Genomic DNA, 57671 nt, shown 5'->3' with positions numbered 1-57671 from the left:
TTCATTTCTTCCAAACCAGGAATGCCTTCCAGCACTCTCTCTATTGGTACAACAAGTTCAGACTCAATTTCTTTTGGTGACGCTGTTCGCCAACCGGTATGTATCGATAATTGTGGACGTTCAATATCTGGAAACAATTGAATCGGCAACTTCATCACCGAAAAAATCCCCATTAAAGATACAATCGCGATCAAAACCGCTGTTACAGCTGGGTTTTTCATCGTTATTGTTGTTAAATTCATCTTTGCTAGTCCCTTTAAACATTATTCGGGTTCAAGCCTTTTCTAGCCTTGCAACCGGAAAAGACAAAACAATTGATGAGAATTAAAAGGAAGAAAAACGAATGAGCTTAGTCGTTGGACTCATTAAGTCATTCACTCCTTGAAATCTAATCAATAAATTTGGCCAACAGCGATTATCGAACGCTATGCCTTTAGTTCACTCCTTGCCATCGTTGATTTACCGTAAATCACAGATGGATAAAAATAGTGTAAAACACCATTTTTTTTGCAAAGTAAAAATACCTTGCCAATTTCACTGCAAACCATCAGCAATGGTCTATGCAGTCTCTGACAGAAACTAAGCAATGACTTTTCATCCTCGCCCACCCCTTCTGTTAGAACACTTAAACTAGGGGTTATGATGTTGCTTTGCAACGTGTTTTACGTTTTTGATCGCCCCCAACCTACATGGTAATGTTTCACCCTTCACTTTACCGATTCGTATGCATAAACAGCAGCGGTATCAAAGATGCCCATAATGATGAAAGGTACATGCATGTAATACCGCAAAAGAACTTAATCTCGACTAACCAACTTAGGAGGCGTAACCGCTTGGGTATCCGTCAAGGCCTTTAAAAACGCGACAAGCGCCGCTTCTTCTTTTTCAGTAAGGCCGAGGTTCCCCATTAGTTTCAGTTCATCATTACTCGCTTGGTTAGGGCTGTTAATTTCAGGCTCTGGCCAGCAATTTCTTTCTCGAGCCTGTTTAGCAGTTGTTCCGGCAGGACATTTTATAGGATCGATTTTAGTCAACGAAGTGTTGTAGTAATGCACAATATCTTCTAAGTTTTTAAAATATCCATTGTGCATATATGCCTTTACAAAGCCCTCGCTTGTTCTTTTATCAACATTACGCACTGTTGGGGTGCGAAAATGGCCAGCATGACCACTGGTAAGAGGCGTTGCGCTCGTGTGTTCGGCAAGCCCAGTATCAGGCCTATTGAGATTAAAGTTTGATGCCTCATAGTTTGGTGGTAAGCCGATATGATTAAACGCATTGTCTGTAAACTGTTGATGTAGCTCGTTTCCGACAGAATCTCGTGCTTCACTGTTGTGACAATCAATACACATAGCACTCTTACCCTGAGGGTTGAGCTTTGTTTTTAAGCCAAAAAATAAATCATTACCTAGGTTTTCCTGATCGGTAAGATACTTAAATGGAGAATGCCCAGGCGTATCATCATCATCGTTCATCACCGCAAAATCTCGCTTTGAACTGTAGGAGTTAACTTCATCAGATTGTTGCCATGCAGAGAGCGCAACACCAATGCGCTTGAAGCTAATATCTACCCCTGTTGTTTCACAATCGATCTGTTCTTTCCATGCTTGCTCATAAAGCTTCGCATATTCTGAATTGGCGACATGGCGACAGACAAATTCTGCTCCTGGCATGCCATTATCTTCACCATCAGGTACATTTTGCTCTACATCGTTTGCAAATGGTCCCAAAGCTTGGTCTGCTAGTGGTCCAAGGAAGCGCTCATAGGTATTTTTCAGCTCATCCGAAGTGCCTTGAAATACCTCTTTGCCTACATTCTCACCCGTTGCACGGCCATCCCAAAATAGGCCGCCCGCACACAAAAATCCATAGTGCTCTTCTTCACATCCAGTTGGGTTGCGCGCGAACTGTGACACACCAAAGTTCTTTGCACTACTGGTGTATGCGACCGTGGGTGGCTTGCGGTTACCTGACCTATGTGACTTTGCACCTGGTACAACAACTGCAAGCTCATTAATCTGCGAATCAGGTGATGTCCAACCTGCTTCAGGCGCGTGGCAAGATGCACAAGATTGTCCATCTGGAACCGAGATCTTGTCGAAAAAAACGTGTTTACCCAAGCTTTCTAATGCTTGAACATCAGGCTCAGCAGATACTGATGGCTCTTCCCAAAAAACTGATACACACGATACACATAGTGTCGCTATTGATACACATAGTGTCGTTCGTAAAAAAAGATGTTTCTTGGTTATACTCATAATCAACTCCTTAATTAGCACCTTTCAGCACTTACAAACGCAATCCTTCATTTATCAGTAACACAACGACATCCATTAACAACTCAGCGCTACCGTCACAAAACTTAACAACCAGGCGAGAATATTAAATATTTATTGACTGACTGTTAAGCAAACACGGATAGTACCGTTTTGTAAAAATTTTTCAACCCCCTTTGTTTCAAACATTAGGCCAAAGGATATCCATTCTTCTTCATGCAACGGTGGAACTTACTTATTGATCAGCATATGGCATTTGTACGGCTTATCTTTACACGCAGCAGCTATTCTGAGTCATCATTTCGTACGTTAAATCCTTAGTACAACTTACCATTCAGTGCTGAGTGTTCTATTAGTTAGATAGGAGAAGCTTGAACAATTGAAAGGTGCTTTTTACTTCGCTAACGACGAGGTTCAAGGTCGAAATGAAGCACCTAAAAAACATAACAAGTAATCATATACCTCTATCAATTAGATGGCTTTTATCGTGCACTCGCATCATCTTTTTATAGATGCTCTCCAAGAAAAAAGAGAAATTTGCCACTTCATAAAATCATTTTCTATCAGAAAAAATAGACCCCAAAAAAGATACAACATCCCCTAATGAGCAATGGTTATTAACGCAGTTTAGACGTTCGAAATAAGAAAAAGATCAAAATCTGGTTATTATCACAACACAAAAAATTTCTTGAAAAGCAACAATGCATTCCCTAGTATTAGGCTCTAATCGCTCTGGATCCAAGATGGACAGAGTGGGTACCAGTATAAATTCAATCAAGATGCGACTGTTTAAGTATATGAATTAATTAATATTTGAGTGCCAAAGGAAAGGATTTAATAGCAACAAATCAGTAAGGAAAGTGGTAGGTAATCATTATGGATTTAACAGGAAAAAAATTATTAATTACTGGGGGTAGCTCTGGAATTGGCTTGGAATTTACTCGGCGACTTGCTAAGAGATCGAGTAAAATAGTCATTTGCGGCCGCGATCTAGATAAACTAAAAAACGTACAAAAAGACATCCCTTCAATTGATTACTTTCAATGCGATATTGCTGATGATGAGCAACAACAAAAACTTGTTGAATTTATTCAAACTCACCACTCAGACCTAAACGTACTTATCAATAATGCAGGCATCCAAAAAAATTACAGTTTTACTCAACTAGATAGTCACATTGATTTAATCGATGAAGAAATGAACATCAATGCGACATCACAAATGAAACTGATTGATCGACTCCTACCTTTACTTTTGCAACAACATGAAGCTGCAATTGTGAATGTAACTTCACTATTAGCTGCTGTCCCGAAACAATCCGCCCCCGTATATTGTGCCTCAAAAGCCGCATTTAGAATGTTTACTCAAGCGCTTCGCTATCAGCTAGAGAGCACATCAGTCAAAGTTTTTGAAGTTGTACCGCCCTTGGTTGACACAGAAATGACCAAAGGACGAGGAAAGAACAAAATGAGTGCAAGTGAACTGGTCAATGAGGCACTACAAGGTATAGAAACGGATCATTCTGATATTTTGGCTGGAAAAAGTAAGAATATATTCTTTTTAAAACGACTATTTCCAAAGAGGATATACGCAATGATCAGAAATGGTTAAAAGCCATTTTCGACACACCATACGCCAGTAACCAATTGTTAAATAAAAACATTTAAAACGCACACTCAATGGCGCTGACTTACTGACGCCTGAGAAAAAAACAAAAATTAACCAATGCAACCAATGCAACCAATAGATACATTATTTCAATGAACTTTACATTGCAAAACTTTAAATAAACCAATGTCTTTTCTGGTTATAAATTTGTAAATAAGATTGAAATCAAGCATATGTTTAGACTGGAACACTAAAATGAACAATAAAAAACTGTCCTATTATGATGATTTTATTGAAAAAAATAGCCCTACAGAAAATTTGCCAAAGTTAATTAACTTGGATAAATTTGCTCTATCAGAGCGCATCAACTGTACCACTGACATCTTAGACAACGCGATTACTGAAGGTTTTGGTGATAAAACCGCCGTGATCACGGCCAATCGCAGCTATACCTACCAAGAGTTGCTCGACAAATCTAATCAAATAGCCAACTACTTAGTGCATGATTTAGGTGTATTGTCAGGAAACCGCGTGCTACTTTGCTCTCCCAACAATTTCATGATGGCTGCCAGCTGGCTTGGTATTGTTAAAGCTGGTGCCGTAGCAGTCGCCGTTCTACCTACACTAGAACCGCAAGGAATTGTCAAAGTGGTTCAAAAAGCACAAATTAAGTTCGCTTTGTGTGATGACAGATTTGAAGAGCGTTTTGCTAGCGTAAAACAAACAACCAGTATACTTACGCACGTAGTAGCTTTCGATGCCAACTTAGCAACTCATGCAAGGTTAAGTAACCAATCTACTAAATTTAATAATGTTGATACCGCTGCCAATGACTGCTGTTTAATTGGATTCACCTCGGGCACGACCACAGGCAACCCCAAAGCCGTTATCCATTTACATCGCGATATGTTGATTGCCTGCCAAGCGGCAGGACAACGCACTTTCAAGATTACGGAAAAAGATACACTGATAGGCAGCCCTTCTATGGCATTTGGTTTTGGCTTAGGTTCGCTTTTGCTATCTGCCCTTTATTGTCGAGCCACTACAGTATTATTAGAAAGCCCAACTCCTAATGAATTATTACAAAACATTGACCGTTGCCAGCCTACAGTTCTATTCACTTCGCCAAATGCCTATAAAGCCATGGCTGATGATTGTGACAACTACGATATTTCCAACTTAAGGCTTTGTGTTTCAGGCGGTGAGCATATTATGCCCTCGATTTGGCAGGCTTGGAAAGATAAAACCAATATTTCCATTTATGAAGGCATTGGTTGCACCGAAATGCTGTTCTTATTCCTGGGCCCAGATATTGATGATATTCAATCAGGTCGTATCGGCAAACCAATATTTGGTTATGAAGCTAAAGTTGTTGACTCTCAAGGCAATAACCTCCCAGCAAACACAATCGGACGACTGGCAGTACGCGGCCCGTTAGGGTGTCACTATCTATCCGGTGAACAACAAAAAAAATATGTGATCAATGGATGGAATATTACCGATGACTGCGTACTCATGGATGACAATGGTCACTTTTGGTGTCATGGGAGGGCTGAAAATGAATTTCACTCAGACTCTGGTCGCCTTAACCTATTAGAAGTGGAGTATACGCTTTCTAACCACAAAGCAGTTGCGGAGTGTGCTGTGGTGAAATCAAAGCAAACACCTACGATTCAAGCATACGCAATTTTGAAAAAAAATGTCTCTACAGATAAGGCTGAGCTAAAAGCGCATATAAAAATGACCATGGGAGATAAATATTGCCCAGATTCAATCCTATTTGTTGATGTATTCCCACGAACAGCGTCAGGGAAAATACAGCGCCATAAATTACAAGACTAAACTAGAGGTATAGGGATCATGCTTAACGAATTAAAAGATTTGAATTTAAATCAGCCTGATAAAAAAGTCTTAGATCAGAACGATATGAGCCTTTTTCAAAAAGTTCTGTTTACAACCGATGGTACCGTAACACGCCTGCTTGAACTGTACACTGGCGAAAAAATAAAGGTTAATAAACTGGATCAGGGTATCTCCACAGGTATATCTTCACAAGTCCTTGGCTGTACTGAAGATGACCCACTGTTAAGAAGAACAATTTTACTCAGTGGCGCAGAGAAACACTATATCTATGCTGATTCAGTTTTTATCTTCGAAAAATTGTCGACAAATATTCAATATAGCCTTTTGCAATCCGACACGCCGATTGGCTTATTGTGGGAGAAAGAGAAAACCGAAATATACCGAAAGATCATTGATTATAAATCAGAAATTTGCAAAGAATCCTCCCCCCATTTCGGTTTAAAGCCAAACACACCTATGCTATCAAGAACATACCTTGTAATTAATAACGGCGCACCTTTTGGGGTTATTAACGAAAAATTTCCCATGTCATATTTTAAGGATAAATCATGAAACAAAAACAACAAGAGCAACTCATTGAGACATGTGGAATTCCTCTGTGGAGATCTGTAATTGACTTCATTACACCTTTATCCAACCGAACTCTGTTTGCCACACTAACAGCTGAGGATTCGTTAGATTTGATAACCGGTGCCAATTTAATAGATAAAACACAACATTTTGGTAGCGCATTGAGCACCTCGTTTGCATCACAGCAAAAGGTCATTGTGCTTTTTCCACAAGGTTTTGACTATATCTACAGCCTTTTGGCATGTTGGTATGCAAACCTCATTGTTATTCCGGTCCCCTTAAGTGACTTAACGCAAAAAGACACATTATTTGAAACCTTAGAACGAATAATAGCCGACTCACAAGCAAGTTGTATTCTGACGAATACTGAAACATCTCAGTTGATTAAAGATTCAAGCAGCCTAGCAAATAGCCATGTACTAGACATCAATCAGCTTTGTCATAGCGAGCTAAAAACTAAACGTGAACAGACCAAACAACCCGATGAGTTGGCCATTTTGCTCTACAGTTCAGGGTCTACTTCGCAACCAAAAGGAATAAAAATTTCCTACCAAAGCTTAGTCTCTCAAATGAATAGTGGTGCTGAACAATGGGGGATCACAAGTGACAGCCGCATTGTTTCATGGATGCCCCATTTTCATAACTTTGGCTTACACTTTAATATTTTAGCACCACTTTCAAAAGGCGCTTTGAGCGTCATATTCGATGCCAAACATTTCTTACAGCAACCAAACTTTTGGTTTGATCATATTTTACAGCATGAAGCCACTCATACTGCAGCCCCAAATTTTGCGCTAGATTTTTGTGTCAACAAAGTGGACATTAGCTCGTTTCAATCGTCAAACCAAACACCCTTAGCATCCATAAAAGCCATAATTTGTGGGGGTGAGCCGGTTAATCAAGACAGTTACATTAATTTTAATGAGCGATTCAAATGTCTTGGGCTCAATGCGCAAGCCATCACTTGCCACTATGGCCTCTCCGAAGTAGGAGCGGTTACCACCGCTTGCACTAACAGCGAAGAGCAATTTATAGAATTAGATGCACCAAGCTTGGAACAAAACAAAGTAAAATTGGCGAAACAAACCAGTCAAGCCAAAACGGTGGCAAGCAGCGGTAAGATAACAGCTGACACATCAGTTGTCATTGTCGAACAGGGCACCCTAACCCCATGTGACGAAGGCACTATAGGTGAAATTTTAATCCACTCACCGTCAATCGCTTCAGGTTATATGAACAGATCAGAAGAATCAGCCTCAACCTTCCGTGCAAAAATAAATAATGAAAATAAAAACTACCTCAGAACTGGTGATTTAGGCTTTGTTGACAATGAGTGCCTTTACGTAGTTGGTCGAGAAAAAGATCTCATCATTATAAATGGTAAAAACCATCACCCCATTGATATTGAATCTTCTATCAAGCGTCACGTCGAATACCTCACTTTGACTGTGCTGGTATTTTCTCAGGAAATCGAAAATGAAGAAAAAATCATTATCATACAAGAGGTCAATAATGAATTAAGTCAAAATGACTATCAATCTATTATTACCGATATAAGACATGCTGTCGCTCAAAGCCACAGTATAAGAGCACATGAAATTCGCTTAGTTCCAAAAAATGCAATTCCAAGAACAGGAAGTGGTAAGGTCAAAAAGCAAGCATGCCGTAAATTACACAATACTGACTCGCTGCCAACACTTTATTGCGATGTTGCACATCAAGGGAAGGTTCAAAATTCATTGCCCACCGCAGTCAATGATAGCCTTGCATCTATTGTAGATACTTTGAAAAACAAGGTGTTTGCACCGGAGCTAAATTTAACTCCTCATGATTTAGTGAATATTGATGATTTCAGCGCCATCATGTTGGATTCAATTCAATACGTGATCATTTCTAAAAAAATTGAAGAAGTCTTTGAATTTGCATTCGCCCCAGTAATGCTGTTTAAGTACCCAAGCTTTAACAAGCTTGCTAGCTACTTAAACGAAGAGCTTGTATCACTTGGCAGACCAACTGATGTACAAAGTGATACCAATTCACCACTACAAGAGCAGGTGGCTCATCATAGTGACAACGAACTAGACGATGACTCGATAGCGATCATTGGCATGAGTGGCCACTTTCCAGGAGGTGCAACAGATTTAGATATCTTCTGGGAGAACTTAATCAACCAGACCAACTGTATTACAGAAGTACCGTCAGATAGACAAGCATTCTCACGGGAGAAAAATGCTCAGCAAAGCTCTTCAAACACCTTTCCAAATTGGGGTGGTTTTTTACAGGATATTGATACCTTCGATGCTGAGTTTTTTGGTATTTCTCCTTTAGAAGCCAACAGTATGGATCCGCAACAACGTAAAGTAATGGAAATGACTTGGAGTGTCTTTGAAAACGCTGGACATAACCCTAAGAAATTAACCGACCAAAACGTTGGGATGTTCATCGGTGCCCATAATAATGACTACTTAGAACTTACTTTAACACAACCAGAATTGTGCGAAAAATATGGCGCATATTTAGACTCTGGAGTGCACATGAGTATGATAGCGAATCGAGCTTCTAGGTGGTTTGATTTTAATGGTCCAAGCGAAGTTATCAATACCGCCTGTTCAAGTTCGTTAGTTGCCGTTCATCATGCCGTAGAAGCGATAAAAAAAGGCGATTGTACAGTTGCTGTAGCCGGTGGCATTAATCTTATTTTAACTCCTCGCATCTATAAAGCAGCACATAGTGCAGGCATGTTGTCGGCTGACGGCTCATGTAAAACCTTTGATGAACAAGCGAATGGATTTGTACGTGCAGAAGGGTATGGCGCTGTTTTACTTAAACCTTATCGGCAAGCAAAGAAAGACAATGATTCAATTTATGGTGTAATTAAATCTGCAGCTATCAACCATGATGGTAAATCAAATTCGTTGCGAGCGCCAAACCTTGATAGTCAGACTAAGTTGATACAATCAGCTTACCAAAATGCAAATATAGCCCCGGAGTCAGTAAGCTATATAGAAGCCCATGGCACAGGCACTCCTTTAGGCGACCCCATAGAAATTGAGGCGCTCAAAGAAGCATTTACTACCATGTCAGAAACTTTACCACATCAATATTGTGGTCTGGGCACCGCAAAAACCAATATTGGTCATTGTGAATCTGCCGCAGGTATAGCTGGATTGATTAAAGTATTATTGTCAATGAAACACCAGACACTACCCAGTATGCTGCATTTTAATCAGCCCAATCCGGCTATATCTTTACATAATAGTCCATTTTATGTTGTTGATAAAAACCAGCCGTGGCAACGCTTAACAGACCCTAACGGCAAGTCGATACCATTACGAGCAGGTGTTAGTTCATTCGGGTTTGGTGGTGTAAATGCCCATGTGATCATTGAAGAACCAAACGAAGAGGATCGCAACCAGGAAAAACAAAATACCGAGGCTGACTCGACAAATGCGACTACGCAATTAGTTTTGCTTTCGGCGAAAACCTCTGAGCAGCTACAAACTGTTGCCAGCAGATTGCACCACCAGCTGATAAAGCTCAGCCCAAATGGTTCCTCATGTAACCAACAAACACTGATAAATATTGCCTATACCTTGCAAGTTGGTCGCCATGACATGCAAGAACGCTTGGCGATGATTGTTCATACACCCAAAGAGTTGATGGATATGCTACAGCAATTCTTGGCCGGTACGCCTAGTAAGCATAATTGTTACCGAGGTACGGTAGATAAAGAGCTTGAACTACTCAACTGGGATTCAGATGAAGGCCTTGAAACCGCGCTTAATCACTGGTCCGAAGCAAAAGAACTACATAAAGTCGCAAGCTTTTGGGTGCGAGGTGTAACACCCTCTTCATGGCAATCACTACATAAAAACACCCGCCCTAAACGCATTAATTTACCGTCATATCCATTTGCTCAAACCAGCTATTGGCTACCGATTCTAGAACCACTTGATACTGTATCACCTGATACTATGGCTAATACCTCTAAGTGTACTGTACCTTCAGATGAGGCTCTGTGCTCAACAACCAACGATGCTGGTATTACCTCTAGTATAATGAAAGCAGTCTCTGAAAATACAGAGTTACCGTTAAAGCGCATCGATAAGTCAGCCAAGCTAACCGAACTTGGCATTGATTCTATTCTTCGCTTAAAGCTGGCTAATCAAGTTATCAAGATGTACCCAGACTATTCTCTTGACTTAAGTGCGTTATTGAAACTACAAAATGTCAATGAAATGGTGCGCTTTATTGCTGAGCAAACAGGCCAGAGCTGCGCAAATGAAAATGATGAGAGCAAGCAAATTGATATGTCACCATCTGACACAAGTGATTCTTGTGCAACCGAGCTCAGCCTTAAAATTAAAGAAGTTTTCTGCGAGCATACAGGCCACTCCATTGAGACGCTGAACCCCTCTACTGCTTTGGAGGAATTAGGCGTAGACTCAATTACTCGACTTAAAGCCACCAATGACATTTTAAAAGCCTTTTCTGATCTTTCTTTAGAGCCAAGTCAGGTACTCGCAATGCAGACTATTGACGACATAACCGCGTTATTACACAAAGAAATAGCACCTGTAAGTTTGCAAAATACTCAAGCAGTAGCAACCCCATCTGATTTGGACGAAGAAACGAGCTGCGCTTTGCAAAAAATAACTCGTAACCTCAAAGAGCAAGACTGTAACATTATAATCAAAAATGTGAGGCCATGTGGCAGCAGTCCAGATGCCTTACAAGCAGAGGTAGTCGTTTGCGAGGAACACGCATTTTTTAATGACCACCCCTTAGACCATATAACGGGTGTGCAATTAATTGAGTCAATGATGCAATTAATCAAAGTCTCGCAGCTGCACAACTCCAATACGTCGAGTTTCTATACTTCGGCCTTAAGTATTCATTTTGATGCTTTTTGTGAAAGTGATAGCGCAGAATTATTCTGCGCCGAGGCCAGTAATGATACACAAACTCACTCTAAATCCTTCACTGCGCAAGTCAAACAGCATGAAAAAAGCATTTGCCAGGCCAGTGTAACCATTCAAAATGTGTCACCATCAACAAGCGCACCACAGCTTCATTCAAAATTGCCTGAAGATGTCAGCCTTTGTATTCACAATATGGTGAACAAACACAAAATCGATAATGTATTTATCAGTATGCCTACGTCAGCTTGGGATCAACCCGGTGTATGGTTTTCACCGAACCATTCAAACACCATATTTACCGATAATACAGCAGGCTTAATTGATGTGACTCATTTAATAGAAGGGTGTAGGCAGCATGAACGGTCAATGACCAAACGCTTATTGGCCGAAAACAACGCTGAACAGAGTGACCAAATACCAACAGATAATCCAAGCAAAGGCGTCGGGATACTTAAATCGCTTGAAATTCGTTTATTACGAGCGTTAGAGCGACATGAATCCGTTTTTATCACCAATGGTGATATGAACGTACTGGATGTTGGCGGCAACCGCGTTATTAATTGGCAAAGTGACTTGATAGTTAATGGCGAGTTAGTCGGGCTCTACAAAATGGAAGCACTCATACTTAGCTCTGACGTATACAGCACTTGGAGAACTGTAAAAAACGATAAAGTAACAAGTTAGTTACCAAGACTATCAGCCTATCACTGTTGAATTCGAAGAGTAGTCAACAGTGATACGGGCTCTTAAATTAGCGTCTGTTAGTACTAATTAGTGCTAACAGGTAAGTGATGTCAATCATGCCTTATAGAGCTTTTTCGAGTCAGGTATGTAATAAATCGCCCAGAAAAAGCAAACTAGGGTGATGGCTGGAGTATCGTTTTGCTAAATCGAATAAAAACAATTATATGCTTGGCGCTTCCCATTATAGCAGGACTTATTTCTCAAAATATCATGGTGGTGATAGATATGGCCATGGTAGGAACTTTGGGAACAGACGCCTTAGCCGCTGTAGGTATTGCGTCACAGATCAATTTTATGTCTTTTGCGTTGTTGATTGGACTTGCCAGCGGTGTACTCGCCATTTCGGCCCGAATGAAAGGAAAAGGTAATGACAGCGAAACAGCCATACCGCTCAATGGTGCACTGCTCATTAGCTGTGTTATCGGGATCCCATTGTCAGCCTTACTCTATTATACGGCGCCACTTTTTTTTCCTGCACTGCATAGCGATCCCAATGTGATAGCGCTAGGAAATGACTATTTGCAAGTACGTGCATTAGCCATTTCGGCGGTTGCAATGACGTTATCATTTAGGGGCTACTGGAGCGGTATTAAACGCCCTAAACTGTTTATGAACACATTATTATTAATGCTAATTTGTAATGTTGTGCTCAACTATTTATTAATTTTTGGCAACTTCGGCTTTCCAAAAATGGGGGTGACTGGCGCTGGGGTTGCGACTTCGCTATCGCTATTTATTGGTACGGTGTATTGTTTCTATTTAGGCTTTAAGTATTCAGCTACGTCAGGCTTTTTACAACAACTACCAAGCACAGAGCAACTTCGTGCACTCATTAATATTTCATTACCGCAAGGCGCGCAGCAACTTTTTCGCGCAACAGGGTTAACAGTTATGTTTATCATTATTGGTTCGATTGGCACTGATGAATTGGCGGTGGCAAATGTTTTAGTCAATATCACTCTTGTTATGATTATACCCTGCATTGGCTTTGGTTTAGCTGCGGCTTCTCTCGTTGGCCAAGCTCTGGGAGAAAGCGCGCCTGATCAGGCAAAACGCTGGGGATGGGACACCTCATTAATAGGCTTCTTGTTTATGTGCTCTATCAGCTTGCCAATAGTGTTATTTCCTGAGTTGATATTATCAATCTTTGTACACGAGCAAACTTTAATTGATATGGCTAAACTGCCTTTGCAATTAATATCACTCTTGTTGGCCTTTGATGCCGTTGGCGTTATTTTACTCAACTCACTATTGGGTGCAGGCGCTAGCAAACAAGTTTTAAAAATCTCTTTTAGTATTCAGTGGTTGGTGTTCTTACCAGCAGCTTGGATCGTCAGTCATTATCTTGGTATGGGTTTGCTAGCCATATGGAGCTTGAATATTGCCTATCGCGCAATTCAAGCGGGTATTTTTGTCAAAATATGGCACCAAGGGCGATGGAGTACAATTGAAGTGTAGTCTCACAAACTGTTCATCACCTTTTAAGCTGTGCGACAGAATATGTTAGATAAACGGTTCTGCCAAAGCTGATTCATCTGCCTTGAGTGTAATCACACTCCAGAGGAAACAGCGCTTATTCAGCAAGTAATAATCCGTAAAGAGCGCATGTTTATTTGGGTCTTAGATCTTTTATAATCTGCGCATCAACCCAGAATATATCCGATTGACGCTGACCACTGTCATCTTTACGCAATACCATTCTATTGAAAAAAGTATTGTCCATCCGGTGTGAAAGATGGCCCCTTCTTCAGCGTCAGTATTAACCACCTCCCCTAAGTTGATTGTCTCGTCCCAACGAGCATCAGTCTAACGGAAACTAATATAAAGATCGGCTTCACCATATCCGCTTTCTCGGATGCCATCCCACATAATGTAACTCTCATCAGGTGCGATAAACGGGTGAGCATTCCACATCCCAGTATTGATTGTTTTTGGCAGCGGTTTGGGGTCTTCACGCTTGCCCTCTAGTAAACGCGAGTAACGAAGAATACCATACCCTCCTTTGTGTCTCGCATTCTCACCAAGTACTAGAGTACCCTTGGCTGAAGATTGAGGGCCCATATTGATTTATTCGCCCTACATATATGCAAATATTCTGGCGGAGAACCTCGCATACCTCTCGCCCTGTTAAGCAAACAAGTGGCATACAATTTATCTGAACATTTACTTATTGATTTTGTTACGGAAGATTTAAGTTCACCTTTCGAACCGTATTTTAGAAAAATTACGGCGTCGGAACTCTTTTTACATCTTCAAGAGTGGGCTATTAGACACCCAAAAACAGCAAGAAATGCAACCAGTCCCTACTTTGAAAACTGGGGTAATCTAGCACTGGATTTACCAATGAAGGCTGCACTAGCCGTTCGAAAATAAGAGGGTATATAAAACTAGAAAGCCGATTACTTCTTAATCGGCTTTCTCTCAGTGCAGTATGAAACTTTATTACTTAGGATGATACTTTAATACTTGGGATGAAGCTTTATTACTAAGTCACACAAATGTGGGAATGTAATAAAGTATCATACTGAAATTCGCTGTTGGCCTTATTCTACCACTGTGAAAATTATCTCATGAAAAATAAAGTATCATACTGAAATTTAGAAAGCTTCAGAACAGAGCCCACCTTGAGTAATAAAGTATCATACTATGCACATTTAAACTCAACTCATAACATTAAAAATGTTGTCAGATATGAGTCCTAATCCAATAATTTTTCTATTTAGATAAATTCAATATATCTTTTGTAATCTTGGGCGGTTACTTTGGTAATTGAAAATGATTTAGCAGTGTGTTCATCGATATTTATTAAAACATCACAAAACATTGCAAATAAACCGGCTATATTGGCGCAATCTTCTACCGCATCATTGGTTAAGTGATTATATGAGCCATGAGCTCCAACATTAGAATCTTTAACAGATTTTAAAATGGAATTTGCTCTCAACAATTGCTTTAAAGTTGATATATCCAGTCCTGAATCCATGTGAATGAGCTTTGTAAGCTCTTCATTTTTCTTAATTAATATAACAACTTGTAATACTTGAAAGAGAAGTTGTCCATTGTAGTGCTCTTTTACTTCTTTACTCAATAGACTTAAATCACTTTTGGTACTCAACCAATATTTTCTTTTGTTGAAAAGTTTATTTTTAGCGACTTCAAAAACGGTTCTAATTGAGCATGCTATAACAGGAAAGTAAATTTTTTTTCCTCGACCATGGCCCCATGCGGCTTCAATTGAAGACATAAGCTTAGAAATAACGCTAGTTTGAATTTTATAGCCCGTGACCGACTCTATAGTGAATAATGCTCCCTCACTTTTTGTAACTAAAGGAGCCTTTGCTTTTTCAAACTTTAGTAAAACATGCTTTACAACTAACCCTGTCTTAAGATCATTATAGCTGTACTCTACATTCAGTTGGCGAGGAGTTTTGATTGATTCGATTATTTTAATGTCTCTCGCCTCGCCATCAACAGTTACTTCTATTCTGTCTTTGTCTATTTCTTTTCCTGAGCTATCAATGGCTTTGTATATATACTCGTTGAGTAATATAGGATCTGAAGGAACATAAAAAGTAGTGCGAGCTTTGCCATTCATGTGGATTGAAGCAGGTAGGACTATTTCTTTGCTAGATTTTTCTTCAGGTTTCGCTTTTCCGGTAGGGGGTTGCTTTTTTGATGCCTTAAGTTTAACTCTTAAGCTTGAACCCGCACTCTGAATTCTTTCATTAAGATAGTTTAAATCTTTTGTTAATTGCTTAGTGACTGAGTTTTCTACAAAGTTAGTTCTATCTGAATTGAAGTCAATATATTTAGATTTCGATGAGATTGATACTAAACCAATCATTTGTGGCATTATCTCTGAATTACGTTTGTACCTGAAGCTTTGAGGATCGAATAAAGAGTCATTATTAAATAAATTCCTATTTACATATATTAATGGCATTAAAGATTCATTTTTTCCTTCTTCTCCACTAACGCTTTTATGGAGTCCTGAAATTTTCTTGACGTTAGGTCCAAAGAAAGCGATTAATTCAATTGTAATGTGATAATCTGGGCTTAGTCCGACCTTATCAGCTGAAGTAACTTCGATTAATTCACCTTTATGAAAAAACTCAATATTCTTTTGTTTTGGATTGTATTTGATGAAAAATAGTTGTTTTTCTGTTTGTTCAAGACTGAAATCGATGAGCTTATTTGTGGTAAACTCCATCTCTTGATCTATTTTCAATCTAACATTGAAAGAAGGATCATTCATTGCCCCAACAAGCTTTAGTACTACCCGTGAATCTTGTAAATCAATAAGAAGTTCATCAATGATCTCTTTTGTGGATTTAATAGTAATTGTTGTGCCATTACCATTACCTTGAAACTCCTCTAGACCTATATTTATATCCGCCAAATTCTCTTCAGATATGAGCTTAGTCTTATTGAGGTGAAATTTACTTGTTACTCCATTTTTTGTTGTTGTCCATGTTATGTCTTCTCCAAATTTTAGTGCAGCAAGAAAACCTAAACCTTTTGAGCCTTGAGTTATTCTTTCAATACCATCTTGTATTACTAATTCTCCATATTGCTTTGAGCTATTTGCTATATGGAATAAAGAGTCAATTTCTTGTTTTCCCATACCATTACCTTTATCAGCTACTGCAATAGTCCTCTCTTCTGAGTTGATTTCAATATATATGTCTGCTGAGAACGCATCGTACGCATTTTTGATGAGTTCGTTTAAAGCAAACAGGTTAGATGGGATTTTTTGTGATAACTCCGTCAATAAGGAACCATCGAACTTGAATCTCACATTTTTAGGTGTATTGTTGTTACTTCCATGAACATCAGGCATACTAAACTCTAGATTCTAATAACAGGTAACTGCTTAGAATTTAACATTTATTTAAATACTTTGTAAGTGACTTTAGTGCATTTAAATTAACTAGAAGCAATCTCCCGAAAAATTCCCCTTCAAAAGTATAACTTTCTCGTAATTTAAACGTTTAATGCAAAAATATTGAAAGGTATTGTGCTGGACAGTTCATTATCTATAACTTTTCCACCAAATTTCAAACCTACAGGATTCACCACGAACTCCTTTTTATTAATTATTAAGCTAGCTATAAATGAATTTATAGCTACTTTGATCAGGAAAAATCCATTTCAAATGCAGTCCTAGCTTTATAATTAACAAAGTAGCTAGACATTAATTCTTCTATAAATGGGGTTCGTAATTGTTTAACTCTTTCACCACTCATTGAAATAGTTTTATCTGTTACCGTTACAGGGAATTTATCATCATCAAACATAGTAAATACGCTATATTTAACTGGCAATTTTGCTTTTAATTCCTCACCGTTAGCTACGCATTCCTTAAATGCAGAAAAGCGCTTTAGCCAACCAGGAAGAAATAACAACTCATTATCATCTTGACCTACAGTAAAGCTCAACTCTCCTTTAGTATTAAAAACAGCAAGATCCAGGAGATAGGAATTAACACTAATAGCTCCACTAAAATCAAACCTATAGTATTCTTTCTTCGCTGAATCAGATGCCTTCTGCATCAAATAATACTTATCCAAGTTTTGATCATCTCTAAATTCAGCCGGGCTTCGTTTTTTCACTACAAAAGGAATTAATAGTACTTCTTTAGCATTTCTATCCCCTGTGCTACCACGAACATTTAAATCACAAAGCTGGTCAATCAATATATATTGTTGTTTTAAATCTTCACCATACTTAAAACTAAAAACATCTCCGCATGATAGTGGGCTATGTATGATATTTATTGAATAATCAAACATTTCATTTTGTCTTAACGAAATAAAATGGGGGGAGGTCATCATTGATTTTTTGATATACGCGTCTTCGTGCTTATTCGCAATTGCTCCTTGCACTGAACGAAAACTTTTTAATTTATCAATTAAACTAGGGTTATCTGTTAGGTTTTTATGCATTACTTCTTTTTGCTTGATAGAAAAAAGCCGGTGTAATAAATCAAATTCTGATAAACCTTCTCCTAAAGATTTACTAAAAATTGCGGTATCTACTTCGTAGATAGAATTTTGACTAAGTATATCTTTTAACGTATCCAATGAAGTCGATATTGTAGTTTTAACAGTATCGACCATTTCACTACTCAGCTTTCTTAAGAAAATTCTTTTTAAGAATTCAGCAGATTTAAAGTCCAGTGACACTTTCCCGTCACCTTCATCAAGAATATTCTTAGATAAAACCGAGAAATGGTGATGATCTGTATTTGGGGCTAATTTGTCTATAATACTCTTTCTAGCAGCTTCTTCTTCAACACCAAAATTTGTTTCACTGGTAAAGAGAACAAAATAACAGTCTTCAGTTTTAAGATTCATCAATTCACAAATAATACTTTCACCATGATCAGCGGGAAGACCTTCTTTTTCAAAATTTAAATCAATGAGAAAAAGTTTGGTGCCTGCAGTCTTAATAATACTGTCTTTACTTTCTAGCCACTTAGAATGAGACAAATGTTGCATTGATTGAGATGCTTCATTAAGCAAAGTTATGAGATCATCGAATTGTTTATGGGATAAATCAGGTACCCCTTTATTCAATTGGCTATAAAAGGCTGAAATAGAAACATCATCAGTCGGAATGTTTTCTTTAATAATTTCAAAAGGTAATTCCCAATCTATTCCGTCAAAAATAGGTAAAGAAGCAATCTCTTCAGTATTCTCATTTTCATGTAATACAGATATTTCAAGTAAGTATTCGTCTTCGAGTTTATTTGAGCCCTCTGCAAACCTATCATCTACCCAGATAACTTCATTTAGTCCTATAGCATCAAACACTCTCTGTTTAAAATCAGTTTGTAAATCCATTATACAATCGCCTCAATCAGGTCTATTTCAAATTTAAATTTTCTATCATGTATATTCCTTTCCGGAAGAAGAGAAATAGAACAGTTTTTTTCATTTAGAAGTGTTTTAGTTATATATAAACCTAGACCTTGGCCAAACTCTTTATCAGATGCAAACATATCAAATAATACATCTTCTAGCGGAGGTCTAATTCCCTTCGCATTATCCCAAATAGTTATCTTATTTCTTTCAATATCAATAGTTAGTAAACATTTATGTTCAGGGTTATGGACCTGATATATAGATAACCAATGTTCAGAGTTCCTAACTATGTTATCAATAACTTGAAATAGCTTGCCTCGATTGAATAGTATGACCTTAGAATCACATTTGTCGCTAACCTTTATTAATATCGATTTTCTTTCGAAATAACTAGTACGTAAATTCACATAATCTTCGATAAAATCAGAAATATTAATTTTTTCGATAACCTCTCGCTGTGCTTTAACTAAGGGACTTAGCGATGATATCGATTTGGAAAGCGTTTGAGAGTCACCTCTAATACCATTCAATTCTTTTGTTAATGTACTATCTTTTATACCTAATTCACTAATTCTCTTTTTAGCGGAGTCTAGATGAAAACGAATATTTCTTGTTTGATCGTTGGCTTCATGAGCAAGGGTTTGAGCAGATAGACCTATCGCAACGTGATCATAAAAGTTTTTTATTTGATTCTCATAGCTTTTGATTTCATCCAACACTTTTTTAGTTGCATGAACATGTGACGCAAGTTCATCATTAAAATTTTTATAATCAGCTAGATTAGAGTTTGTCTCCTCTTCTAAAGAGTTAAGCATTTCTTTAATAGACAACAACTCTTTTTCTAATACAGGATCTTTATACATATCCTGCTGGTTCTTTGTTATAGAATCATCAATTAGTTTTTTATTGTTAAGAAATGTAGTTTTTATCTTGTCAACTTGCTTTGTCACTTTAGGTTGTAATGTAACGCTTTTTTTAACCAGATTATCAAGTTCAACTGTAGCCAATCGTGCAGAGTAGCCCTTAGGCTTACCTGCATCTTTGAGTATTTTATCATCAAGATAATCAAGAGATCTTCGTCTAGAAGTATTCAAAAACTTATTAATAGTACTTAATGCGTATTGGCAAACAGCGTAAAAGCTACGATATTCAATATTATCGACGAAGCTCTCTCGATCTGATTTTTCTATGAGAGCTTTATTTTTATTAGACGACAAATTTATGTAGCCAGTAACATTGCTAGGCCTTAATGAATAAGCACCTGCACCTGAAGTCATCTCATTTGAGAGGCCAAGCCAATCTCTATTATTAGAACCAATACGAAACCCATCCCTATAAGGTGAAATATCACCAGCTATGGTTTTAATTGATTCTTTAATTTTTGTGAAGCTTAAATCTTCAATATCCAATGCTTCTTTACTTAACAAAAAGTTATATATTCTACTTTTGAAATCACCAGGATGCTTAAACTGACTGAGCTGTAAGTCAATATCTTCTAATTGAATAACGTGCTCAAATTTAAGAAAATACTTCCCTCCTAGCAACTCCATCTTAAAATCATTTAATGTTGCCTGTTCTTTAAGGTATTGAAAAAATTGCACACCACAATCTGAGTTTATATATTCTTGAAATACTACTTTTCGGTTGTTTGTATTTGGCTTAAAAGGTAGTAGTTCTATCTTTCCACTCACAGAAATAGAATCACCTTCCAACGTAAAATCAAAAATGCTAGAAGCTTGTTCCAGTAAGTTTTCAGAAAATGCTTCTAATTCAAGAGATACACCGTTGTGAACATAAAAAGTTTTGAATTTACTGATTTGCCCGTGAGGTGAAACCATTGAGGCTATTTGGGTCGGAAATTCAACACTTCCAGCTCCTTCCCAAAATGCTAAATTTTTAATACCAACAGCCTCTATAACTGTACCTGTATTTTTTTTAGCCGGAACGGTTTTTTCTGAAACATGTACAGAATCCAAAGTTTTACCGTGAATGAAATCATCCCAAGAAAATGAAACACATATTCCGTCACTTTCAGGCTTTGATTGAGTAGATATCCTACAAATTGTACCTAGCTGCATAGATCCAAGCCTACCGAGACCTTTATCACCAGTTAAAGCTCGTGCAAATTTTTTCGTAACCGTATTATTTTTTTTAGCTTCTTTTTTTTCAGAATAACTAACCGTTAACCAAGATTTATTTATACGATCTCTATCCATACCATGCCCATCGTCTCGGATAGATATCTTACCTTTGTATGTAATAGGTGTTTTTACTTCTTTCCCATTAATAACTTCAATATGATCAATTACTTCAATATGATTAGTATCAACTTCTATATAACAAAAACTTGCATCCGCATCATGTGAGTTTTTAATTAACTCCAAAAGCGCTATTTCTGGTCCACTTATAAGTTCAGCACCAAGCTGTTGTATGACATGAGCATCAATCTTTAATTTTAACTTGTCCTTGTCCATCTTATCTCCGCATTATTAGGACTGATTCTTTGCCCATAGTTGATGCAATTTGATTCCTTGAAGCCATGCGTTTACTGGGTATCGTCCTTTCAATTTCATAAACGTAAGTGCAACCCCTTGATTCCAAAAGTTCGCGCATAATTTTATCCAAAGGGACTTCAATATCAGAGATTCTACGATTTCCCAAAGTCCAAATCATATAGGCATTTTCCCTTAATTCATCTATTGCATTTTTCAACGATAAATCCAGGTCATAAACAAAACTAATTAATTTTTTAATGTTATCTGGGTTAACTCTTAATATTTTTTCAATGCATATTTCCAGCGAAGGTGAGCGATTAGTTAATTTTAAGCGTTTATCTTCTGACTCTTTTAATGAGCCACCAAGACTAGAACTGTCAATTGCATTTTGATAGCTCAGTATTGATGGATCTATTTTTTCATTGATATCAGCTAAGTCTATCCATTGAAGAGGAAGATATGAAAACTGACCATATGTTACAGTCGTAGAATTATCTCCGTATGGCGGAGAGCTAATCAGTAAATCAAACTTTTGTTTGGATTTTTTACGTAATTTAGAATCTACATTTTTAATCGTTATTTTGCTAATACTTTTTGAGCGTTTCAAATACCCATTTTTAGTAAGCATTTCTTTTTGTTCTTTAATATTTTCAAAACTTTTCAATAAGTTCTTTTTAAAAATATCTTTTGCAGAACCAATTTTTTCAATTTGTTCTTCAGATTTTATATGAAGTTTATATGTTGAACTTCTAGAGTTACATGTAGATCTAACGGTATTGCTTAATGCTAACCAAAATATTTTACGTGCCCACTTTGATGGCTCTGCTTTAATTGCTAAATAAATAGCACTTAACTCTAATTGGATTTCTTTTAAGAACCATTTATCAATACCTTTAAAGCTTACAGCTACCTCATTGCTATTACTTAATTCAATAGCGCTGAGTAAATCACCTATTTTATCGTTAAGCTTTTTAACATACAGAGGGCCACTTTTGACTTCGCAAGCGAGTATGGCTAATGGATTTATATCGTGCCCCACAAAATCAAGCCCTCGCACCATAGACTCTCCCATTGTGGTTCCAGAACCCACAAAGGGATCAAATACAGTGGTTATTTTAGGGTCAACACTTTGAATTGCATCAATTAATTCTCCCTGCATTTCGGGAACCATCATAGCAGGATATTGAATTAACCCATGGCAGTGGTTTCTTTTAGAACGTCCTTTAAAAGACCAATAAGAAGCATCCTGCAAAGAATAAGCTGCTATGTTTTGAATCAATGTATTATCTACATTTAAATCTTCTCTTTGAATGATAGCTTGATTCATAGTTAACTCATTAATTTTATTAGATCAATTTATATTTCAATAATATCAGTTTGGGATAAAACTATCCAGGATTGATTACAATTATCCATAACATAGTTTATTCATTGTTTCTTTACTTCTCGAAGCCCAATTTTCAAGTTGTTCAACTTCAAAAATTCCTTTTTCATAAGATTTTGGACGTTTAATATTTTTATGAAAGTGTTACCACTAATTTTTGATAAAATCGTTTACCCCAGTTATTAATATCTTCTTGCGTTAAGCTTCCATTCTTATCTGACGGTTGATGAGAGATTCCGAAGTGATTACTCTTTCCAACAAAATTATCAAAATACTTTTTAGGCCATGAAATAGAACCTCTAAGCAACTGCTTTTCAACATTCTCTATGAAATCATCAAGATTTTCTATCGCAGAGACTTGAACAGCTTTTGTAGACAGAGGTTTATTTGTATCTGATGTATCAACCTCTAACAGATAGTATGCAAAATTATCAATTTCAATATAAGACACTGACAAGCACCTAGGGTTGCCATCTGTCGCCAGAATATGCTTTTTACAACGAGCAATTCTGGGTAATTTTCGTAATGGATAAACAACCAATTTGCATTTCTGCTTATCTCTAAGCAGCTCTAGCATTTTAAAGTAGCTATCAAACTTATTTAAATACAAATGACTATCGTCAGTCTGGTCATCTATATTATCCCAATCTGCATTAGGTAACTCACCCGTCGTAGTCGCTTCATCGGTACTAACATCTTTAGAAGCCGCTTCAGGTGCATCATCATCTTGTTGACCATTTCTACTAATACGATTTTTTTGAGTTACTTTTATCGTTTCAACCGCCTTATCAAATGACATGGCAATGCTAGGGGGCTTTATTATTACGACCTTGTTATCAGCACTAGCACTCGCTTCATCATCAATATTATGCTCAAGTGGCCGCTCTGTTCCTGCAGCATAGCCACCATTGCCTTTACCACTAACATCTTTAGTAAAATTAGGATGTGAGAATAGTACTTTATCTGGCAAGTCTATTGGTATGTCAGCAAGTCCCTCTATTTCATGCACAAACATTGAGTTTAAATCAGGATCAAACCATCCTTTAACTGAAAAACGTGTGTTTTCCAAAGATGGTGGATCGAACTTGAAATCCCATACTCTGTATTTACCAAGCTCCTTGCCTTCCAAAAGTTGATAACGACCAATACTTTCATACGAACGACGCACGTTATCATTTATCAATATCCAACTAAGTAACCTCCTACAGCTTGGTTCATTATAATAGTCAACTTTATAAGTACAGTTAGGCATTACATCAACTGTTGCTATGCCTATGTCCTTATTTACTATCACATCGAATTCAGCTTGTAACACATCTGGTGTCATAGCCGTTCGAGATAAGTAGCCATCATGTAAAAATAATGCTCTAGCTAATTCAAATTGAGGTAAGTAAACAGTTGTACCATCACCTATTTGAAAAACAAAACAATACTGCTCACCGTCAGCTTTACGATGATGTTTAATAACTTGGCAATCTTTTACCTTAGCAACCTGCCAGCCATGAGTATCTTCAATAGTAAAAGATTTATGGTAGCCTTTTTTGCTGACTTCAGTTTTTGAATTTAAAACCCGTTGACGCACAATAATGGGAGATTGAGATAAAGTAAGATACGAACGCTCACTTTTTACAGGAGAAGTGGATAAATTGATACGCCAGAGAGAACCATCAGTTCTCCGAAACAAAGAGCCTATACCATTGATGACTGAATCATCACTAAATCCATCTATTCTAAACTTATCCATTAAATCCCTATAATCCTAAGTAGAAAAGTATCAGCAAGGGGAGTTAATCTTTGATCACTCAACCCTGACATCCTTAATATTTGCCATCGCCGTAATGTATTATTCGATAGGATTTGTGCAATAACAGCGCATGTTATTCTTCTTATTTGATATTCAGCTATATTTTCACAAAACCTCAAAAAAAACAATTTACAAAGTAGTAAGTCATTTAAATGTTTACCAACCGTTGATCCACAATAAAGTTTTGATAAATACCAGTTCATTGAATGCCGAGGATCATCTAACTGAAGTTCGGTATCATTTTTAATTCTGCATAATAGTTTTACTAAATGTCGATCACGCTTGTGCCAATCAATACGCTGATTTTTAGTAATATTAGGTACTTTATATTGATTGTTAACTTGTAGTAACCAATTTCTATCATGCCGGTAAAGCCAAGCATATACATAGCCAAATTTATGCTTACGAGCATAATTAACACCATTTTTAACCACCGAGGCTAACCATAAATCCCGATATTTCGCTTTGTCTTTTTCTGTTGCATCAAGCAATGGCGTTAATGATGCTTTATTTTCTTTTGGTTGCAAAAATACCTGTTTAAAAATATCAGCAACCTGCCAACCACTTCCTAATATGCTATGCCAGACGACTAGGTGCTCTAAGTAACTGAATGCTTTTCTGTGTTTACGAAAAATAGTTTTAAGCCAACATATTTCAGTGTCTTCAGGGTATAAATCATACTTTCGAAGCCATTTGCTTCCAAAGGACGAAATTATTTTTTCCTTTAACCTGCTGTAATCAATATGTTTGCCACGATTTAACTCATGTTCAAACAATAAAGCTCTATAAAAATAGCTCCATTGCTCAAGGGTCGGAGAATGAAAAGGTTTAAGCTGCAATAACTCATCTAAACTCTGAGTTATTAACTCAGATTGAATGCTGCTTGGTTGCTGTTTCGCATCCGTTTGGCAAGAGTGGTGAGTTGCAGGAGTATATTCATGTTTATGAGCGGGATGCCTGAGTATATTGGAATCAATCAACGCCCCATGCAACAAACAACTATCTGCACCTGAAACCTGCCAATTGCGTGACCAATAATACTCGCCAAACGCATTTTGTTGTTCTATAAGACAAGCAGGGCAATATCTTAACCATCTAGGTTGTTTAATTCGAGAAGCAGCAACTCCCAGGGCTAAATGTGTACTTCCTTTTGCTTGTTTCAGCATGAAATTAATACATTTTTTCCTGCGCTTTTCGTCAACAAACGGGGCATACAAAGGAAAAAGGGTATGTGAATAAATCAATTCAACCGGAGACGTGGCTTCTCTCTGAGGATACAAACTAGAGACTTTGTTAACATGACTAGGCAAATCAACAGTAGCAACGATTTTCCTATCATTATAAACATCATCCAGTAGCTCTTTAGGGGAAACGATCCCTTGGTGAACCCCATACCTTGCGATAACACTGTAAAGCAGTTCATCGCGATAAGGTAAAGGGAAGTTGAACATATTATCCGACTTGCTTTATCCAACTAGGTAAATCAAACAATTCATCACCGTAGTTTAAGGTTTTATATAGCTCTCCTTTTTTAGCCTGAGAGAATTTAAAACGCATGTCATCTGTGTCCAAGGTATGCCAGTTCTTTTGTTGGATCTTCTTCGGTTTTCTACTAGCTATAGACTTATCTGGTTTTTCATACCAATCCAATACAATAGGCATAAGCTCTCGTACTGTTAATTTCGGGTAATCCTTGAAAGCCTGTTCAATGAGTGGTGGTAATATTTTAGAGTCACAGTCCATTGCCAATAATAAATTATAAAGCCGCATTGCTTGTCCATTATTCTGAAATGGTTGTTCTTTATCTTGCTCAGCTTTTAACTCATCTATTTTCTGTCGTAAATCTAATACCTTTTTATCAATATCAATTAGCTGTAAATCTGAATATTTAGCAATTAATTCAACATCACCTGAACGTAATGCTGCAAGCATAGGGTGTACAGGCTTAAGTTCGCCGTGATAAACCTGCTTCAATAAATTAACCGTTAAACGCTCAACACCTGTAGCTATTGCTCTAAGCTGAGCTAATACGAATAACTTAACAACAATATCAAGTACCCCTTGCGATAAGTCATACCAACATTCTCTAATTTCATCTGTTAATACTTCTTCTCGCTTTAATAACCACTGATATCGCCACAATTTATCACTGAACGCTATCCATTCTGTTTTACGTAATTCTCCAGTTTTACGATCTTTACTCGGTTTTTCAGCTCTCATTGGTTGCCAAAATAATGAACCAAATCCCGCACTTCTTCGTCCTGATTGTAATTCCAGTTCAAAAATAGGTCTAGCTTTGGGTGTACCTACCATAACGACAGGTACGCCAATTACATTGACCAAAGCGACAAAAAATTCCAACATTTTTTCCTTACCACCAGAACGTCTTTGGCTAAGGCGCTGAATTTCATCAATGACTAATATACCAATTGCCTTTTGAGTGGCAGCTTGACTCATTAATGCTAGCAATACTTCCGTGCTATGGCGTTTTTTAGCATATTTATCTTCATAGTTTGTATGAAGTACCTGATCTAGTTCACGAAAAAAATTTAAGCATAAGCTTTTTAAAGAGCCATCATGAGGGCATTCAATTTTTAGATAAGACAACTGAATATAATTATGTCGTTCATGATATATAACTTGAGGGTAAGTCGCTAAAATTCGATTAATGGTTGTGCTTTTTCCACTACCGGAACAACCTATTAAAGATAAGCTCTTGGCTGTTGAATTGGTTTGAGCAAAACGAAAACTATCTAACTCACCAGACATAATTCGCTCATATCCATTTTGCATATGAGTATTAAGTGAACCGTCTGCTAAGTTACGCCCTACGTAACCTCCACGGATCATAATAGAGATTTTTTCTTCTAGCTGAAGGTGGTTAGCTATTGGTTGAAAAAAATCATCGAGAAGCGCCGAAACTTCATGCGCTCGTTCCCGGGCATTACTAAACACATCTTGCGGATTATATTTAACTTTTCCTGTAAGCCTTTTTTTGATTTGCTGTACTGACATAATGGGCGTTAATGCTTCAATAAACGGATTCCCACGATATCGTTCAATACCAGGATCTTTATATATAGCGGATACAAAATTACTCGGTAATGTCATTACTAGTCATCCTCACTGAATAATTCATCAATATGATCAGGGTAGCTATAATCTTCTTCAACATGTTCATTCAAATGAATTACATCCGCTTTTTTATCCTTGGTGCCAATATCGGGTCTATAAGCATTTTCTTGTCGCTCTAAAGCTTTAATTTTACGCTTATTATCATTTATCGAAGAAATTCTTTCAGCATTTGATAAATGGCTTGTATCTGAAGCTTTCTTAACAGCCTGTTTTATTTTAATTGCTACGAACTCTTCATGGTCTCGCTTCTTCTGCTCTGCTAGCAGCTTACTTTTAGCCATTGTTTGTTTTTGCGTTTCTTGAACCAGCCATACGTCCCAAAAAGATGCCCCTTCAAACTCTCGGGAACGAGGGGTTAGTTTACAGATCCAGTATTTAGTAGAGTTTTTCTCAGGGAAAATATAAATGTGATCAGCCGAGGCTGGATCATATGCTGCATTTAACTTTTCGGGTCTTCGTGCTTCAGAAGAGCGATGTAACCAACCTTGTTGAACTATTTCAACAGAAGTGTAATACACGCCGTAAATACAAATACCTAAATCTGAAAGCGTAGCTTTAATACGGGGTAATAAAGAAACTCTCAATGCATCATATGATGCAGTTCTTAACCTACCTGTTCTATGCTGTAGTCCCCATTGCCACAGTTCCTTTGGCACTAATGGCAGATCGCTTGGCATATCAACATCCCGATCATACTTTTCAAGAACAGCAAACTGGTTATGATATAAAATTGATGAAAGGATAATTTCTTTAAACTCACGAATAGTTAACTTCGCATCCAATCGATAATCTTTATCGCCACGCTTTTTAATTTTGGTACCTGTTACAACACCAGGAGCAAACGGAGTGAAATCGGCTTGCAAAGTTTTAAAACTTCGCTCAACAATACCTTTTGCATCACCTCGATAAGGAGGTGTATTTTCAATGCGTATAGAAAAATTACTTTCTAAACTTTCTATTTGATAACCTAGTATTTCACCTCTATCTGCTAAAATAGCATCAGGTAATCCAACAGCCGGCCAATCTTCACTTGTTATTTCAAAGCCATATTCTCGACAAAATTTAACTTTATCTGTCATAGCCATAGCTAATGATTGTATTGCAGCAATATATGAAGCATTTTCAAAACCGACATAAAAACCAGCAACCATCCTGCTAAAAACATCTTTAACCATATAAATTACTGGTCTACCAACAATATTAGCCCTATCGCTATCTGACACTAAATAAATATCAGCAATCGTAGCGTCAATTTCATATCGAGAACCCGGTCCAAGTACTTGGGTATTAGCGGTGCTATTTAATGGTTTCACATCTTTATTGTATTCAATTCGAGATACCCGCTTTTGTAGTTTCTCTACTTGTTGGTATTCCCTTTTATAAAAATGCATCATTTGCCAATTAGTTGGGATTTCTTCTTCTGGTGTGTTGGGAAAGTGGTTTTCATACAAAGATTTAAACCGTCGGTGCGCATAAGGAAATGAATAGCCTTTATCAGTTAATAAATACTTATCAATTGCAATTCTAAATAGCCTTTCAATAAATGAGTCAATTATTGCACCTTTACCTGGCATATATGTTCTTGGACGACCAAGTTTTTTATTAGTAGCTGTACGCTTTTTCCCTTTTGCTCCTGAGTTCTTATAATCTGGAAGTAGGGCATTTTTAGTTTGTCCTCGTTGCCAATAACGACGAGCTAAACGATAAAGCGTTTGTTTAGTTGAACCTTGATTCTCAATAACTTGATTGATAATTGAAGAACGTGATTTAGCAAGGTAAAACTCCGGTGATTTAACCAAAGGCTTTATCAATTGATAATTATTATCTCGCTTTGTTTTTGCTGTTGTATCTTCTTCTGGTGTTTGAAAAGCTAACTCTGCATGTGGATCTTCTATTCTTGTTAATACTTCTTCATCAATAGCAATTTCTAGTTCCTTTTTGCTCACCAACTGAGGAAATGCTGATGTGTCATCTAATGCTATCCAAATAATGTGATCGGGCATCTGCATCAAAACTCGAAAAGGCGCTTCGTTGTACTTAACAACCTCATTGATTTGAAACACAATAAGCCTCCTGCAACAGTTTGGCTGTTCCTGTTTTTAATTGCTTCGCCTTTAATTTTGGCGCTAGAACAAAAATATCAAAGGTAAAACAACGTTTGGCCAATAAATGCCTAACTTCTGCTAGCGACTCTCCAACTTGAAGTTCGTACGCAATATCTAAGTTTTTGCAGATGTCGATGATATTTTTATTAGGGTTTTGAGAAAAGTGATAATCATAGTAATCAATACGCTGAATTAAGACTTCTATATCTATCTCATCGCGCTGAGCTGGATAAAGCCATTTTATATTTTTGATAACCGTTTGAGGAATATCTTGTTCCGTGATCAAGTACCAAGGAACTTCTTTTAACTTCCAGTACCGCCTTTCTAACTCAAGCTTTTCAGTAGTTCTAGAATCATCTAAAGCTTCAGCATATTTAGCCTGAAGAACAAATTTAGGTTGTTGTTTGTCCTGGGAGTTAACAAGAAAATCAGATGACATATATTGTTTCACGCCAGACTGACTAGGATGCACAATACCTGCTTCTTTAGCAATTTGAGAGGTGGTTGCTATTTCTAATGGGAATTGTTCACGAATTTGAATGACATCATGGTGCCATTCAAGCAATAAAAATACGGCTAGCTCAAGATCTGAAAGTAGGTGATGGGTACGTTGTGATTTATGACCAAAAACACGATGAACTCGACCATCAGAAGGTAAATCCCTAACAGTGATCCAAGGTTTATATTCTGAGTTTTGACCAGAACCTCGACCTTCTTTAATCCATTTACTATTTTTAGCGTCCGAGTTTCCTAGTTTTCTCGATGCCATAAAAAAACCGCCTTGTTTATGCTCATAAATCAAGCATAGTTTAGACGGTTTTAGTATGCAACTTTATTACTCAGTATGATACTTTAATACTTAGTATGATACTTTATTACTCTCCCACAACAAAAGGCGCTTTCGCGCCTTTTCTTATTCTACCGTTACGCTCTTTGCGAGGTTTCTGGGTTGGTCTACGTCGGTGCCTTTAATCACCGCTACGTAGTACGATAAAAGCTGTAGAGGGATTGTATATACAACTGGCGCGAGGATGTCATCTACGTGGTTTACGTTGATAACACGCATTGTCTCGTCAGAGGCAAAGTGCGAGTCTTTGTCAGCGAATACGTAGATTATGCCGCCGCGTGCGCGTACTTCTTCAACGTTTGACTTTAGCTTTTCAAGTAACTCATTGTTAGGCGCAACGACAATAATTGGCATATCAGCGTCAATCAAGGCAAGTGGCCCGTGCTTTAGCTCGCCTGCAGCGTAGGCTTCGGCGTGAATGTATGAAATTTCTTTGAGTTTAAGCGCACCTTCCATTGCGATTGGGTATTGTGAACCACGGCCTAAAAACAATGAATGATGCTTGTCGGCAAATTCTTCGGCTAAGTCTTCAATACCACCAGCCAGCGTGAGTGCTTCTTCTAGCTTGTTTGGTAAAGTTTTAATTGCGTTTACAATATTGCTTTGATCTAGGCCTTTTTCTTGCGCAATTGATGCCGTTAGCATCAATAGGCCAACAAGTTGCGTGGTAAACGCTTTGGTCGATGCCACGCCAATTTCAGCACCGGCTTTGGTCATAAAGGCCAAGTCTGATTCACGAACGAGTGATGAACCCGGTACGTTACAAATGGTCATTGATGCCATGTAACCTTGCTCTTTAGCTAAACGCAATGCCGCGAGTGTATCGGCGGTTTCACCAGATTGAGAAATGGTCACTAATAAGCTGTTTTCATGTACAAATGATTGACGGTAACGGAACTCAGAAGCAATCTCTACATTACAACTTACGCCTGCAAACTGCTCTATCCAATAACGTGCCACCATGCCTGAGTGGTAAGAGGTACCACAGGCTATGATCTGTACGTGTTTTACGTCTTTAAAAATTTGTTGTGCACTGTCGCCAAACGCATCGACTGTTACACGGTCATTTTCAAGTCGCCCTTCTAAGGTATTACGAACCGCAAGTGGCTGCTCGTAAATTTCTTTTAGCATGTAATGGCGGTATTCACCTTTGCCAGAGTTATCTTGCGTGATATTTGACTCTATTACTTCGCGCTCAACTTGTTGGCCATTACTATCATAAATCTCAACGCTATCTGCTGTAATACGTGCTACATCGCCTTCTTCTAAAAATATAAAGCTGCGTGTAACGGGTAGTAATGCAAGTTGATCAGAGGCAATAAAGTTTTCACCTAAACCAAGGCCAATCACCAAAGGGCTACCTGAACGCGCTACGATCATTTCTTGATCGTTCGCTTTGTCAAACACCACGGTGCCATAAGCGCCTTCTAACTGCTTAACTGCGGCTTTAACTGCTTCTAACAGGCTATTATGTTGCAGGCGAAGTTGATGAATTAGGTGCACCATTACTTCAGTATCGGTGTCTGATAAAAACTCGTAGCCATCGCCTTTTAATGCATCACGCAATGGCGCGTGGTTTTCAATAATACCGTTGTGCACCAAGGCAATTTCGCTATTTGATACATGTGGGTGCGCATTCGCTTCTGTCACGCCACCATGGGTTGCCCAACGCGTGTGAGCAATGCCCGTTGTGCCCTTTACCGCGGCTTGCTCAAGTGCTTTTTCAAGGTTAACCACTTTACCAACTGCTTTAACGGTATTAAGTGAGCCTGATAAACTCAACGCAACGCCCGCTGAGTCATAACCACGATATTCAAGACGTTTTAAGCCTTCAATTAAAATTTTATTTACTGGACGCTCTGCAACGGCCCCTACAATACCACACATAAATCTCTCCATTTTGCACGTGAAGTGTGTTGTCATAATGATGTTTACTACACAAAGTGTTGTCGTCATTGTGCAGCGTAAAATTTATTTAAACGGTTGCACGAACTACTGTTACACCGCTTTTTTCAATGCTTTGGCATAATTCCAATGCTAAATTATCGTCAGTGATCAAGGTTGTCACTTGCGCCCAAGGTAGTTCTAAGTTGGGAATCTTTCGGCCTATTTTTTCTGACTCAACCATTACAATAACCTCTCTAGCTGACTCTGCCATGACTTGGCTTAACCCCACTAACTCATTAAAAGTGGTAGTACCACGCGCAACATCAATGCCATCAGCACCAATAAATAGCTGATCAAAGTCGTAAGAGCGTAATACTTTTTCAGCAACTTGCCCTTGAAATGACTCTGAATGTGGATCCCAAGTACCTCCGGTCATCAAAAGTGTTGGTTCATTTTCTAATGATAACAGTCGATTAGCTATATTTATGGCATTGGTCATTACAACCAACCCTTGCTTATTAACAAGCTCAGGGATCATTGCGGCGGTGGTTCGGCCACTATCAATAATAATGCGATTATGATCGTTAATGAGGTTAGCTGCGGCTTTAGCAATTGCCATTTTGCGAAGTGAATCGCGCTTATCGTTGCTTTTTGCAACGATCTCTTGTGGCAGTGCCATGGCTCCGCCGTAGCGACGAAGTAACAGTCCGCTTTTTTCAAGCGCAGTTAAATCTTTGCGAATCGTCACTTCTGAAGTTTCAAACTCAGCGGCTAACGCCTCAACACTCACTTCACCTTGGTCGTTTACTTTGCTCAATATTGTATGTCGGCGCTGCTGGGTGTTTCGTTTTGTCATATTCAGATAAGTTTCGATTCGTAATTTACGCGTAGTGTAAACGAAACTTATAAGTTTTGACAATGTCTATTTTAATTTTACTTTGCTCTGTAAAAATATAAAAACTCAAACTCTGTCAGCTTAAGTTCAGTTTTAAAAATTTACACTTAAACCTTATTTAGGGACAATGACTGTTATTCAAATAAAAAGCGCAACTAAAAAGGATAAAATTTATGCGTAATCACAAGTATCTATTACTTGCTTTATTAGCTTCTCTCACTAGCGCCTGTGGCGGGTCTGACTCAAAACCAGTCAAGGTAGTTAAGACTACTAAACAAGAAGCACCGATAATTAAGCCTACACCAACTCCTGCCCCAACGCCTGTTCTAGAGGCTATAGCCTGGGCAACAGGTAAATCCGCTATTGGTCAAACAATCATATTAGATGGGATCAACAGTCAAACTTATGATGGCGTAACCGCACAATGGCAATGGCTGCAAAAACCAGATAATAGTCAGGCAATAATCTATAATGCAAACACATTAAGAGCCCAATTTATAGTTGATCAAGCTGGTGATTATCATGCTCAACTTACACTAACAGACAGCGATGGAAAGTCTTCGGCTGCCAAAGTAGAAGTAGCTATTGCTGCACCAAGTACAAACCAATTTCCACTAGCAAGTTTTAACTTAGCTCATAACAGTATTTTGATAAATAAAGAGCTAGAGCTTGATGGTAGCGCCAGCAAAGACCCCGACGGTGATAAGCTAACCTACTTATGGAAAATTAGCGATGCACCGAAAAATGCTGAATTTACACTCCAAAACTCAACTCAGGTACGATCTACCTTCGCGGCCCAAACTGCTGGGAAATATACGATTTCTCTTACTGTCAATGATAACAAAAGTCACCATACATTAAGCAGAAATTTACAGGTTGTTGATAGTAACCACACCCCCACTATATTGCGTATTGAACAAAGTGAGAGCGAAGTTTACCCTAACGAGACGGTTTACTTTACAACCTATGCAGAGGATTTAGACAGTGACCCCATCTCATATAAATGGCGCGTTGTAAGTCGTCCACAAAATAGTACTGCCATACTTCAAAATGCGCTAACTAAACAAGCTTATATGGTCTTTGATGAGGTTGGTGAATATCTATTAGAAGTGGTTGTTTCGGATGGACTGTCGTACAGTGATACTAAACGTGCCCATGTCAAAGTAATTACTCGCCCACCAACACCCAATACTAACAAACCGCCATTTTTTCTATCTACAATAAGAGTTAGTGAGAACCCCACTCCTAACAGCCCGATCACTCTAACGGCCAATGCCACTGACCCCAATGAAGACCCAATAACCTACCGTTGGGTAATGCACCAAAAAGCAACGGGATCAAACTATTCGTTTTCAAGTACCACCGATGCAGAGGTAGAATTGACTGTCGACATGACTGGCTGGTACTTAGTTCAGGTATATGCCAATGATGGCCAAGCAGAGTCAATGCCTATGGCAACTGTTGTTAGAGTTAAATAATAGTGAGGCAGGGAAGTCCCTGCCTATCACTTCATGTCACGACTAGGTAAGTTTCAAATCGTAATTTAAATAAATTTTAAGCTAAACCTGTTAGGGCGTGTTGGCAGCGACTATTAAAGTTTTAAGTCAATTTTTCAAAAAAAAGCAGGCGAGGAGCCTGCTAAAAAACATTAGAGTTGTCTAATGGAGAATGGTTAAACTGGTTTTGGTGGTCCCTGTTACTGGGGAGCCTACCATTTCATCGTAAGCGGTTTGCATTTCAAAAGTGGCTGATTCAACGCCTAAGCTAGCAAGCATCACTTCTGCTTCTCTCAAAGAATTAAAGGTCATGGTCTGGCCAAGCTCATCACTTAATAAATGATAGTTACCATTTGGGTCAATACCACCAGCTAAATAATGATTTGCATCGGCGTAACTTAAAATAATAGCATCGAGTAGGTGCTGATTTAATTGGCTCTTCAGTTCATTTGCACGCATTTTATGTTACCTAATTTTTATTGGTTACTTTTTAAACGACCTTGCCAACTGTTTAGATCACACACTTATCAAAATTTTTATTATTCATCACAATAAAATGTCATGATTGTGTCATACCTACTAATTACGCTTGTACAGCTACATGCATGTCTACATTAATAAATAAGCGACAGGGAGTAACATCACCCAAGTCACAAGTTAGTTGGAAGGTATATCATGAGAAGAATAGTTGTAACTGGCATTGGTGCTATTTCGCCTATCGGCGATACAGCGCAAAGCAGCTTTGAAAACTTACTACAGGGTCGACACGGAATACGCCCGATTGAGCACTTCAATCCAACCGAGTTTGCTTGCAAAACTCTTTTTGCCTCGCAAGTGAGCGAAAACTTAAATCCCGCAGCCCTTGCACCATTTAAAGATATGGACGATAGCACCCGCACCAAGCTCCTAAAAAAATTAGACCGACATCAACTCTTTGCCATGATTGCCGCCGCAGAAGCCATAATTGAAGCGGGCCTTAATACCATAACCAACGAGCAAATTCTTCACCGCATTGGTGTAAACATAGCCACAGGTGTAGGCGGACTCAATAGCCTAGAACTCTGTGCAGGCAAAGCTGCTAATGGCAAAAAGCAGTCTCCATTTGGTAATCTAATGTTTTTGCCAAACCTTGCCGCTGGGTATGTAGCCAGCCATTGGAACTTTGGTGGTCCTAATAACTCACACTCTACCGCCTGTGCCGCCAGTGCTCATTCAATTATTGATGCGTGTAACGCCATAAAAAGTGGCGAGGCGGAGATCATTGTAGCCGGTGGCGCTGAAGCCTCTGTCACCCCAGTTGGTATTGCTACTTTTAACGCACAAAATGCCTTATCAACGAGAAATAACGAGCCATGTGCGGCATCACGCCCGTTTACTCATGATAGAGACGGCTTTGTTATGGGCGAAGGTGCAGCTTGCTTAGTGCTTGAAGATTATGACCATGCCATTACACGTGGTGCCAAGGTTTATTGTGAAATTGTTGGTTTTGGTCGCACCAGTGACGGTTACACTGGGCAAGCTTTAAGCGCCCCTCACCCACAAGGCTTAGGCGCGCAACGAGCAATGCAAACAGCCCTTAATATGGCCGATATTAACACTACTGAGGTAGATTACATCAATGCTCATAGTACCAGTACAGCCGCTGATAGTATTGAAGTACTGGCGATTAAAAATACTTTTGCCGAGCACGCCAAACATATTTCAGTATCTGGCACTAAGTCACAAACCGGTCATTTGCTGGGGGCTGCTGCCGCAATTGAAGCGGTATTTACGGTATTGGCTTTAAAAAGCCACACCTTGCCTTACACGCTAAACCTCACGCCAGACAATGCTGACCCTGCTTGCCAAGGTGTAGACTTAATTATGCAAAAACCAATGCAAAAGCCTGTTCGGTATGCGTTGTCTAACTCGTTTGGTTTTGGTGGTACAAACGCTTCGTTAGCTTTTAAGGGGTTTTAAGCCCTTGTACTAAATCAATCATGGCTTGCAAACAATTTTGCCTGTATTTGCCTTGCATCTGGTCAACTGCGCTTTAAAATACCCTTATTTGAAACTCAGTTGCTCTTATGTATGGGTTTAATGCTCAAATACAAAAGCCTAAACAACGCTTAAAATATCAGTGCTTGTTAAGTACTATCATATGGACGGTCATAATCTTAGTGCTATCATGCATCAGCTGGGTACACGACCTCATTGTTGCTGAACATGACAAGATAGATGATCCTATATGGTGGTCATTACAAGAGTGGTGTTTATGGTACCTACTTACCCCTATTACCTTCGCTTTACTTGATAAGCTTCAACAATTAAATTTAGTTAATAGAAAAGGTTATTTTATAACCTTGTTACCTATGTATTGTACAGCTATGGTATATCAGGCTATTTTTGATGTATTTGTATATCAAGATCCCATACTAGGCACCTTGGTATATTTTGCGCCTTCACATCTACTCATTCTTTATATCAGTACCCTACTATGGCATAAGCTTTGGAAAACCCCAGAAAAAGTAAGTAATCACCCCGCTATGCTATTGGTTGACCAAGGTAAACATAAAACATTACTGCCAATACACGATATTGTTAGCCTTAGTGCCGCTAGCAATTATGTAGAAATACATTCGCCTTCAAATACTTATATAAAACGTGCCACCCTCAAAGATTTAATGCAAAAGTTACCATCTAACTTGTATATACAATGCCATCGCTCTCATATTATAAACCTCAGTTGCATTAAACATATTGAGCGTAAACCATCTGGTAGTGGGCTAATTCATTTAAATAATGGTCATGTGGTGCCGTTAAGTAAGCGCTATTACTCAGATGTAAGATCTTTATGTGCAGGCTAAGTAAAACACTCGGTATGCAATACCCGATGCGCAGCATCCAGTATGCGATACCCGATGCGCAGCATCCAGTATGCGATACCCGATGCGCGGCATCCGGTTCATTCATCCCAGAATGCTTCCAAACAGCCCTAATGTATTGTTTTATATAATTTGATATTTTTAAATAGCGAATAACATCCCATGAAGTAAAAGAATACATAATGTTATTAAATCATCTTACTTTTTTTGGCTTATGCCTATTTTTGTCCTGCTCAACTGTGGTGCTTGCCAATGAGCAAACACATATCAAGCAAGGGCAGCGTTATCAATCTAGCCACTTCAATCAATTTAACGCACAGCATGCTTTAGACATGGTTACCCTAACCCCAGGGTTTGTGTTGATAGAAGGCAGCACAGAGCGAGGGCTTGCGAATAGTTCTGGCAATGTACTAATCAATGGGGTGCCTGCACAAAGTAAAACAGAGTCGCTGACTGACTTACTTGAAAAGCTCAGTGCTGAGCAAGTCGAATTTATCGATGTATATACATCCAACCACCCATTCTCAAGTGTGTCTCAACATACTCAAGCAATTAATATTACAACCAAAAAAAACCAAACTACCGTTGATATACAAAGCAATTTAGCCCTAAGAGACAAACAAAGATCTCAAGCAGAGTTGCAAACACAGCTGCGCACACCATGGCTTGGCTGGCAACATCAATTGAGCACTAAGGTACAAAACAGCCGTTACAGGTCACATTACTTGGCAAATGAATTTGATCAACAAACCGCTTTAATCGAGCAACAAACAGAAGGTTTTATTGAACAGCTGCGTCAATTCCAAGTTGATACCCAATCGAGCACCCAAACTCAGCACGGTAACTTACAACTATCGAGCAAATTGCTATCTGAACGCTGGCAAACTGACTTTGAGCATGCCCACTTTGAGCCCAATAACCCAGTTGCGTTTAAACAACTAACCACCACTGAATGGATGAACTTCGACGAATATCAGCTTGGTTTTAATTGGCAAACAACACTAAATAACGCGTTTACTATCCAATGGTTAGGCTTGAGCAGCGATAATAAGCAAGTGACTCATATTCGAGAGTCCAATGCCACACAAGCACCATTTACACAAAGCAAAACACGCAAAGAACACGCTACACAGTTGTCTATACAAGCAAACACTTGGCCACTTGAGCCACAGTTTGGTATAGAGTTTAGCTATAATCAACAACGCTCAAAGACCGAGCTTGATGCTATGCACATTCACAATCGAGTAAGCGAAACACGCTATCAACCTTTTAGTGCTATCCACTGGCAGGTTAGTTCTGATTGGCAACTTTATGCCAAACTTAATATCGAGTTTTCACAACTAACAACAGGTCAGCAAGCTCAAAACCCGCTCAAAACTCACCATATAAAACCATTAGTGCGGCTAAGTTATAGCGCCAATAATTGGGACTTAACGGGGCAATTTAAGCAACATGTAGAGCAGTTAGATTTTGATTTATTTGTTGTGAATCAAGATATTAGTTTTGGTCGCACACAACTTGGCAATAATAGCCTAAAGCCCAGTCGCTATAGCGAGCTATCGGTACAAGTTAACTACACACCCAATGAGTACCTAACGCTAAACAATACCCTGTTTAGCCAATGGCAAAGAGATATTCACGAATCAATGTTACTTGGCAACAATGAAGAAGGGGTAGCCAATGCAGGAAGCGCACGACTGTATGGCATCGACTCGGTCATCGATATTAATACTGATGTTATTCTTACAAACAGTACCCTAACGCTTGATTATCAATACCGCCATGCTCGATATAACGACCCGCTCAGTGGCCAACGAGCTATCAATGACTTAACGCCTCATACATTAAATGTTGAATTTAGACATAATTTCAACACACTGTCGTGGGGCTTGGAGTATACGGCCAAGCAACACCTTACTGAGTATTTTGTTTCTGAAACGGTAGTAGAGCGCGATGCTCCAAACACTTCGTTATTCTTAGAAATACCACTACTTAACAAACTCACACTGCGTGTTGAAGCTAACACCGTAGAAAAATATCAATATCGGCAGCAGTTCTATCAAGCTAAACGCGGGGGAGCACAAGCAGGCTATCAAATTACTCATGAAACCGTTGACCCAGAGCTGCGTTTAACACTGCGAAGCCAGTTTTAAGCACTTGAATGTTACACATCAGATTTTAGCAAAAGGTGCTTGTGTTAAAGTTTGGTTCGCTTAACCTTTATAGTTTTATAAGAGTTTTGGGTTCTAACATGCTTTGTCACTCATATTGCAGCTGCTTTTAAACAAAAATAACTCGTTTAAGCAAGTTCACCTACCCAAAGCAAAGATTATCTGTCAATTCATTGCTGATTAATATCCTCACTCTAAAGTAATGGCACTTATACAAACCGATAACCTTAAGTTACAATCGGAACAAACAACAATAATATTGGCTCACTATGCATTTTTTTCGTACACCGTGTTTATTTTTTTTATTATTTTTAGGTGGCTGCGCTACAACGTCTGATCACCCACCACAGCCACCACTTTCAGCTCCATCCGAACCGACAGTGAGCCAACTCCCTCAGCACAAGGCAAGCCAAAGCAAGCCTTCTCCAAGTGAAGTTACACTGTTAAAACCCCACCAACATAATGATGTTTGGCAACGCATTCGCAGCCAACTCGCATTTGAGCCAACACAGCATAAAAAAGTGCAAGCGCGCGTTGATTGGTATATGTCACATCCAAACTACATGGATGTGATCAGTGACCGTGCCGCGCCATTTTTGCATTATGTGGTAGAGCAAGTAGAACGTCGTGGCCTGCCAATTGAACTGGCACTGATGCCTTTAATTGAAAGTGATTTTGACACCTCTGCATATTCTCATAAGCACGCCTCTGGGCTTTGGCAACTCACACCACTGATTGCCAAACACTATGGCGTTAAAATTAGCCCTTGGTACGATGGTCGACAAGACATTGTTGACGCCACCAATGCCGCTTTAGACTTTTTAAGCTATCTGCATCAACGCTTTGATGGTAATTGGTATCATGCCATCGCCGCTTATAACACCGGTGAAGGGCGTGTTGCTCAGGCCATTAAAAAGAATAAACGACGTGGTAAATCCAGCGACTTTTTTGCGCTGTCCTTGCCGAAACAAACTCGTCACTATGTACCTAAACTACTCGCTGCTGCACAACTACTGCGCGAGCAAAAAATGAAGTTTCCAATCATTGCCAATCGTAAAGCAATCTCTGTGTTAACGCTCAAACAAGGGGTTATTCTCAACACAGATAAACAGTGGCAAAAAATTCAAACACTCAATCCGGGCTATACGCGCTTTCCGGCACTGTTAGATGGCCCTAAGCATATTGTTCTACCCGTTGAACAGGTCAAACAATGGCAAGGTTATTTGGCAAAACTACCCGCAATGCCCAGCTCTCAGTGGCAACAATACACTATCAATCGTGGTGATAGTTTAAGTGTTATTGCCGCACGACACGCCCTAAGTGTTGCACAACTTAAAACCTTCAACCAGTTGAAAAGCAACAATATAAGAGCAGGAGATACGCTATTACTACCAATTTTAGCAGTTCAGCAACTAGATTATACTGTGCGCGCAGGGGATAGCTTATGGCGAATTGCTAACCATTTTAATGTTTCCATTAGCGATATTAAAAAGTGGAATGCGCTGTCAAAGGACATGTTACGTATCGGCGATAAGCTTACACTGTTTTTATCCAACAGCTAACGGGCTTGATATAACGATGCTGAGTAAAAGGTAGTACTCAGCATACCCAAATATTATTGAAATTTAACAGCTTTATTTGAGCGTACGTAACGGCGTATTTCAGCCTCGCTCCAAGTACCACGCTTTAGGTACTGCGTTGCAACTTCCATCACGCCATCTACAAAACGACTGGTTGACTTTACTTTGGTAATACCATCTTTATTGCCGGTAACATCTTCATAGGCAACAAAGCTCCCATCCTCATTTACCAGCATACTGCCTTGGGTATAAAACCCAGCAGTAGTAAAATAATAAAACACTACTTGTTGCTTTGTTTTATCCCAGAATATGAGTGATTCGCCTCCATATATGCCTTCATTAATAGAATGCATAGTACGCACGGCGGTGCCGTTAAGTGCACGCTCCCAATGACTTACATCCTGCATTGCAGGTTGTCCTTCTGTGACTTGGAAATCTGCCTGCCATGTGCCAAGAAAAGGCGTAAAAACGTTAAGTTCATCTACGAGTGATTGTGTCGCACTGGCTCTCAAGCTCAGCATTAAAAAAACAATTGCCGCCAAAACCTTAAACTGTTTCATATTACCCTCTCAGTGGTAAATCTTGATCTTATAAAAACTCAGCTTAGCCTATAAAAATAAGTCGCACTTAACATCTCAATAAATATACCCTAAGTAAGCAAACGCTCAACATGACAGTTCGAGTATTGCTTATTGTTTTTTATGTGTAGAAAAATACTTTCGACGTAATAAATCGTGGATCACCAACTCTTGCTCACGACCATATGCTTTAAACATACGGTTGTTATGCATGTGTAACAATGAGCTTAGTAGTGAGTCTTTACTACAGTTTAAAGCCTCGTTAGTAATAAGATCATTTAACTGTTCGATCACTGGTTGAGCCTGATATTGCCAGTGCATAAGCAAATCAAACAACGCATGTTGTAGTTCATCTGCGGCTTGCAACGGCTGCTGATTAAAATGTGCAAAGTCCTTATCAAGGTCTTGTTGATACTCTCTAAAGCGATTACCCAGTTGCTTTCTAAGTGCACTGCTATCGTTAAACTCACGTCCAAAGCCATCCCTGAGTCTGCTGATAAGCGCTAACTTCTCGTCATCATCGTAGTTGAATAAGCTCAGCAATCTATCAGTGTGCATTAAGGCAACACGCCATCTCACTTGCTCACCGTGTTCCTCAATCAATTCACAGGTTTTAGCTATGAGTGAACTATCAAACATAAATAATGACTCAACTAATGCCATTGACTCTGGCCCACCGTAGCGCTCTACCTCTCGCTCATAGGTCATGAGTTCAACTTTATGTAGCTCACCACTTTCTACCATTGGGTCAAGAAGCTGATTTAATACCGGTAAAAGCTGACCACATAACACCTGGGGTTCGCCAAAAAAGCGCAGCCTTAAATGCCAATCAGGATCGCCATAGCGAATAAAAAACCATTTATCATACAACTGGCTGTGTTGTGCGATGAAGGGCTCTAATTGCTCGCTTAACAACTGTTCTAGCAAAGAGTTACCTGAGTAAATTTTTAAGCTCAACCATTGTGAGCCAGCACTAAAACGGCGCTTAATAGGCGTAGCAGTAATATTTGCAATGGGATTATCAGCAAAATGGTGGTGCACTTGGGCATGGCCATTAAAAAACGGTACTATTAGCTCATTACTATAATGATGACCGTGCGAGTCGACCACTTTTGAATAGTAGTGATTACTGAGCACCTCTTTAAGTTCTACACGACTTAACCCTTTGGTTTCTGAAAGCAAAATTGCAAACATATCAGGGTTGGTTAAATCGAGCTGCAAAATGTTATCTGACATTGCATAACTTACCTGCGAGTCAAGTTGATACTTGTCCATTAAGGTTGTGAGCTTTGCTACGTCAAGCTGCCCTTTCGTGTATACCGCTTCAAGCTGTTCACGGCCAATGCGCCATGTTTTTTCACTCAGTATCAGGTTGTCCAACATAATACGTGGCACAAACGCACTTTGGCTAGTACTCATCGGCATATTGAAACTTGGTGCTCGACCCGATTGATGCTGTAACATACATAAGAATTTATACGCACTTAAGCTACGCGCAGAGTAGTTATGCGCACTAGATAAACGTGGCACTATTTGCTTATTAAGCCGCTTACTCCAAAGTTTTACATGCTTGCCCTCTACCCACACGTACAAATCACTCAATGGAATTTGATACTCATCAGCTAGGCTGCTATCAGCCATAAACACGATTTCATATTCACGTAAATGAGGCCGCGCAATCACATTGCCCGGTCGACCTTCTGGCATATGCACCACTTCAGCAAAAATAACCTCTGGCGAGTGCCGCTGCTCTTTTTCAAGTTCAGTAACAACCTGCTCTTTCAAAGCCTCGTCAAGGTGGCAAAAACGCCCTAACAAGCTTGCTGACGATGGTCCGTAGCAACCATTAAATTTTAGGATTGGGTTGTGCTTATCGTCTTCATAAACACTCAACATTGCTGCAAATGAACTTGGGAATTTTTTCACTGCGTCTTTGTTGGTCACTTTCCCTTTTAGCTCTTTACCTTTTAATACAATACAGTCTTTAGCACGGTTTTCAGGCAGACTAATAGCGTCGTCAATAATGGCCTCCAAAACACTGACTTGTGGAGGGGTTGCTCCACCTTGAGATTGCCTATTACCTAGTGGCAAACCCGCTATAAGGGGGGCATCGTAGCCTGTTTCATCCGAAATACCAATGCCCGACTCATCATCTAAAATCACATCAAGTGGTACGAACTGCCCTTCAAACCGTGCATTAAATTGTGTGGTAAAATTACTCATTGCTGTAGCGTCAGAATCAATACTCAAACCCGCAATCAGCTCTAACTGCTTTTTAAAGCGGCTGATCTCCATTTCACTGAGCTGGCATTGTTCAAAATGACGATAAACATCGGACTGAAATAGTTTGTTTTCTTGCACATTAACGGGCAGTCGTTCTAAATGTTCAAACACCTGTTTGTAGGGGGTGATCTCACCACTTTTTTGTTGATCTAAACGCTCAACTTGAGCCAATGCTGTTGCTAAATGGTCCGCAGTCTCGTGCTCTTCAATGGCCTGCAATGACTTCAACAAAGCCAAGTCTGGCGAGTCACCGGTTAACGGCAAGGGAATATCAGCTTGAATAACCCCTTCATTTATTAAGTCCTGAATATACGCTTCTACTTCTTCTTGATCAGCTTCTGAGTACTTATCACAAAATACTTTAACAAGCGCATTAAAACTCAATCCCGTTTTTGCACTCTCTAGTGCAAATTGAAAATACTCATCACTTTCTACCGCACTTAAACGATATTGCATACTATCATCAGACAAATAAGCTTCAATGTACCGACACTGCTCGGCCACAAAATAATGTGAAGAATTAGGCTTATATTTCAAAGTATCAGAACGAGCAGCATGTTTCACAAAGTGCTCTTTTAATGCCGATAAGTAAAACATATCTAAGCGAGTATTGCGCTTATCTTGAGTATGACAGCCACCGACTAACGTAGTTTCATTGCCAACTTGCCCAGTATGAATACCAGAAAAAAAACCAAACGGCGTTGGTCTTGAGCACATTCGTACCATATATTTGATCAGCGCATGAGCCACCTTCTTACCCTGTTTAGAGTCTGGCTTAGAGCGCCATTGATCAATTCGCTCAAGCAACGAAGGGCTTGCCAAGTAAAGTGCTTCAAGTATACCTGGCAGTGCCAACCAGTGATTAATAATTGCATTGTTATCTGCACCCGGCACCGAAAAAGCCTGTAAATATTCAATTGACAAACGAGGGGTTCTAACAACAAAAAACGCTCCATTCTCAAAGTTTTTTGTCGTCGAATTTGGTTGTTTTATATTCGTCATTCTGCATTTCCCCTTATGCCATAAACAAGCAATCTGCCCAACTAGTGTCATCATTTAAAGTTGCCAGCAGTGCTAAGCCTACACCTGAGAAGCCCATCAAAAAGCCAAGGTCTTCGTTATAACGTTTATCTCGTCCATTAAAGCTATACATTGCTTCAATACCCTGTTCATCATATTGGGCTAACGTATAATCGAGCCAATTTTTAGCAGCCGCGGCAAGCTCTGGGTGAGGCATTATTTTATTTAATAATTGATATATAGTAACCAACCCTGCAAAGCCATGGCATAACCCAGCATCCTTTATGTGGCCAGATTCTGCATCTCTTTTGGTGCTATGAAGCGCTATCTCTAATGCTCTTTCGACGTAGCTAGGTCTATCTAAGGCATGGCCTATGCGAGCTAGGGTCAATGCAATGGTTAAATCTCCATAACACCAACCTAACCGTGAGTTATGTTGGCTGCTTGGCATGCACGTGCCAAAACACGAAAATGCGTCATCATTGGTATTTTGATGGGCTAACAACCAATCAGACCCGCCTCGCAGTAACTCGCTAACCTGAGGCCTTAACTGCTCAATATTTAATGCAGGTAGCAATGCGGCGAGAATACCGGGAACACCATGCGCCAAACCAATGTTATACTCCGGCTCATCAAGCGCCTCTTTATCTAGTCTATAAACTGAGTTACTCGGTTGAGACCAAGTAATATGGCCGTTGTCTAATCGCGTTGCGGTGCTTGCTAGGCCGTTAACAATCACAGTCCATAATTGCGTTTGATCACTAAAACGTGCTCGTCTCGCTGCGTAAGGGCTATAACCAGATAAACCCAATACCGTCTCAATTTCACCCGGCCATGGTTCATGTGATAACGCATCAACAAAAAGCGCATCAACATCTTCTAAAAGATCAGCATCATAATCGCCTTTTTCTGCTTGATTTAGATACTCTAATAGCCAAGCTTGACCAGCTAGGCCATTACTCAATTCAAATGATTGCTCAGCGAGCCCATCCTGTAACTGCTCTAATTTTTGAGAAAAAAGAGTTTCATCAACCCATTGTGGGTTCCATTGATGGGCGTTATAAAGAAACAACAAATGCCCAGCCACACCACTTAACAAACCATGATGAAATTGCGTGGTATCAGCATCAATGACTGACTTAACTAACTGATGAATAATGTGTTCTATTTTTCTTTTTGTTCTTTTTTTTCAGGGAGTAAGTTGTAATTATCAATCATGCTTTTCCTTAAGGTATCTTTTATTATCTTAAGCCATGGACACGAATCCCTATGACTTATTTGACTGCCTTTACTAAGCCTCTGTCGGGCTTTGTTCTTTATATTTAGTTAACTTTATTTCACGGTCTGCGGAAGCTATGGTTTCTTTACGGTGTGCAATGATCACCCGAGTAATTTTCAAACGTGATACAGCATCATTAATATCTGACTCTAAGCGGGTGTCTAAGTGACTTGTTGCCTCATCCATAAATAAAATTTTAGGATCTTTATACAATGCTCTTGCCAAAATAATACGTTGCTTTTGCCCCCCTGAGAGACTTGAACCCATATCACCAATTAAGCTGTCGTACCCCATTGGCATCGCACTAATATCATCATGAATCGCGGCAAGGTCAGCGCAGTACACTACCTTTTCCATATCTATAGGTGTATCAAAAAAAAGCAATGTTATCTGCTACTGACCCTGATAGCAGTTCGTCATCTTGCATCACGGCGGCTATTTGTTGGCGGTATTGACGTGCGCCTAATTGCTCCAGTGGAATACCATCGATGAGTATTTCTCCATTTTTCACAGGAATAAGCCCCAGCATGATTTTCAACAACGTAGACTTACCACATCCTGAGGGCCCTGTAATGGCTACCGACTCTCCTGCACTGACTTTCAAACTCAAGTTATTCAGTACATTGGCAGAGGCATCAGAGTAAGCAAAACTCACATTGTTGATTTCAATATTACCTTCAATATGATGGCGTTTGATTTTATCTGGCTGTAACTGCTCTTTGTCAGTAAGCGCAATGTCAGCAATACGGTCAAAGTGCAAGCCTAACATTTTAAACTCGATAAACTTCTCAATTAGATTTGCCGTTTTATCCATAAACTGGCGCTTATACGACATGAACGCAAAGAGCATTCCGGTACTAAAACCACCTTGAATAACCAAGTGTGCAGCCAAATACACCACCACTATGTTTTCTATGCCAAACAAAGCTCTGTTAATGGCATCGTAGCCTATTTGAAAGTTCCCCAAACGAATATTTTGGTTGATTGCATTGGCATAGCGGTTTTGCCATTGACCTTCGCGCTTAACTTCAGAACCAAACAGTTTTATGGTTTGAATACCGCGTACGGTCTCCATAAAGTTTGAGTTTTCTTCTGCTCGCGCCATGATCTCTTGCTCACTAATTGCACGAAATGGCTTATACATGGCAACTCGAACTAGCGCATATAACACCACTGCAATTAAAACCACCAACGATAATGTCGGTGAGTAAAAAAATATCATCGCCAAGGTGATCATGGCCATTAACCCATCGATAATGGCTTCAATTACGCCTGTGGTGAGCAACTGCTTTACCTGTTGTAAAGAGCCAAATCGAGAAACCACATCTCCCATATGCCGTGTTTCAAAGTAGCTCAGAGGTAAACGCACTAAATGGTGAAATAGATTCGCGCCCAGTTGAATATTCATTTGGTTACCAAAATGCAGTAACGTAAAGCCTCGCAAGGCATTCGTTGCCACTTCAAAGACCAACACCAAAAAAAAGCCAACCGCAAGCACCGTTAATAATGACGTATCCCCACTGAGTACCACATCATCAATCACTAATTGAATATAATAGGGAGCAGCCAACGTAAAGACTTGCAGTAATATCGATAACGAAAAAATCAGTATTAATGAACGTTTTAAGCCAGTGATCCGACTCCAAAAATCAGAGAACTTTAAAGAAGGTTGCGCTTGTCGTTTTTCAAAATTCTTGGTTGGGGTCAGTTCAAGTGCAATTCCGGTAAAGTGTTTTGATGCTTCTTCAAGCGTAAACGTTTTTTCACCCGCCGCAGGGTCATGGATCACAATGCGTTTTTCATTGGCCTTTTTAAGCACTACAAAGTGGTTCATATCCCAATGTAAAATACAGGGTGTTTGTAATGCGTCTAAGTCTTCTAATTCAATTCGTAATGGCCGAGATGTCAGTTCGAGCTTTTCAGCAAAGTGCATAATATCTAAAAGCGTTGCACCTTCTAATGAAATGCTAAACTTTTGTCTTAATGAAATGAGATCGCTGTGATAGCCATGATATGCAGCTACCATAGCTAAACTTGCTAAGCCACATTCTGCCGCTTCAGATTGTAAAATAATCGGCAGAGATTTCCTTGACCAAAACTGTAGCTTAGCTACTGGAGATTCGTCTTCAACTTGCATAATAAGCCGCCTTTGTTCCTATAATTTACAGCTTACAGCTGACCTTTAATGCTAAATACAGGGTCGAAAAGCCATCGTAATAGTGATCGCTCTTCTAAAATAACGTCTGCGTCCAACGTCATGCCAGGGCGTAATGCCGACTCTTTTCCATATGCCTTCACATGCTGTTTTTCTATATCGACAACCACACGATATGCCGGTGCAGAGATAATACCTGGGGTATTAGTTTCATCTGGGAAAATAACACTTTGACTAACTTCAATAACATGTCCGTCATACACACCAAACTTTTCATAAGGAAAAGCATGATAACGCAGGCGAGTTAACAGCCCTTCTTTAACAAACCCAAAAGCGCTCGTTGGGACAAAAATAATGGCCTGCATTTGGCTGTTTTCTGGTAATACAGACAACAAGTTTTGACCATTGACCACGTTTTTGCCTACTTTGGCCATCAAACCACTGACAATACCCGACTTAGGCGCTCTGAGCTCACCTAAGCGTTGCTGTTCAACGGAGGACAGTTGAATTTGCAACTCTGCTTTTTGCGATTGCAGCTGCGATAAATGATCACTTTGCTCTAAAGGCAACTGCTCTAGCTGGTTAACTAATTGTTCAATTTGGCTTTGCAGCGACAAGCGCTCCGATTGAATACTTGATGCTTGCTGTCTTAATGATAGCAACGTGTCTTTTTGCCTTTGCAGCTCTAACTCTGAAATATATCCAGTACCTTTGAGCGTACTTATTTGCGACACCATTTGTGCATTTAATGATAAGCGTTCTGAAAAAGTTTGCGATTGCGCTTCCAGCTCAAGTAAACGAGCCTGTGCCGATGATTTTTGCTGGTTAAGTTTGCTTAATGCGAGCTTGTTTTGCCTTTGTTGTTGTTCAATACGCTGCTCTAACGACTGCAATTGAAAAGTGTATTGATTTAACAACGCTTGGTTAAGCTCAACCGCGTGTGTACTATGCTTGGCAGAGGCAATACGTAACAAAGGCGCACCTTGCTCTACGTACTGTCCTTCACTAACAAGCACCTGTGAAAGTACACCGGTTTGCGGGGCTTTGAGCCGTAAGATCCCAGTATTGGGTTCAATGACGCCACTCACTCGCTCTTTTCGGGTGTATTTACCCACTGATAAAAATATCAAGCTAATGATAACAATGACCACGATTATCACTGCTAACGTGCGAAACAAGGGGGGCTGCACCAAAGAGACAGCACCTTCTAGCCGATGCCGCTTGTTTTCCATTACTTCTTTGCGGAATAAGTTTTCCATAGCTCTACTTCGGGTAACATTATTGTTAAATTTTGTTCATTGAAATGACAATGTACCATGACAGCTAACAAAAGGGAACGCAGTCAATATCTACCGCGTACCTTTTTATTAACCACTTAAAGTACTCATTTTTAGCTTTTTGAAACACCCACTGAAAAGTTAATATTGAAATTTATGGTAGCGTGTAAAAAATAGTGTTTAACGGTTTAGGCTAAAACGTACCAATAGGCAATTCCCATTGCCTATTGCGATGATTAAACTAAGATTTTTTAGTTGGTCTCTGCCATCCAGATACATTACACTGCTTAGCACGTGCTACAGCGAGTTGTTTATTTTCAACCGTATTCGTGATCACGGAACCCGCACCAACAGTTGCAGTTTTGCCAATATTCACCGGTGCCACGAGCGCTGAATTAGAACCAATAAAAGCGTTGTCACCAATAATGGTTTTTGACTTGTTTACGCCATCATAGTTACAAGTAATTGTACCGGCACCAATATTAACTTTTTCGCCAATCTCTGCATCACCCAAATAAGTAAGATGGTTTGCTTTAGAGCCTCTACCAAGATGGGTATTTTTCATTTCAACAAAATTGCCCACATGCGAGTCTTCAGCCATGACTGAACCTGGTCTTAAACGAGCGAATGGCCCCAAGGAGCACTTATCAGCAACTTGCGCATCTTCAATCATCGTGTTGGCTTTGACTACCACACCATTGCCAATAACGCAGTTTTTTAACACACAATTGGGACCAATGATAACATCATCACCGATTGCAACTTTACCCTCAAAAATCACATTGATGTCAATCTGTACATCTTGCCCAGTAGTAACTTCACCACGCACATCAATACGACTTGGATCAGCGAGGCTGGCACCATTGAGCATCAACTGCTCAGCTTGCCAAGTTTGATAAGTACGCTCTAAAGCAGCTAATTGTACACGATTATTCGCCCCTTCAACCTCCATTGGATAATCAGGTTGAGCTGACGTGATCTCAACACCGTCTTGATGTGCCATAGCTACAATATCAGTAAGATAATACTCACCTTGGGCGTTGTTGTTAGACAATGCGCCTAACCACTTTTTAAGCAACTGGCCATTGGCAGCCATAATACCGGTATTGATTTCTTTGATTTCTAGTTGCTCAAGTGTCGCGTCTTTTTGTTCCACTATGCCTACTAATTTACCGTTTTCTCTAAGCATACGGCCATAGCCATTGGGGTTATCAAGTACCACAGTTAATACAGCTAAACCTTGTTTTGGCGTTACCGCTAACAGCCTCTCTAATGTACCAAATTTGGTCAGCGGGACATCACCATATAGAATAAGCACAGTGTCATCATCACCTATGTGATCTTTGGCAACAGCTACCGCATGCCCTGTACCTAGTTGATCTTCCTGTAAAACCCAGTTAACTTCATTGTGTGCCAATGCACTCTTTAGTTGTTCAGCTCCATGCCCATATACAAGGTTAACCTCTTTAGAGCCTAATGCTACTGAGTTATCAATAACATGCTGCACCATAGGCTTAGCAGCAACAGGGTGAAGTACTTTAGGAAGTTTTGAGCGCATACGAGTACCTTTACCCGCGGCTAGAATAATAGAAGTGAGTGCCATTGACACGTATCCTTTTATGATGTTGTCACACTACGGTTGATAACCGACAAAGCGCATATGCTATTATATAACTCGTTGCGCTGCAGCCTATTATTTTAATCACCTTCAAAATCAATGATAAGTACTTTAAGAAACTAAATCTGGACCCTTTTACTTAGCCCACCCTGAAACTAGCTTAATTATTTGAATATATAAAAAATTCCACTATTCTCAGGTCGCAATCTTTTTGAATCACACAACCAAAAAGTTGCAATTTTAGTATAAATGATGAAACCTAAATCTACCCTTCACACACCACAAAACAACTGTTTTAGTTCGAACTCGTTGACGGCCAATTCAGTTTTCAAAATAACCAAATACAAAAGTGCCAAACCTTATGAATTTGACCTTGAAGTGAGAGTCGCAACGACACTAAAGGAACAATTGATAGTGTGCTGGCAGGTGTGGGCCAAAACTGCCACAAAACCCTAGCCAGACTACGGCTTCTTATATCTGAATTTTATATCAGCTGATGGCAACAATCACGTAAAGCGCTAGCCAATATGATAAGCATAGCGCTCAGTCTTGATGAAATCGTTCAAAAAAACCTGAGCACAAAAAACGGAACCTGTAACAGGCTTTTTGTAATAGCTACGCTTAAATAAAACGTCAATATTTAAAATCGACTATTTAAAGTACAATATCTTTCTTTCCAAAGAGTGCTTCAGCATCAATCGAAAGCAACTTACAAGCATCAATAAGCTTTGTATACTCCTGTACTTGAACAGCATTTTCAGTGTACTCAATACCCATAAAATATTTATACCACGGCTCTCTTCCTAACGCATAAATATACACAGACTTCGGTTTTAGCATCTCTATCACAGGAAATGCTTGTTCAAAATCGGAGCCGTTTAATCGCCTAGAGTTTTTGACTTGCTTGGCCACTTTCTTAACATGCAGTGGACCATATAGCCAAGTATAAGGCGCACCAACACACTCCATACCAATAGCGAATACATCAATATCACACAGTATATCCTTCATGTGTAAATATAGATTAGAATCCGGATTTGCTGAGTCTGCGCCAAAGAATGCTTTCTTTCCATTTACCTCTACTAACCAAGCAGTTTTACTACGGATATTTAAATCTCCATGCTCGCCTAAAAAAGGAATACTCTTAATTACTCCATTTGGTATCACGATATCTTCAAGATCTTCAACTTCGATAACATTGAATGAGAGCTGTTTTAAAAGCAATTTGATAGATGGGTCGAATAACGTGCCGCCATTATTCTTAGGTACAACTACTAAATCAGTTTTATACCTAAGCTGTAATAGAGCCTCAATATTGACATGGTCTTGGTGATTATGTGTTAAACAAATATAGTCAATCTTTGGCGGCAACTCACTGAAGCTCAAAACATCTTCAGCAAATTTTGGTCCCCTTGAAGCAATAACGGGGTCAACAAGAATAGCGACATCTTTAGTTTCTACTAAAAAGCCAGCATGGCCTGTATACCTCAAACGTACACTATCATCGCTAATTGGTTGATACACATGTTTGGGTTTGTCTGAAGTAAATAATGCCCGATAGTCAAGCCCTCCACTCATAGGCAATGTGCTAAATATTTCTTCAACTTCTGAGTGCGATAATGGGTGCTCTCTTGCAGCTAGTAATTTATCGAGCACTGGTGAGTTAAAGTCTAATGGTAACTGTAAATGATTGTCATCAGCCAATCTGGGAGTACTAAATACAAACGGACGTTCATCTACTTTTGTTAAAGAGCCGAAAGAAACGCTCTGAAGCGATTGTTTGTAGTATGAACTGCGATATAGTAATGATTCAATTAATCTGTAAGTGGGTCGGTGTTCTGAGTCCAATTGCAGCTCAACATAACCCCTTAACGCAAAAGGAACTTGCTCGTACAAACTTTCCACACTCAAGCCACTTTGATGAGTACCTAGTAAGATTTCCAGATCTTTTATTGCCTCTGACAAAATCAATAACTCAGCACTACGCTCTTGTGTTATCTCCAACATATCTTTAATACTAGATACCTGCTCTTCAGGCACATTAAGAAACTCCCCCCCTCTAGAGCCGAGTCCTTAGCTGCCATAATATGCAACTGGTAGTTACTGATAAAAGACTTCATGATACGAATATGGTTATTTTGAATTATTCGGCTTGCTGTCGCAGGTGGTATCAAATAGGGCCACGCATACCAATTATCTACTAAGGGTTCAAAATAAACACATTCTTTTAAATATAAATTATTTTCCATATCTATTACTTCACATTGATTCTATTAATAACAAAAAATCAAAGCACACCTTATAATTCAGCCTCAGGTTGGATAAAAAGCACTCAACAGCGTTCAATTCTACATACAAAGAGAGCCCGATTATCCGAAGCTGTGATTAATTTATACCAATCGTAATAATAATTAACCAATTTGAGAAACGAAACCTGCCGCTAGCTGATTTAAAAAACAACCATATAACAAATAAATAGCTAAACCAACTTTACCTATATGGATAAAGTTACTTCGGCGATAGCAGAATGCGAGGGTGCTATCGACAAAATTTCATAGCCTCAAAATAGATCGCTTAATTATACAAATTGATATTAAATAATGAGTGTACTTTCTTCTCGTAGAGGAGCGTTTGGCGTAATGTTATTTAAAGCCAAATCAGAATAACGAATATATATAGTGCGCTTTGAGTCACTAAATGCTTCCCTTGCATGCATCACTCTGGTGTTATCAACTAAAAGAATATCACCAGCTTGCCAGTCAACCCATACTGCATTTTGAAAAACCGCTTGGGTTACTTCGCTCACTAAGCTTTGCATATATTGTTTTTTATCTCGCGTTTGTATCTGATCTGGATAATCTAATAAACCACAGCAAAACACATTTTGCCCACAGAACTTACCTTTTTTGAGCGGTGTCTCTTTAAACTTAAAACTCAATGCTTGATGCTCATCAATAACAACATCAACAACATCATCAAGCGATTTTAAATAAGTCTCTAATTGCGATGCACTTTTCCCTGGATAGAGCCCTGTCCAAACGTCTTTGGGCACATTTTCAAAGTAAAGGTATCCACCGTTTTCAGAAAATATATCTAAAGTAAATGGCATCAAAGCTTCGTATACTTTTGCTCCATCAACAATCCCTGTTCTCCCTTTATGCTTTGCTGCCGTTTGACAGAACATCCAAAGCACTTCAGGTGTGTGCGGCACTGTAATCTCGCAGTGGAAGTTAATTGCATAGTTTCCTAGGTTAACGGTGGCTAAGGTATTATCTGATCTATAACTGGCTCGGTCAGCCATATTAGTGTTAGATATTCTAAAGTGTTCACCATACTTTTCAGTGAATACTTTAAAGTCTTCGACATCTGCCTTAAATCCTCGAAGTAATAATGCACCACCATGCTTAGATTTAAAGTCATCAAAATATTCAGAGAGATCTAATTCTCTAATGCTCAAACCATCACCGTGAATAGTTATACCAAAGTTGTCTGCTATTTTTTCTGTTTTCATAATAAAAAACCTACATCGACTCACTAAAGTTAGGCATATCAAACTCTTCTAAAAAGAGGCCAAAAGTCAAAACAATAATCAGGAAATCATTTTCAAATGGCAAGTTAAGCTTAAAATCTTCTTGCATATAATCTCTTTTTAAGCTTTCGACATAATCCGGATCAAAGTATCCTTGTTGTTTTATTTTTTCATAGGAGAGTAAATCATTGACCCAAGCTAAATCCTGCTTTATTAGTGAGTCACTACCTTGTGAAACAAAACTAAACTTCTCTCGCTTAGTAATCTCATCGGGTAACACTTCACCTGCAATTTTCTTCAATATATACTTTTCTATATTCCCGTTTAATTTCATATATGGGGGAATAACTTTAATAAACTCAATGACATCTTTATCTAGGAATGGAAAGCGTCCTTCAACTGAGTTTGCCATTAACATTCTATCACCATGGTCTGCAATTAGATGATCAGATAGCCTTAGCTTAAAGTCTAGATATGAACGTTTATGAACTGGATGAACATCTCTAATTTTATCTTTGTTAATCAATGTGTCACTTAAGCATAAGAATGATTCAAAGTTATCATTTACGGCATTTGAATAGAGTTTTTTCTTAAGCCTAATCAAGTCATAGTAATTTTTTTCGTATAAGAACCCTCGGTCTCCCCATAGGTGCTCCCTAACTTTGTTTTCCAGTGCACCTTCTAGATTTGTTGCTAGCTCATCAGGGTTTCTCTGACTATCAAACCGATAACCTACATACCCTGCCAATAACTCATCCGCTCCCTCTCCAGTGAGTACAACACGAATATTTTCGTTGTATGCCATTTCGGACAAAGCCTCAGATGCCGTATTGTAAGTCTCTTTTAATGGTGACTCAGAGTGATAAACCACTTTTCTTAAACGCGCTTCGATGCTATTTAAATCAAACATAGACTCATGATGAATTGAACCTACATGTTTAGACATAATCTGCTGATACTTCTTCTCTGAATATGCAGAATCCTTAAAATTTATCGAAAACGAGTGCCTTTTATTATTAGGTTCTAGCTGGTGTATTTTTTTTGCAATCAAGGATGAGTCAAGACCGCCACTTAAGTAAAAGCCAACAGGCACATCTGAACGAAGCCTAATCCGTACTGCGTTATCTATCAGTTCATCAAGTTTATTAATGTAATATTGTTCATTATCAACGTAGTCAATTTCACCCTCTTTTGGATAAGTGACATCCCAATATTCAATCTTTTCAATTGCCCCATTACCAACAATTAACTGGTGTCCCGCTTCTAATGAGTTAATGTTCTTGAACATAGTTTTAGGCGCGATGAGGCCTGGGAAAGTCATAATTTGATCTAAACCTTCGAGATCTACTGCCCGCTCAACTAAAGGATGAGCCAATAGGCTTTTTATTTCCGATGCAAAAATAAATAAGCCATTCACTTGAGTATAATAAAAAGGACATATTCCTACGTGATCTCGCCCGCAAATAAGAACATCTCGATCTTTATCATATAATGCAAAACCAAACTGCCCATTTAGCATATTAATAAAGTTATCACCATATTCTTGGTACAATGGAATTATAACTTCAACATCTGTATTAGTTTTAAATTTATAGCCTTTTTCAATTAATTCTTCTCTTAATTCAATATAGTTAAATATTTCACCGTTACAAACAAGTGTAATAGAAGAATCTTCACTATACAGAGGCTGGTTACCACCTTCTAAATCTATAATACTTAATCGAGTAAAACCAAACCCTAAGTTACTCTGTATATGATAACCACTTGAATCAGGGCCTCGATGAAATATCTTATCCGTCATCAACTTTAAGTCTCTTTCTAAATCATCCTTAAAAAGAGTTGCATTATCCTTATAGGAAAAAACCCCTACAACACCACACATCTCATTGCCACCTTTTATTATAATTTATTATCAAAACGGCCAAGGTAATTCTAAATAACCACCCCTTTTCTCCTTGCTACCTTTGGCTCTTCCTTTATTGAGTTACTTTCTATATATTTTGATATTTCACGTATGCTTTTTTTAGTAAATATAGTTTTAATATCAATGGTCACTTTATTTTTTCTTAGCTCTGAAATAATCATTATTGCTTTAGCAGAGTCAACTCCCAAATTGAAAAGGTTATCGTTAATACTTATCCTGTCTATTGCCATTATTGACTGAACCACAGAGCTAACAAGCTCTTCAGTATTGTTTTCTGGGGGTTGGTATTTATTTGTAGAAATGAACTCGATACTTTCAGGCAGTTGTTTTCTATCAACTTTACCATTTGGAGTGAGTGGCAATTCGTGCATCCAGCGGAAAAAACTCGGTACCATATACTCTGGTAATATAGCCTTGAGACTCTCTTGATAGTGCGCCGTGCGCTGTTGCTCTTCAATGTGTCCTTTACTCACCACACACCCTAACAAGCGCTGTT

35 protein-coding genes and 2 pseudogenes (1 of these 37 running past the window's edge) are annotated in these 57671 nt (G+C 38.9%); 11 read left to right on the top strand and 26 right to left on the bottom strand.

Annotated features, from left to right (window positions below; all coding sequences use genetic code 11):
- Together SANK73390_RS00795 and SANK73390_RS00790 are read right to left on the bottom strand one after the other, a co-directional pair.
- Positions 1 to 242 carry the beginning of an efflux RND transporter permease subunit gene (locus tag SANK73390_RS00795; protein WP_462762320.1) on the bottom strand. Its footprint begins 2875 nt before the window's first position, so only the first 242 of its 3117 coding nucleotides appear in the window; the start codon lies at positions 240 to 242; the stop codon falls past the left edge of the window.
- Between the two features lie 555 nt (positions 243 to 797).
- A complete protein-coding gene (locus SANK73390_RS00790; RefSeq protein WP_462762318.1) occupies positions 798 to 2258 on the bottom strand; it encodes a cytochrome-c peroxidase in 1461 nt (486 codons plus the stop codon).
- A gap of 894 nt (positions 2259 to 3152) precedes the next feature.
- Here SANK73390_RS00790 and SANK73390_RS00785 point away from each other — a divergent pair.
- The 5 genes from SANK73390_RS00785 (at position 3153) to SANK73390_RS00765 (ending at position 13441) form a co-directional block, all read left to right on the top strand.
- Positions 3153 to 3887: an SDR family oxidoreductase gene (locus SANK73390_RS00785; RefSeq protein ID WP_462762315.1), complete on the top strand. Its 735-nt coding sequence runs from the start codon at positions 3153 to 3155 to the stop codon at positions 3885 to 3887.
- Between the two features lie 252 nt (positions 3888 to 4139).
- Positions 4140 to 5726: an AMP-binding protein gene (locus SANK73390_RS00780; protein ID WP_462762312.1), complete on the top strand. Its 1587-nt coding sequence runs from the start codon at positions 4140 to 4142 to the stop codon at positions 5724 to 5726.
- Between the two features lie 18 nt (positions 5727 to 5744).
- A complete protein-coding gene (locus SANK73390_RS00775; protein ID WP_462762309.1) occupies positions 5745 to 6299 on the top strand; it encodes a chorismate--pyruvate lyase family protein in 555 nt (184 codons plus the stop codon).
- Entirely contained in the window at positions 6296 to 11923 is a 5628-nt protein-coding gene (locus tag SANK73390_RS00770; protein WP_462762306.1) for a beta-ketoacyl synthase N-terminal-like domain-containing protein, read from the top strand. Before SANK73390_RS00775 ends, SANK73390_RS00770 begins: the two co-directional genes overlap by 4 nt.
- Positions 11924 to 12121: 198 nt before the next feature.
- Positions 12122 to 13441, top strand: coding sequence for an MATE family efflux transporter (locus tag SANK73390_RS00765; RefSeq protein WP_462762304.1), 1320 nt, complete (start codon positions 12122 to 12124; stop codon positions 13439 to 13441).
- A 348-nt stretch (positions 13442 to 13789) separates the two neighbouring features.
- On the opposite strand, the gene SANK73390_RS00760 is transcribed toward SANK73390_RS00765, so the two are convergent.
- The gene (locus SANK73390_RS00760; RefSeq protein WP_462762301.1) at positions 13790 to 14044 is read right to left on the bottom strand and encodes a hypothetical protein; all 255 of its coding nucleotides are present in this window, start codon (positions 14042 to 14044) and stop codon (positions 13790 to 13792) included.
- A 78-nt stretch (positions 14045 to 14122) separates the two neighbouring features.
- Between SANK73390_RS00760 and SANK73390_RS00755 the strand changes: the two genes are divergently transcribed.
- Positions 14123 to 14356 carry a hypothetical protein gene (locus SANK73390_RS00755; RefSeq protein ID WP_462762298.1) on the top strand — a complete coding sequence of 78 codons (234 nt, stop codon included), beginning with the start codon at positions 14123 to 14125 and terminating at the stop codon, positions 14354 to 14356.
- A gap of 346 nt (positions 14357 to 14702) precedes the next feature.
- Here SANK73390_RS00755 and SANK73390_RS00750 read toward each other — a convergent pair whose 3' ends face one another.
- The 11 genes from SANK73390_RS00750 to SANK73390_RS00700 all read right to left on the bottom strand — a co-directional run bounded on the left by SANK73390_RS00750 (position 14703) and on the right by SANK73390_RS00700 (position 33362).
- The gene (locus SANK73390_RS00750; protein WP_462762296.1) at positions 14703 to 16823 is read right to left on the bottom strand and encodes an ATP-binding protein; all 2121 of its coding nucleotides are present in this window, start codon (positions 16821 to 16823) and stop codon (positions 14703 to 14705) included.
- Positions 16824 to 17118: 295 nt separating this feature from the next.
- Positions 17119 to 18828, bottom strand: a complete 1710-nt coding sequence (locus tag SANK73390_RS00745) for a hypothetical protein (protein ID WP_462762293.1) — start codon at positions 18826 to 18828, stop codon at positions 17119 to 17121.
- Positions 18828 to 21323: an ATP-binding protein gene (locus SANK73390_RS00740; protein WP_462762290.1), complete on the bottom strand. Its 2496-nt coding sequence runs from the start codon at positions 21321 to 21323 to the stop codon at positions 18828 to 18830. Before SANK73390_RS00740 ends, SANK73390_RS00745 begins: the two co-directional genes overlap by 1 nt.
- A 1-nt stretch (position 21324) precedes the next feature.
- Positions 21325 to 22671 carry a hypothetical protein gene (locus SANK73390_RS00735; RefSeq protein WP_462762287.1) on the bottom strand — a complete coding sequence of 449 codons (1347 nt, stop codon included), beginning with the start codon at positions 22669 to 22671 and terminating at the stop codon, positions 21325 to 21327.
- 190 nt (positions 22672 to 22861) lie between these two features.
- A complete protein-coding gene (locus SANK73390_RS00730) occupies positions 22862 to 24472 on the bottom strand; it encodes a Tn7-like element transposition protein TnsE (RefSeq protein WP_462762284.1) in 1611 nt (536 codons plus the stop codon).
- A complete protein-coding gene (locus SANK73390_RS00725; protein WP_462762282.1) occupies positions 24472 to 25983 on the bottom strand; it encodes a TniQ family protein in 1512 nt (503 codons plus the stop codon). The genes SANK73390_RS00730 and SANK73390_RS00725 overlap by 1 nt, the downstream gene beginning before the upstream one ends.
- A gap of 1 nt (position 25984) precedes the next feature.
- Positions 25985 to 27643 carry an AAA family ATPase gene (locus SANK73390_RS00720; protein WP_462762279.1) on the bottom strand — a complete coding sequence of 553 codons (1659 nt, stop codon included), beginning with the start codon at positions 27641 to 27643 and terminating at the stop codon, positions 25985 to 25987.
- 2 nt (positions 27644 to 27645) lie between these two features.
- Complete coding sequence (locus SANK73390_RS00715) at positions 27646 to 29730, bottom strand: transposase (protein ID WP_462762276.1); 2085 nt, start codon at positions 29728 to 29730, stop codon at positions 27646 to 27648.
- Positions 29714 to 30541 carry a TnsA endonuclease C-terminal domain-containing protein gene (locus tag SANK73390_RS00710; RefSeq protein ID WP_462762273.1) on the bottom strand — a complete coding sequence of 276 codons (828 nt, stop codon included), beginning with the start codon at positions 30539 to 30541 and terminating at the stop codon, positions 29714 to 29716. Before SANK73390_RS00710 ends, SANK73390_RS00715 begins: the two co-directional genes overlap by 17 nt.
- Positions 30542 to 30685: 144 nt before the next feature.
- Entirely contained in the window at positions 30686 to 32506 is a 1821-nt protein-coding gene (gene glmS, locus SANK73390_RS00705) for a glutamine--fructose-6-phosphate transaminase (isomerizing) (protein WP_462762272.1), read from the bottom strand.
- Positions 32507 to 32594: 88 nt separating this feature from the next.
- Entirely contained in the window at positions 32595 to 33362 is a 768-nt protein-coding gene (locus SANK73390_RS00700) for a DeoR/GlpR family DNA-binding transcription regulator (protein ID WP_261594210.1), read from the bottom strand.
- Positions 33363 to 33574: 212 nt separating this feature from the next.
- Here SANK73390_RS00700 and SANK73390_RS00695 point away from each other — a divergent pair, with 212 nt between their 5' ends.
- Positions 33575 to 34879 carry a PKD domain-containing protein gene (locus SANK73390_RS00695; protein WP_462762268.1) on the top strand — a complete coding sequence of 435 codons (1305 nt, stop codon included), beginning with the start codon at positions 33575 to 33577 and terminating at the stop codon, positions 34877 to 34879.
- A 180-nt stretch (positions 34880 to 35059) separates the two neighbouring features.
- Here SANK73390_RS00695 and SANK73390_RS00690 read toward each other — a convergent pair whose 3' ends face one another.
- Positions 35060 to 35356, bottom strand: coding sequence for a DUF6482 family protein (locus SANK73390_RS00690; protein ID WP_462762265.1), 297 nt, complete (start codon positions 35354 to 35356; stop codon positions 35060 to 35062).
- A 216-nt stretch (positions 35357 to 35572) separates the two neighbouring features.
- On the opposite strand from SANK73390_RS00690, the gene SANK73390_RS00685 reads away from it, so the two are divergent.
- The 4 genes from SANK73390_RS00685 (at position 35573) to SANK73390_RS00670 (ending at position 41494) form a co-directional block, all read left to right on the top strand.
- Entirely contained in the window at positions 35573 to 36856 is a 1284-nt protein-coding gene (locus SANK73390_RS00685) for a beta-ketoacyl-[acyl-carrier-protein] synthase family protein (RefSeq protein ID WP_462762264.1), read from the top strand.
- Positions 36857 to 36963: 107 nt separating this feature from the next.
- Positions 36964 to 37743: a LytR/AlgR family response regulator transcription factor gene (locus SANK73390_RS00680; RefSeq protein WP_462762262.1), complete on the top strand. Its 780-nt coding sequence runs from the start codon at positions 36964 to 36966 to the stop codon at positions 37741 to 37743.
- Positions 37744 to 37943: 200 nt separating this feature from the next.
- On the top strand, positions 37944 to 39914 hold the full coding sequence (locus SANK73390_RS00675) for a TonB-dependent receptor (protein ID WP_462762259.1): 1971 nt from the start codon (positions 37944 to 37946) through the stop codon (positions 39912 to 39914).
- 287 nt (positions 39915 to 40201) lie between these two features.
- Positions 40202 to 41494, top strand: coding sequence for a LysM peptidoglycan-binding domain-containing protein (locus tag SANK73390_RS00670; protein ID WP_462762257.1), 1293 nt, complete (start codon positions 40202 to 40204; stop codon positions 41492 to 41494).
- 53 nt (positions 41495 to 41547) lie between these two features.
- On the opposite strand, the gene SANK73390_RS00665 is transcribed toward SANK73390_RS00670, so the two are convergent.
- From SANK73390_RS00665 to SANK73390_RS00615, 11 genes and pseudogenes are all read right to left on the bottom strand, one after another.
- Positions 41548 to 42072, bottom strand: coding sequence for a hypothetical protein (locus SANK73390_RS00665; protein ID WP_462762254.1), 525 nt, complete (start codon positions 42070 to 42072; stop codon positions 41548 to 41550).
- A gap of 129 nt (positions 42073 to 42201) precedes the next feature.
- Positions 42202 to 45375, bottom strand: coding sequence for a lantibiotic dehydratase (locus SANK73390_RS00660; RefSeq protein ID WP_462762251.1), 3174 nt, complete (start codon positions 45373 to 45375; stop codon positions 42202 to 42204).
- Between the two features lie 13 nt (positions 45376 to 45388).
- Positions 45389 to 46549: a lanthionine synthetase C family protein gene (locus tag SANK73390_RS00655; protein WP_462762441.1), complete on the bottom strand. Its 1161-nt coding sequence runs from the start codon at positions 46547 to 46549 to the stop codon at positions 45389 to 45391.
- Positions 46550 to 46684: 135 nt separating this feature from the next.
- Positions 46685 to 48809 (bottom strand): annotated as a pseudogene (locus tag SANK73390_RS00650) (peptidase domain-containing ABC transporter).
- 32 nt (positions 48810 to 48841) lie between these two features.
- Positions 48842 to 50086, bottom strand: a complete 1245-nt coding sequence (locus SANK73390_RS00645) for an HlyD family secretion protein (protein WP_462762248.1) — start codon at positions 50084 to 50086, stop codon at positions 48842 to 48844.
- Positions 50087 to 50345: 259 nt separating this feature from the next.
- Positions 50346 to 51707 carry a bifunctional UDP-N-acetylglucosamine diphosphorylase/glucosamine-1-phosphate N-acetyltransferase GlmU gene (gene glmU, locus SANK73390_RS00640; RefSeq protein ID WP_462762245.1) on the bottom strand — a complete coding sequence of 454 codons (1362 nt, stop codon included), beginning with the start codon at positions 51705 to 51707 and terminating at the stop codon, positions 50346 to 50348.
- Positions 51708 to 52376: 669 nt separating this feature from the next.
- The gene (locus SANK73390_RS00635; RefSeq protein ID WP_462762438.1) at positions 52377 to 53300 is read right to left on the bottom strand and encodes an MBL fold metallo-hydrolase; all 924 of its coding nucleotides are present in this window, start codon (positions 53298 to 53300) and stop codon (positions 52377 to 52379) included.
- 21 nt (positions 53301 to 53321) lie between these two features.
- Positions 53322 to 53971, bottom strand: a pseudogene (locus tag SANK73390_RS00630) (MBL fold metallo-hydrolase); the annotation flags it as partial.
- A gap of 344 nt (positions 53972 to 54315) precedes the next feature.
- The gene (locus SANK73390_RS00625; RefSeq protein WP_462762243.1) at positions 54316 to 55233 is read right to left on the bottom strand and encodes a TauD/TfdA family dioxygenase; all 918 of its coding nucleotides are present in this window, start codon (positions 55231 to 55233) and stop codon (positions 54316 to 54318) included.
- A 10-nt stretch (positions 55234 to 55243) separates the two neighbouring features.
- On the bottom strand, positions 55244 to 57133 hold the full coding sequence (gene asnB / locus SANK73390_RS00620; protein WP_462762240.1) for an asparagine synthase (glutamine-hydrolyzing): 1890 nt from the start codon (positions 57131 to 57133) through the stop codon (positions 55244 to 55246).
- A gap of 50 nt (positions 57134 to 57183) precedes the next feature.
- Positions 57184 to 57671: phosphopantetheine-binding protein (locus tag SANK73390_RS00615; protein WP_462762237.1), on the bottom strand; the 488-nt coding region annotated here is incomplete at its 5' end.

Source organism: Pseudoalteromonas sp. SANK 73390 (assembly GCF_054966645.1).
Note: the sequence above shows the minus strand (reverse complement) of the source record. Positions and strands in the feature narration are given on the sequence as shown.

Excerpts from the sequence above, each read along its gene's own strand:
- asnB (WP_462762240.1), bottom strand. The coding sequence starts at position 57,133 with ATGTGTGGTGTTGTAGGGGTTTTTTCCTATAAGGATAATGCAACTCTT.
- SANK73390_RS00790 (WP_462762318.1), bottom strand. The coding sequence starts at position 2,258 with ATGAGTATAACCAAGAAACATCTTTTTTTACGAACGACACTATGTGTA.
- SANK73390_RS00675 (WP_462762259.1), top strand. The coding sequence starts at position 37,944 with ATGTTATTAAATCATCTTACTTTTTTTGGCTTATGCCTATTTTTGTCC.
- SANK73390_RS00685 (WP_462762264.1), top strand. The coding sequence starts at position 35,573 with ATGAGAAGAATAGTTGTAACTGGCATTGGTGCTATTTCGCCTATCGGC.
- SANK73390_RS00680 (WP_462762262.1), top strand. The coding sequence starts at position 36,964 with ATGTATGGGTTTAATGCTCAAATACAAAAGCCTAAACAACGCTTAAAA.
- SANK73390_RS00735 (WP_462762287.1), bottom strand. The coding sequence starts at position 22,671 with ATGAATCAAGCTATCATTCAAAGAGAAGATTTAAATGTAGATAATACA.
- SANK73390_RS00670 (WP_462762257.1), top strand. The coding sequence starts at position 40,202 with ATGCATTTTTTTCGTACACCGTGTTTATTTTTTTTATTATTTTTAGGT.
- SANK73390_RS00690 (WP_462762265.1), bottom strand. The coding sequence starts at position 35,356 with ATGCGTGCAAATGAACTGAAGAGCCAATTAAATCAGCACCTACTCGAT.
- SANK73390_RS00665 (WP_462762254.1), bottom strand. The coding sequence starts at position 42,072 with ATGAAACAGTTTAAGGTTTTGGCGGCAATTGTTTTTTTAATGCTGAGC.
- SANK73390_RS00645 (WP_462762248.1), bottom strand. The coding sequence starts at position 50,086 with ATGGAAAACTTATTCCGCAAAGAAGTAATGGAAAACAAGCGGCATCGG.
- SANK73390_RS00745 (WP_462762293.1), bottom strand. The coding sequence starts at position 18,828 with ATGGATTTACAAACTGATTTTAAACAGAGAGTGTTTGATGCTATAGGA.
- SANK73390_RS00635 (WP_462762438.1), bottom strand. The coding sequence starts at position 53,300 with ATGAGTGGAGGGCTTGACTATCGGGCATTATTTACTTCAGACAAACCC.
- SANK73390_RS00695 (WP_462762268.1), top strand. The coding sequence starts at position 33,575 with ATGCGTAATCACAAGTATCTATTACTTGCTTTATTAGCTTCTCTCACT.
- SANK73390_RS00785 (WP_462762315.1), top strand. The coding sequence starts at position 3,153 with ATGGATTTAACAGGAAAAAAATTATTAATTACTGGGGGTAGCTCTGGA.
- SANK73390_RS00770 (WP_462762306.1), top strand. The coding sequence starts at position 6,296 with ATGAAACAAAAACAACAAGAGCAACTCATTGAGACATGTGGAATTCCT.
- SANK73390_RS00775 (WP_462762309.1), top strand. The coding sequence starts at position 5,745 with ATGCTTAACGAATTAAAAGATTTGAATTTAAATCAGCCTGATAAAAAA.
- SANK73390_RS00720 (WP_462762279.1), bottom strand. The coding sequence starts at position 27,643 with ATGACATTACCGAGTAATTTTGTATCCGCTATATATAAAGATCCTGGT.
- SANK73390_RS00780 (WP_462762312.1), top strand. The coding sequence starts at position 4,140 with ATGAACAATAAAAAACTGTCCTATTATGATGATTTTATTGAAAAAAAT.
- SANK73390_RS00700 (WP_261594210.1), bottom strand. The coding sequence starts at position 33,362 with ATGACAAAACGAAACACCCAGCAGCGCCGACATACAATATTGAGCAAA.
- SANK73390_RS00730 (WP_462762284.1), bottom strand. The coding sequence starts at position 24,472 with ATGGATAAGTTTAGAATAGATGGATTTAGTGATGATTCAGTCATCAAT.
- SANK73390_RS00760 (WP_462762301.1), bottom strand. The coding sequence starts at position 14,044 with ATGGGCCCTCAATCTTCAGCCAAGGGTACTCTAGTACTTGGTGAGAAT.
- SANK73390_RS00710 (WP_462762273.1), bottom strand. The coding sequence starts at position 30,541 with ATGGCATCGAGAAAACTAGGAAACTCGGACGCTAAAAATAGTAAATGG.
- SANK73390_RS00740 (WP_462762290.1), bottom strand. The coding sequence starts at position 21,323 with ATGGACAAGGACAAGTTAAAATTAAAGATTGATGCTCATGTCATACAA.
- glmU (WP_462762245.1), bottom strand. The coding sequence starts at position 51,707 with ATGGCACTCACTTCTATTATTCTAGCCGCGGGTAAAGGTACTCGTATG.
- SANK73390_RS00725 (WP_462762282.1), bottom strand. The coding sequence starts at position 25,983 with ATGTTCAACTTCCCTTTACCTTATCGCGATGAACTGCTTTACAGTGTT.
- SANK73390_RS00625 (WP_462762243.1), bottom strand. The coding sequence starts at position 55,233 with ATGAAAACAGAAAAAATAGCAGACAACTTTGGTATAACTATTCACGGT.
- glmS (WP_462762272.1), bottom strand. The coding sequence starts at position 32,506 with ATGTGTGGTATTGTAGGGGCCGTTGCAGAGCGTCCAGTAAATAAAATT.
- SANK73390_RS00750 (WP_462762296.1), bottom strand. The coding sequence starts at position 16,823 with ATGCCTGATGTTCATGGAAGTAACAACAATACACCTAAAAATGTGAGA.
- SANK73390_RS00660 (WP_462762251.1), bottom strand. The coding sequence starts at position 45,375 with ATGACGAATATAAAACAACCAAATTCGACGACAAAAAACTTTGAGAAT.